The 57,671-nt window shown below is 65.7% G+C and carries 46 protein-coding genes and 3 pseudogenes (1 of these 49 running past the window's edge); 20 read left to right on the top strand and 29 right to left on the bottom strand.

What is annotated here, in order from left to right:
• Positions 1-232, top strand: the 3' end of a protein-coding gene (locus E5S69_RS11915) for a LysR family transcriptional regulator (protein WP_171514860.1). 671 nt of this gene lie to the left of the window's left edge; the window shows 232 of its 903 coding nt (coding positions 672-903); the start codon falls outside the window, past its left edge; it ends in the stop codon at positions 230-232.
• Positions 233-318: 86 nt separating this feature from the next.
• On the opposite strand, the gene ilvD is transcribed toward E5S69_RS11915, so the two are convergent.
• Positions 319-2,178: a dihydroxy-acid dehydratase gene (gene ilvD, locus E5S69_RS11910; protein WP_171514859.1), complete on the bottom strand. Its 1,860-nt coding sequence runs from the start codon at positions 2,176-2,178 to the stop codon at positions 319-321.
• A gap of 275 nt (positions 2,179-2,453) precedes the next feature.
• On the opposite strand from ilvD, the gene E5S69_RS11905 reads away from it, so the two are divergent.
• The 4 genes from E5S69_RS11905 to nhaA all read left to right on the top strand — a co-directional run bounded on the left by E5S69_RS11905 (position 2,454) and on the right by nhaA (position 7,049).
• Complete coding sequence (locus tag E5S69_RS11905) at positions 2,454-3,476, top strand: class I fructose-bisphosphate aldolase (RefSeq protein WP_171514858.1); 1,023 nt, start codon at positions 2,454-2,456, stop codon at positions 3,474-3,476.
• A gap of 153 nt (positions 3,477-3,629) precedes the next feature.
• A complete protein-coding gene (locus E5S69_RS11900; protein ID WP_236901293.1) occupies positions 3,630-4,946 on the top strand; it encodes a TrkH family potassium uptake protein in 1,317 nt (438 codons plus the stop codon).
• Between the two features lie 40 nt (positions 4,947-4,986).
• Positions 4,987-5,634 carry a TrkA family potassium uptake protein gene (locus tag E5S69_RS11895; RefSeq protein ID WP_336510582.1) on the top strand — a complete coding sequence of 216 codons (648 nt, stop codon included), beginning with the start codon at positions 4,987-4,989 and terminating at the stop codon, positions 5,632-5,634.
• Between the two features lie 56 nt (positions 5,635-5,690).
• Complete coding sequence (gene nhaA, locus E5S69_RS11890; RefSeq protein WP_171514855.1) at positions 5,691-7,049, top strand: Na+/H+ antiporter NhaA; 1,359 nt, start codon at positions 5,691-5,693, stop codon at positions 7,047-7,049.
• Between the two features lie 63 nt (positions 7,050-7,112).
• Here nhaA and E5S69_RS11885 read toward each other — a convergent pair whose 3' ends face one another.
• Positions 7,113-8,657 (bottom strand): methyl-accepting chemotaxis protein, encoded by a 1,545-nt coding sequence (locus E5S69_RS11885; protein ID WP_336510581.1) that lies wholly within the window; start codon positions 8,655-8,657, stop codon positions 7,113-7,115.
• Positions 8,658-8,955: 298 nt separating this feature from the next.
• Positions 8,956-9,989 (bottom strand): annotated as a pseudogene (locus tag E5S69_RS11880) (AraC family transcriptional regulator).
• 122 nt (positions 9,990-10,111) lie between these two features.
• Between E5S69_RS11880 and E5S69_RS11875 the strand changes: the two are divergent.
• The gene (locus E5S69_RS11875) at positions 10,112-11,023 is read left to right on the top strand and encodes a TauD/TfdA dioxygenase family protein (RefSeq protein ID WP_171514853.1); all 912 of its coding nucleotides are present in this window, start codon (positions 10,112-10,114) and stop codon (positions 11,021-11,023) included.
• A gap of 35 nt (positions 11,024-11,058) precedes the next feature.
• Here E5S69_RS11875 and E5S69_RS11870 read toward each other — a convergent pair whose 3' ends face one another.
• The 4 genes from E5S69_RS11870 to E5S69_RS11855 form a co-directional block, all read right to left on the bottom strand.
• A complete protein-coding gene (locus tag E5S69_RS11870) occupies positions 11,059-12,048 on the bottom strand; it encodes a Bug family tripartite tricarboxylate transporter substrate binding protein (RefSeq protein ID WP_171514852.1) in 990 nt (329 codons plus the stop codon).
• A 155-nt stretch (positions 12,049-12,203) separates the two neighbouring features.
• Positions 12,204-13,193: a Bug family tripartite tricarboxylate transporter substrate binding protein gene (locus tag E5S69_RS11865; RefSeq protein ID WP_171514851.1), complete on the bottom strand. Its 990-nt coding sequence runs from the start codon at positions 13,191-13,193 to the stop codon at positions 12,204-12,206.
• Between the two features lie 100 nt (positions 13,194-13,293).
• Entirely contained in the window at positions 13,294-14,361 is a 1,068-nt protein-coding gene (locus E5S69_RS11860; RefSeq protein WP_171514850.1) for a 3-keto-5-aminohexanoate cleavage protein, read from the bottom strand.
• 77 nt (positions 14,362-14,438) lie between these two features.
• Positions 14,439-15,419 carry a quinone oxidoreductase family protein gene (locus tag E5S69_RS11855; protein WP_171514849.1) on the bottom strand — a complete coding sequence of 327 codons (981 nt, stop codon included), beginning with the start codon at positions 15,417-15,419 and terminating at the stop codon, positions 14,439-14,441.
• A 520-nt stretch (positions 15,420-15,939) separates the two neighbouring features.
• On the opposite strand from E5S69_RS11855, the gene E5S69_RS11850 reads away from it, so the two are divergent.
• The 5 genes from E5S69_RS11850 (at position 15,940) to E5S69_RS11830 (ending at position 21,890) form a co-directional block, all read left to right on the top strand.
• The gene (locus E5S69_RS11850; RefSeq protein ID WP_171514848.1) at positions 15,940-16,902 is read left to right on the top strand and encodes a chromate resistance protein ChrB domain-containing protein; all 963 of its coding nucleotides are present in this window, start codon (positions 15,940-15,942) and stop codon (positions 16,900-16,902) included.
• Positions 16,903-16,927: 25 nt separating this feature from the next.
• Positions 16,928-18,133 carry a chromate transporter gene (locus tag E5S69_RS11845; protein WP_171514847.1) on the top strand — a complete coding sequence of 402 codons (1,206 nt, stop codon included), beginning with the start codon at positions 16,928-16,930 and terminating at the stop codon, positions 18,131-18,133.
• A gap of 49 nt (positions 18,134-18,182) precedes the next feature.
• On the top strand, positions 18,183-19,436 hold the full coding sequence (locus E5S69_RS11840) for an MFS transporter (protein WP_171514846.1): 1,254 nt from the start codon (positions 18,183-18,185) through the stop codon (positions 19,434-19,436).
• A 213-nt stretch (positions 19,437-19,649) separates the two neighbouring features.
• A complete protein-coding gene (locus tag E5S69_RS11835) occupies positions 19,650-21,263 on the top strand; it encodes an ABC-F family ATP-binding cassette domain-containing protein (RefSeq protein WP_171514845.1) in 1,614 nt (537 codons plus the stop codon).
• Positions 21,264-21,353: 90 nt separating this feature from the next.
• A complete protein-coding gene (locus E5S69_RS11830) occupies positions 21,354-21,890 on the top strand; it encodes a dihydrofolate reductase family protein (RefSeq protein ID WP_171514844.1) in 537 nt (178 codons plus the stop codon).
• 78 nt (positions 21,891-21,968) lie between these two features.
• Here the strand turns inward: E5S69_RS11830 and E5S69_RS11825 are convergent, their stop codons facing one another.
• The 5 genes from E5S69_RS11825 to E5S69_RS11805 all read right to left on the bottom strand — a co-directional run bounded on the left by E5S69_RS11825 (position 21,969) and on the right by E5S69_RS11805 (position 27,511).
• Positions 21,969-23,150, bottom strand: coding sequence for an MFS transporter (locus E5S69_RS11825; protein WP_171514843.1), 1,182 nt, complete (start codon positions 23,148-23,150; stop codon positions 21,969-21,971).
• 102 nt (positions 23,151-23,252) lie between these two features.
• Positions 23,253-24,284: a zinc-binding dehydrogenase gene (locus E5S69_RS11820; protein ID WP_171514842.1), complete on the bottom strand. Its 1,032-nt coding sequence runs from the start codon at positions 24,282-24,284 to the stop codon at positions 23,253-23,255.
• Position 24,285: 1 nt separating this feature from the next.
• Complete coding sequence (locus tag E5S69_RS11815; RefSeq protein ID WP_171514841.1) at positions 24,286-25,437, bottom strand: flavin monoamine oxidase family protein; 1,152 nt, start codon at positions 25,435-25,437, stop codon at positions 24,286-24,288.
• A 3-nt stretch (positions 25,438-25,440) separates the two neighbouring features.
• On the bottom strand, positions 25,441-26,100 hold the full coding sequence (locus E5S69_RS11810; protein ID WP_171514840.1) for a cupin domain-containing protein: 660 nt from the start codon (positions 26,098-26,100) through the stop codon (positions 25,441-25,443).
• Positions 26,101-26,608: 508 nt separating this feature from the next.
• Complete coding sequence (locus E5S69_RS11805; protein ID WP_171514839.1) at positions 26,609-27,511, bottom strand: LysR family transcriptional regulator; 903 nt, start codon at positions 27,509-27,511, stop codon at positions 26,609-26,611.
• A 246-nt stretch (positions 27,512-27,757) separates the two neighbouring features.
• Here E5S69_RS11805 and E5S69_RS11800 point away from each other — a divergent pair.
• The 4 genes and pseudogenes from E5S69_RS11800 to E5S69_RS11785 all read left to right on the top strand — a co-directional run bounded on the left by E5S69_RS11800 (position 27,758) and on the right by E5S69_RS11785 (position 31,763).
• Positions 27,758-28,898: pseudogene (locus tag E5S69_RS11800) on the top strand (alpha-hydroxy acid oxidase).
• Positions 28,899-28,956: 58 nt separating this feature from the next.
• Positions 28,957-29,634, top strand: a complete 678-nt coding sequence (locus E5S69_RS11795; protein WP_171514838.1) for an RraA family protein — start codon at positions 28,957-28,959, stop codon at positions 29,632-29,634.
• Positions 29,631-30,688 (top strand): annotated as a pseudogene (locus E5S69_RS11790) (hydroxyacid dehydrogenase). Before E5S69_RS11795 ends, E5S69_RS11790 begins: the two are co-directional and overlap by 4 nt.
• Positions 30,689-30,755: 67 nt before the next feature.
• Positions 30,756-31,763 (top strand): tripartite tricarboxylate transporter substrate binding protein, encoded by a 1,008-nt coding sequence (locus tag E5S69_RS11785; protein WP_423766622.1) that lies wholly within the window; start codon positions 30,756-30,758, stop codon positions 31,761-31,763.
• Positions 31,764-32,601: 838 nt separating this feature from the next.
• On the opposite strand, the gene flgL is transcribed toward E5S69_RS11785, so the two are convergent.
• The 11 genes from flgL to flgB all read right to left on the bottom strand — a co-directional run bounded on the left by flgL (position 32,602) and on the right by flgB (position 43,499).
• Complete coding sequence (gene flgL / locus E5S69_RS11780) at positions 32,602-33,831, bottom strand: flagellar hook-associated protein FlgL (RefSeq protein WP_171514837.1); 1,230 nt, start codon at positions 33,829-33,831, stop codon at positions 32,602-32,604.
• 36 nt (positions 33,832-33,867) lie between these two features.
• Positions 33,868-35,787 carry a flagellar hook-associated protein FlgK gene (flgK, locus tag E5S69_RS11775; RefSeq protein ID WP_171514836.1) on the bottom strand — a complete coding sequence of 640 codons (1,920 nt, stop codon included), beginning with the start codon at positions 35,785-35,787 and terminating at the stop codon, positions 33,868-33,870.
• Between the two features lie 290 nt (positions 35,788-36,077).
• Positions 36,078-37,136 carry a flagellar assembly peptidoglycan hydrolase FlgJ gene (flgJ, locus tag E5S69_RS11770; protein ID WP_171514835.1) on the bottom strand — a complete coding sequence of 353 codons (1,059 nt, stop codon included), beginning with the start codon at positions 37,134-37,136 and terminating at the stop codon, positions 36,078-36,080.
• A 2-nt stretch (positions 37,137-37,138) separates the two neighbouring features.
• Positions 37,139-38,284 carry a flagellar basal body P-ring protein FlgI gene (locus tag E5S69_RS11765; RefSeq protein WP_272871711.1) on the bottom strand — a complete coding sequence of 382 codons (1,146 nt, stop codon included), beginning with the start codon at positions 38,282-38,284 and terminating at the stop codon, positions 37,139-37,141.
• 7 nt (positions 38,285-38,291) lie between these two features.
• Entirely contained in the window at positions 38,292-38,990 is a 699-nt protein-coding gene (gene flgH / locus E5S69_RS11760) for a flagellar basal body L-ring protein FlgH (protein ID WP_171514834.1), read from the bottom strand.
• 11 nt (positions 38,991-39,001) lie between these two features.
• Complete coding sequence (flgG, locus tag E5S69_RS11755) at positions 39,002-39,787, bottom strand: flagellar basal-body rod protein FlgG (protein WP_171514833.1); 786 nt, start codon at positions 39,785-39,787, stop codon at positions 39,002-39,004.
• 61 nt (positions 39,788-39,848) lie between these two features.
• Entirely contained in the window at positions 39,849-40,592 is a 744-nt protein-coding gene (locus tag E5S69_RS11750) for a flagellar basal body rod protein FlgF (protein WP_171514832.1), read from the bottom strand.
• Between the two features lie 26 nt (positions 40,593-40,618).
• Positions 40,619-41,863, bottom strand: a complete 1,245-nt coding sequence (gene flgE / locus E5S69_RS11745) for a flagellar hook protein FlgE (RefSeq protein WP_171514831.1) — start codon at positions 41,861-41,863, stop codon at positions 40,619-40,621.
• A 68-nt stretch (positions 41,864-41,931) separates the two neighbouring features.
• Complete coding sequence (gene flgD, locus E5S69_RS11740; protein WP_171514830.1) at positions 41,932-42,609, bottom strand: flagellar hook assembly protein FlgD; 678 nt, start codon at positions 42,607-42,609, stop codon at positions 41,932-41,934.
• A 59-nt stretch (positions 42,610-42,668) separates the two neighbouring features.
• Positions 42,669-43,076, bottom strand: a complete 408-nt coding sequence (flgC, locus tag E5S69_RS11735) for a flagellar basal body rod protein FlgC (protein WP_010812667.1) — start codon at positions 43,074-43,076, stop codon at positions 42,669-42,671.
• A gap of 15 nt (positions 43,077-43,091) precedes the next feature.
• On the bottom strand, positions 43,092-43,499 hold the full coding sequence (gene flgB, locus E5S69_RS11730; RefSeq protein WP_171514829.1) for a flagellar basal body rod protein FlgB: 408 nt from the start codon (positions 43,497-43,499) through the stop codon (positions 43,092-43,094).
• A 234-nt stretch (positions 43,500-43,733) separates the two neighbouring features.
• Between flgB and flgA the strand changes: the two genes are divergently transcribed.
• From flgA to E5S69_RS11715, 3 genes are all read left to right on the top strand, one after another.
• A complete protein-coding gene (gene flgA, locus E5S69_RS11725; protein WP_171514828.1) occupies positions 43,734-44,516 on the top strand; it encodes a flagellar basal body P-ring formation chaperone FlgA in 783 nt (260 codons plus the stop codon).
• Between the two features lie 163 nt (positions 44,517-44,679).
• A complete protein-coding gene (flgM, locus tag E5S69_RS11720) occupies positions 44,680-44,991 on the top strand; it encodes a flagellar biosynthesis anti-sigma factor FlgM (protein ID WP_112774628.1) in 312 nt (103 codons plus the stop codon).
• 5 nt (positions 44,992-44,996) lie between these two features.
• Positions 44,997-45,458, top strand: coding sequence for a flagellar protein FlgN (locus E5S69_RS11715; protein ID WP_171514827.1), 462 nt, complete (start codon positions 44,997-44,999; stop codon positions 45,456-45,458).
• Between the two features lie 164 nt (positions 45,459-45,622).
• Here E5S69_RS11715 and E5S69_RS11710 read toward each other — a convergent pair whose 3' ends face one another.
• The 6 genes from E5S69_RS11710 to flhB all read right to left on the bottom strand — a co-directional run bounded on the left by E5S69_RS11710 (position 45,623) and on the right by flhB (position 53,236).
• Positions 45,623-46,060, bottom strand: a complete 438-nt coding sequence (locus E5S69_RS11710) for a flagellar protein FlhE (RefSeq protein ID WP_171515087.1) — start codon at positions 46,058-46,060, stop codon at positions 45,623-45,625.
• Positions 46,060-46,776, bottom strand: a complete 717-nt coding sequence (locus E5S69_RS11705) for an RNA polymerase sigma factor FliA (RefSeq protein WP_018006614.1) — start codon at positions 46,774-46,776, stop codon at positions 46,060-46,062. Before E5S69_RS11705 ends, E5S69_RS11710 begins: the two co-directional genes overlap by 1 nt.
• 98 nt (positions 46,777-46,874) lie before the next feature.
• The gene (locus E5S69_RS11700; RefSeq protein WP_171514826.1) at positions 46,875-47,684 is read right to left on the bottom strand and encodes a MinD/ParA family ATP-binding protein; all 810 of its coding nucleotides are present in this window, start codon (positions 47,682-47,684) and stop codon (positions 46,875-46,877) included.
• Positions 47,681-50,005 (bottom strand): flagellar biosynthesis protein FlhF, encoded by a 2,325-nt coding sequence (gene flhF, locus E5S69_RS11695; protein ID WP_171514825.1) that lies wholly within the window; start codon positions 50,003-50,005, stop codon positions 47,681-47,683. The genes E5S69_RS11700 and flhF overlap by 4 nt, the downstream gene beginning before the upstream one ends.
• A gap of 10 nt (positions 50,006-50,015) precedes the next feature.
• Positions 50,016-52,097 carry a flagellar biosynthesis protein FlhA gene (gene flhA, locus E5S69_RS11690; RefSeq protein ID WP_171514824.1) on the bottom strand — a complete coding sequence of 694 codons (2,082 nt, stop codon included), beginning with the start codon at positions 52,095-52,097 and terminating at the stop codon, positions 50,016-50,018.
• The gene (gene flhB, locus E5S69_RS11685) at positions 52,094-53,236 is read right to left on the bottom strand and encodes a flagellar biosynthesis protein FlhB (RefSeq protein ID WP_171514823.1); all 1,143 of its coding nucleotides are present in this window, start codon (positions 53,234-53,236) and stop codon (positions 52,094-52,096) included. Before flhB ends, flhA begins: the two co-directional genes overlap by 4 nt.
• Positions 53,237-53,709: 473 nt before the next feature.
• Between flhB and E5S69_RS11680 the strand changes: the two genes are divergently transcribed.
• Positions 53,710-55,290, top strand: coding sequence for an isocitrate lyase (locus E5S69_RS11680; protein WP_171514822.1), 1,581 nt, complete (start codon positions 53,710-53,712; stop codon positions 55,288-55,290).
• Positions 55,291-55,604: 314 nt separating this feature from the next.
• Positions 55,605-56,360, top strand: a complete 756-nt coding sequence (locus E5S69_RS11675) for a hypothetical protein (protein ID WP_236901292.1) — start codon at positions 55,605-55,607, stop codon at positions 56,358-56,360.
• Positions 56,361-57,671 lie beyond the last annotated feature (1,311 nt).

Raw genomic sequence — 57,671 nt, 5'->3', positions numbered from 1 at the left:
CTTCAATACCACCCAGCCCCAGGTGGATGCGGCGCTGGCCGGGCTGGGCATCGCGCTGCTGCCGGAGGATGAACTGATGCCGCATATCGAAGCCGGCCGGCTGGTGCGCGTGCTGGAGGACTGGTGTCCGAAGTTCAATGGCTACCACCTGTATTACCCGAGCAGGCGGCAGCCGTCGCCGGCGTTTGCGTTGGTGGTGCAGATGTTGCGCGGGCAGGCGGGAGGGCGGTGAGATTCGCCCGAAGTAGCGCCGCGGAAAAAAAAACCGCTCCGAAGAGCGGCTTTGGCAGCTTCATGGGCCCTTGGCCCATCGCCGCATCAGTCGTCCAACAGCGACAAGTCACGCACCGCGCCCTTGTCCGCCGACATCACCAGCTTGGCATAGGCCTTCAGCGCCGCCGACACCTTGCGCGGACGCGGCTTGGCCGGCTTCCAGCCCTTGGCGTTCTGCGCTTCGCGGCGATGCGCCAGCTCCTCGTCGGACACCAGCACGTTGATGGTGCGGTTGGGGATGTCGATGCGGATCTTGTCGCCGTCTTGCACCAGGCCGATGGCGCCGCCGGCTGCGGCTTCGGGCGAGCAGTGGCCGATGGACAGGCCCGAGGTGCCGCCGGAGAAGCGGCCGTCGGTCAGCAACGCGCAGGCCTTGCCCAGGCCCTTGGACTTGATGTAGCTGGTGGGGTAGAGCATTTCCTGCATGCCGGGGCCGCCCTTCGGGCCTTCGTAGCGCACGATCACCACGTCGCCGGCCTTGACCTTGTCGTTGAGGATGTTCTCGACCGCTTCGTCCTGCGATTCGGTGACGTGGGCGGTTCCCTCGAACACCAGGATGCTCTCGTCCACGCCGGCGGTCTTCACCACGCAGCCGTCCAGCGCGATATTGCCGGTCAGCACCGCCAGGCCGCCTTCCTTGGAGAAGGCATGCTCGTAGGAGCGGATGCAGCCTTCGGCGCGGTCCAGGTCCAGGCTGGGCCAGCGCGTGTTCTGGCTGAACGCCACCTGGGTGGGAATGCCGGCCGGGCCGGCCAGGTAGAACTGCCTGACCGCCTCATCCTGGGTCCGGCTGATGTCCCACTGTGCCAGAGCGTCCTTCAACGTGGGGGCATGCACCGTCGGCACGTCGGTGTGCAGCTTGCCGGCGCGTTCCAGCTCGCCCAGGATGGCCATGATGCCGCCCGCGCGGTGCACGTCTTCGATGTGGTACTTGTTGGTGTTGGGCGCGACCTTGCACAACTGCGGCACGACGCGCGACAGGCGGTCGATGTCGGTCATGTCGAAGTCGATTTCCGCCTCGCGCGCAATTGCCAGCAGGTGCAGGATGGTGTTGGTCGAGCCGCCCATGGCGATGTCCAGCGTCATGGCGTTCTCGAACGCCTTGAAGCCCACCGCGCGCGGCAGCACGCGCGCGTCTTCCTGCTCGTAGTACTGGCGTGCCAGTTCGACGATGCGGCGGCCGGCGCGCTTGAACAGCTGCTCGCGGTCCGCATGCGTGGCCACCACCGTGCCGTTGCCGGGCAGCGACAGGCCCAGCGCCTCGGTCAGGCAGTTCATCGAATTGGCGGTGAACATGCCCGAGCACGAACCGCAGGTCGGGCACGCGGAACGCTCCACCTCGGCCACGTCGGCATCGGAATACGCGCTGTCGGCGGCGATCACCATGGCGTCGACCAGGTCCAGCTTCTTGAACTCCATGGCCTTGGTGACGGGATTGGCCAGGCGCGTCTTGCCGGCTTCCATCGGCCCGCCCGAAACGAAGATCACCGGGATGTTCAGGCGCATCGCGGCCATCAGCATGCCGGGGGTAATCTTGTCGCAGTTGGAGATGCACACCATGGCGTCGGCGCAGTGCGCGTTGACCATGTACTCGACCGAGTCGGCGATGATGTCGCGGCTGGGCAGCGAGTACAGCATGCCGTCGTGGCCCATGGCGATGCCGTCGTCGACCGCGATGGTGTTGAACTCCTTGGCCACGCCGCCCGCGGCCTCGATCTCGCGCGCGACCAGCTGGCCCAGGTCCTTCAGGTGCACGTGCCCGGGCACGAACTGCGTGAAGGAATTGACCACGGCAATGATGGGCTTGGAGAAGTCTTCGTCTTTCATGCCGGTGGCGCGCCACAGCGAGCGCGCCCCCGCCATGTTGCGGCCGGCGGTGGAGGTTTTGGAACGGTATGTGGGCATGGTCTTGCTTTAGAAGTATCGCGGTAGGAAGCGGGCCGCGGGAATAGGGGCCCTGGCATGCCCGTGCGAACAACCTCTTGAGCTGCGCCATGGGCAAAGCCGCGATTATCCCACACCCGGCCGGGCGGGATATTCCCCCCGGGGGTGGCGCCCGCCACCTTCGCCGCAATGTTCGGGCGGCCACCATGGGCGCGCGGCGGCGGCCCCCGATGCCCTTGCGCGATTGCCGTTTCGGGGAAATGCTTGCGCTTATGTCACCTGCGCGGAGCAACGTCATGGATACATCAAGCGAACTGCAAGCCACCGTGGACGCCCTGGCACAAGCGGGCAAGGGCCTGTTGGCCGCCGACGAAAGCGGCCCGACCATCGCCAAGCGCTTCGAGCGCATCGGCGTGGAATCGAGCGAGGAAAACCGCCGCGCGTGGCGTAACCTGCTCCTGGCCACGCCCGGCCTGGGCGACTACATCAGCGGCGTGATCCTGTACGAGGAAACGCTGGCCCAGCGCGCCGACGACGGCACGCCGCTGCCGGAACTGGCCGCGCGCCAGGGCATCGTACCGGGGATCAAGGTCGACAAGGGCAAGCTCGCGCTGGCGCTAGCGCCCGGCGACGAAATCACCGAAGGCCTCGATGGCCTGGCCAAGCGGCTTGCCGGCTACCGGCAACAGGGCGCGCGCTTTGCCAAGTGGCGCGCGGTCTACAACGTATCGGACACGCTGCCCGGACTCGCCGCGGTGCAGGCCAACGCCGAGGCGCTGGCGCGCTACGCCGCAATCTGCCAGCAGGCCGGCGTGGTGCCCATCGTCGAACCCGAGGTGCTGATGGATGGCGGCCACACCATGGCCCGTTGCGCCCAGGTGACCGAAGCCGTGCTGCATGAAGTCTTCCACGCCCTGCATCGCCACGGGGTGGCGCTCGAACACATGCTGCTCAAGCCCAGCATGGTGCTGCCCGGCAAGGAAGCCGGCCACGCGCCACCGTCGGAGGTTGCCAAGCACACCGTGCAGGTGCTCAAGCGCACCGTGCCCGCGGCGGTCCCCGGCATTTTCTTCCTGTCCGGCGGACAAACCCCCACCGAGGCCACCGTCAATCTCGACGCCATGAACCGGATGGGCCCGCTGCCGTGGCGGCTGTCGTTCTCTTATGGGCGCGCGCTGCAGGAGCCGCCGCTGCTGGCCTGGCGCGGCGAGGCCGCCAACGCCGCGCAGGCGCAACAGGCATTGCTATTGCGCGCCCGGCTGAATGGCATGGCTTGCCTGGGGAAATATGAGGCGGCACAGGAGGGCGCGGCGGGATAGGTCCGACCCGGCCAGGCGATAGCGGCAACGCAGGCGGCCGACGCGGGACATCGCGCGCCGCCGTGGCCGGTCCCCCGCCAGGTACCGGTGGCGCCATGACACGTGCATGGAGAGAGGATCACGCCGCCCTACAATGGCGGGATGAAATCCTCTTTGCATCCCACCAGGACCGTGGCCCTGGTGTTCCTGCTGGCCATCGTGGCAGGCAGCATGCTGTTGATGTTGCCGCTGTCGAGGGCCGGGAGCGGCCACGCTCCCTGGCTGGTTGCCTTCTTTACCGCCGTGTCCGCGGTCTGTGTCACCGGGCTGGTCGTGGTGGATACCGGCACGTACTGGTCGGGCTTCGGGCAGGCAATCATCATGGCGCTGTTCCAGTTGGGCGGCTTCGGCATGATGACGGCGTCCACCCTGCTTGGCCTGATGGTCAACCGCTCACTGCGCCTTCGGACGCGGCTGATCACGCAGGTTGAAACCCGTGCACTGGGCCTGGGCGATATCTCCGGCATTGCCCGGCTGGTATTGATCGTGACGTTCGGCTGCGAGCTTGCGATCGCGCTGTGGCTGGCGGCCGCACTGCATTTCGGCCACGGGCTGCCGTGGCCTGAGGCGGCCTGGAGCGGCCTGTTCCATGCGGTTTCGGCGTTCAACAATGCGGGGTTCTCCATCCATGCCGACAGTCTGACCCGGTATGCCGCCGCGCCCGCCATCCTGTTGCCCGTGATGCTGGCCATCGTGGTCGGCGGTCTTGGCTTCCCGGTTCTCTACGACCTGCATGGCAAGCTTCGCGAGCCGCGTCGCTGGTCGCTGCACAGCAAGCTCACCCTGCTTGGCACCGCGGTGCTGCTGGCGCTCGGTCTGGTTGGGCTGCTGCTCTTTGAATGGAGCAACGGCCGGACCCTGGGCCCCATGCCGGTGCCGCAAAAGCTTCTGGCCGCGGCCTTTGCCTCGGTCTCGGCCAGGACGGCCGGTTTCAATGCCATCGATATCGGCGCGCTGACACAGGAGAGCCTGGCCCTGCATTATCTGCTGATGTTCGTTGGCGGCGGCAGTGCCAGCACGGCCGGCGGCGTCAAGGTCGGCACCATCGCCATCCTTGCCTTGCTGGTGATTGCGGAGATCCGCGGCCGCCCTGACAGCGAGGCCTTCGCGCGCCGCGTCAGCGCCTCGGCGCAGCGCCAGGCGATCACCGTGCTGGTGCTGGGCAGCGCGCTGATCACGATCGGCACACTGGTGCTGCTGCGACTGACCAACCTCCCCGCCGGCAGCGTCATCTTCGAGGTGATCTCCGCCTTCGGCACGGTTGGCCTGTCGACCGGCATCACGCCGGAGTTGCCGCCAGGCGCACAGATCATGCTGACCGTGTTGATGTATGCCGGACGAGTAGGCACCATCACACTGGCGGTTTCGCTGGCCATGGGCAAACACCGCTCGCCCTATCGCTATCCCGAGGAGCATCCCATTGTTGGCTAGACTTTTTACCGAGCAATTCGCCTTCTCCGCAGGAGACAGCGTGGTCGTGATCGGGCTGGGCCGCTTCGGCAGCGCAGTGGCCCAGTCGCTGATGCGCCTTGGCCACGATGTCATGGGGATCGACAAAGACATGGAGCTGGTACAGCGCTGGTCGAACACCCTGACCTACTGTGTCCAGGCGGATTCCACCGATGTCAGCGTCATGCGCCAGCTGGGCGTGGCCGATTTCTCCCATGCCATCGTTGGCATCGGCACGGAGATGTCGTCTAGCCTGATGACCTTGATGGCACTCACCGAGCTCGAAATCCAGGACATCTGGGTCAAGGCCTTCACCACCGAACACGGGAAAATCGCCGAGCGCATCGGCGCCCACCACGTGGTCTACCCGGAAGCCGACATGGGGGCGCGCGTGGCCCACCTGATAACCGGCAGGATGATCGATTTCATCGAGTTTGAAGACGGCTTTGCCATTGCCAAGATTCATGCACCGTCCTTCACGCATGGCAAGAGCCTGATGGAGTCGCGCGTGCGCGAGCAAGCGGGTGTCACGGTGGTCGGCATCAAGCGCGCGAACGAGGAGTTCATGCATGCGACCCCGTCTACCAGGATCGAGGCCGGCGACCTGCTGGTCGTTTCCGGTGCCACCAGCAAGATCGAGCGCTTCGCCGGCGGTACGAGAAAGCAGTAGCATACCTGCCCGGTGCAATGCGCCGGCAACCCGCCGGCTCCAGGAACCCCGCAACCATGAACCAGCCCGCCCCGCAGCAAGAAGTTCCTCGCGCCCAGATCCTGGCGGAGAAAGCATTCTCGGCTATCGACCACTATCTTCATATCGAAGCGGTCAGTGGCCTGGTACTGCTGGTTGCCGCCGCGGTTGCCCTGGTCTGGGCCAACTCGCCCGCTGCCGACAGCTATGTCGCGCTTTGGCATACCAGCCTGTCGTTCGGCCTTGGCAGTCATGTGGTGGACCAGCCGCTGCATTTCTGGATCAACGACGCCCTCATGACGGTGTTTTTCCTGGTGGTCGGCATGGAGATCCGGCGCGAGATCCATGAAGGCGCGCTCGCGAGCATTCGCCTGGCTGCGCTGCCGGTCACCGCGGCGCTAGGCGGTGTCCTGGTTCCCGCGGCGCTCTACCTGGCGCTGAACCCTGAGCTACCGGCTCGGCACGGATGGGCGGTGCCGACGGCGACTGACATTGCGTTTGCCGTGGGGGTCCTCGCATTGCTGGGCAAGTCGATTCCGGGGAACGTGCGGGTCTTCCTGCTGGCGCTGGCGATCATCGACGACATCGTGGCAGTGCTCATCATTGCCACGGTCTATTCCGCCGGCCTCGACCATACCGGTCTCTATCTGGCGGGTGCCGGCATCCTGATGGTGCTTGGCCTGCAATGGCTCGGCATCGGCGCCGCGTACGCGTACGTCGTGCCGGGCGCGGTGCTGTGGCTCGGCTTGCTCAAGACCGGTGCCCACCCGACCCTGGCGGGGGTGGTGCTGGGCATGATGACCCCGGTCCGGATCGCGCCGGTCCGCGGCCGTCCGCTGGACCAGGCAAGGGAGGCCGTCGACGACCTGCGCGCCCGTAGCGCGAGCCCCGCGCCCCAGCCGGACAAGCTCGCCGCACCCTTGCGGCAACTGCGCCAGGCGCAGCGGGATGTCCTGCCTCCGGTCACGCGCGTGCAGATCGCGCTCCATCCCTGGGTGGCCTTTCTGGTCATGCCGTTGTTTGCACTGGCGAACGCCGGCGTCGATGTCACGGGGGTAGACCTCGGCAACGGCAGCGCGCGGGTCGTGCTGGCGGGGGTGGTGGTGGCGCTGGTAGTGGGCAAGCCTCTGGGCATCGTCTCGATCAGCTGGCTGGCGGTTCGGCTCGGCTGGTGCCAGTTGCCGCCCGACGTATCGTGGCGGGGCCTGTGGCTGATCGGCCTGCTTGCGGGCATCGGTTTCACGATGTCGATCTTTATCGCCATGCTGGCCTTCGACGATGCCAACCTGCTTGGCGCCGCCAAGCTTGGCGTGCTGCTTGCGTCCGCCATTGCCGCCGTGCTCGGACTCGGCTGGGGACTGATCTATGCGCGCAGCCTCAAGGCAGCCGGCCGTTAGCGACCGGCATGCCTGCGGCTGGCGCTTGCGGCGCTGGCGCGAGCCCGCCGCAACAGCGCCGGCTCAGCGGAATACCCCCACCGCCTCCACCAGCCGCACCGCCTGCTGATTCAAACTCTCTGCCGCCGCCGCGCTTTGCTCGACCAGCGCGGCGTTCTGCTGCGTGATCTGATCCAGATCGCTGACCGCGTCGCCCACCTGCGATATGCCGCTGCTCTGCTCTTTGGTGGCGTCGCTGATCTCGGCGATCAGTTGCGACACATGCCTGACCTGCGACACGATGTCCTGCATGGTCTTGCCGGCATCGTCCACCAGCCTGGCGCCGGATTCGACGTTGTGCACGCTGGCATCGATCAGTCCCTTGATTTCCTTGGCAGCGTTGGCGCTGCGCTGCGCCAGGCTGCGTACCTCACCGGCCACCACGGCAAAGCCGCGGCCCTGTTCGCCGGCGCGCGCGGCTTCCACCGCGGCATTCAGGGCCAGGATGTTGGTCTGGAAGGCAATGCCGTCGATCACCCCGATGATCTCGGCGATACGCTTCGAGCTTTCGGTGATCGCCTTCATCGTGCTGATCACCTCCGACACCGCCTCGCCGCCGCGTTCCGCCGCGACACTGGCCGAGCCGGATAAGGTATTGGCCTGCGCCGCGGTATCCGCATTGCTTTTGACCGTGGCGGTCATCTGCGTCATCGACGCGGCGGTTTCCTGCACGTTCGACGCGGCCTGCTCGGTGCGCGCGCTCAGGTCCGAGTTGCCGCGCGCGATTTCATTGCTGGCGGTCTGGACGTTGACCACCTGCGCGCTGACGTCATCGATCAGCCAGCGGAACATCAGCCCCAGCTGGTTGATGGTGCGCAGCGTCATGCCGATCTCGTCGACCCGGTTCATATGCACCGCCTTCTGGCTTTCGCCCGCGGCCACGCGCAGCGCGTGGTCCAGCACTTGCTCCAGCGGCGTGGTGACCTGCCGCTGCAGCAGCCACGACACCAGCAGCGTGCAAAGCGCCATCACCCCGGCAAAGCCGGCCAGCGCCATGCCGCCCAGGCCAAGCCACCAGGCACTGGCGACACTGGCCGGGAGCAGTCCCGCCAATGCCAGCCGCACGCGCCAGCGCACCGGCATGACCTGGAACACCGACGTCACCGCCATCAGCCCGGTGCGGACGATCAGTCCCTTGTGGAATTTGCGGTTGCCGGCATGGCCTTCGCGAAAGTCGCGGTACAGGCGCTCCGCGGCGGCAATCTCGTCGCGCGTGGCCTTGGTCCGCACCGACATATAGCCGGCGGGCCGGCCATTGCGCACCACCGGCGTGGCATTGGCGCGGACCCAGTAATGATCACCGTTCTTGCGCCGGTTCTTCACCAGCGCAGTCCATGGCTCGCCGCCCTTCAGCGTGGCCCACATGTCGGCGAAGGCTTCCGCCGGCATGTCGGGATGGCGCACCAGGTTATGCGGCTGGCCCTGGATTTCTTCCTGCGTGAAGCCGCTGACTTCGACAAAGGCCGCGTTGGCGTACGTGATGTAGCTTTGCGGGTCGGTGGTCGACATCAGCGTGGCGTTGTCCGGGAATTCGAATTCCCGCTGCGTCACCGGTTGATTGTTGCGCACGGCACTCCTCCTCATTCTCGATAAAGGCGGGGGACGCATTAGTGGTTGCGGCGTGCAGAATCGCTGTCTGCATATGTCCCATCCAGCCTGAATATCGGTTTGCGGAGCGTTCGCCTGACCCCCTCTATCGGGGGGCGCAAGATGCATGACGATAAATGGTGCCGGCATGGCTTCGGACACCGCGCCGCTGTCGGTTCTTGGGGGAAACACCAGGCCCCATCTTTGATACCAAGGAGCCATCCTGACCAACCGCGCCACCACCGCCTCGCCCGCAACCCTGATCACGGGAGGCCAGGCTTTACGGACAGGGCAGCGTTCTGCGCGGGTTCGAGGGACCGCGCGCGGCGCGGCTTTCCTTGGGACTGCAGCCAAACTGTGCGTGATACCAGCGCGAGAACCCGCTCGGCGCGGAGAAGCCCAGCAGAGTCGCCACCTCGGTCAACGGACGGTTGGTTTCGATGACGTGGCGCGCCGCGAGCTCCGTGCGGATGTCGTTCACGATGGACGAGAAAGGCTTCCCCTCTTCTGCCAGGCGGCGCTGGACCGTGCGGCACCCAATGCCCAGGTGTTCGGCGACCTGCTCGATGCTGCAGCGCCCGCTGGGCAGCAATAGCAGGACCATGCGCCGAACGTCGTCGAGCATGGTGGCCTGCTGCGACATGGCGGCAGCGTCTATCAACTGCTGTACATAGCGTGCCATGGCCGGATCGGCATAGGGGTTGCGCGCATCAAGATCGGCTTTCGTGCAGACGATGCAGTTGAAGTCGTAGTTGAACTCGACGTTTGGGCCAAAAAAACGTTGATGCACACTGAGGTCGCGCGGCGCCGGGTGCTCAAGGCACACGCGCGCCGGCTCCCAGTCGGGCCTGTGGAGCTGGCGAATCAACCGCACCATGACGCCCACGCCAACTCCACCCGCTGACGGGTCGGCTCGTGCGCATGGCCGGCCATGACCCCTTCGCGGATGATGACCAGATCACCGCACTCCTCGATCGCCAGCGACAACGCACCGTTAAGCAGCGCCTGATAGCGCATCAGCATCCGAAGCGAGTCACGCAGCGTCGGCTGGTCACGGATCAGCAGCCCCACTGGCCCAAGATTGGATAACAGCCGCGACTCGGCCATGCACAGCCCGAAACTCTCGTTGCCTGACAGGGTGGCGGCGGCCTGCAGCAGGCGGCCGAGGCGCTCCACAGGAATCATGACGTCCGGCTCACGCAGCGCGCTCGGGTTGAGTGCCGCATCGAGAAGCATGCGCACCGGATCCAGCCCGGCGGCTCGGGCAAGCTCGCTGAAGTTGGTCAGGGCTGCGGCGCGGACAAGTGACGACATCAGACGTATAGGGGGCGGGGGCTGTGACACACAAGGATAAATGCCTGTCACGTACTGTCAAGCGGGAAACGGCGCCCGCCGCCACACTGCTGTGGCGGCATGGTTATCTCAGGAGACACGTCATGAATCAGCCACTACACGCGGCACCCGCCGTAGTTCGCGCAACCTCTCTGGGAAGCTCGATCCGGGTCGAGCCCCTCACTTGCACGATCGGTGCAGAACTCAGCCACGTCAATCTGGGCGCGGCCGCTGAGGATGTCCAGCAGATGGCGGAAATCCGCGCACTGCTCCTCAAGCATCGGGTGCTGTTCTTTCGCGACCAGGACATCACGCGCGCGCAGCACGTGGCGTTTGCAAGCCGCTTCGGCCAGCTGGAAGACCATCCGGTGGTGGGCAGCCACCCCGACCACCCGGGCCTGGTTCAGATCTACAAGACGCCGGACAGCCCACCCGAGCGCCACGAGAATTCCTGGCATACCGATGCCACCTGGCGCGAAAGGCCCCCGATGGGCTGCGTGCTGCGCTGTATCGAATGCCCGCCTGTGGGCGGCGACACCATGTGGGTCAACATGGTCGAGGCTTATAACCAGTTGCCGGAAGAGATCAAGACGAAGATCGCCCCTTTGCGGGCGCGCCATGGAATCGAGGCGAGCTTTGGCGCTGCGATGCCGATCGAAAAACGTCTTGCCCTGAAGGCTCAGTACCCCGACGCCGAGCATCCGGTGGTGCGCACACATCCGGAAACCGGAGAGAAAGTGCTGTTCGTCAACGGCAGCTTTACCACGCACTTCACCAACTACAATGTGCCGGCCAACGTCCGCTTCGGGCTGGACAAGGCGCCGGGCGCCAGCAATTTGCTCAGCTATCTGGTCAGCCAGGCCAACATCCCCGAATACCAGGTGCGGTTTCGCTGGAAGAAAAACAGCGTTGCGTTCTGGGACAACCGTTCCACGCAGCATTACGCAGTCATGGATTACCCGGCGTGTCACCGAAAGATGGAGCGCACCGCCATCGTCGGCGACGCGCCTTTCTAGGCATTGGCCGGGAAACCAGACATGCCACGGCCAGATTAGTCCGGCTGGTAGTTGATGGACTTCAGCAGGGCGGCCTGTTGCTGGTACGCTTGCCTGAGGTCCGCCATCATCGCTTCCGGGGTGGCGGCATCCCCCTGCTCCATGCCCATTTCGTGGATGCGCTTCTGCACCGCCGGTTGCCGGAAGTAGGCCAGCGTTGCCTCGCGGACTTTTTGCTGGATTCCGGGCGCGACGTCCGGACGCGACCAAACGGCGAACCAGCCTGCCTGCGACAGCTGCGGATAGCCAAGCTCCTTGAACGTAGGCACATCCGCCAGCGCGGATATCCGGGACGGATAAGCCACCGCAATCGCCTTGATCTTTCCCGCCCTGATCAGCGGCAATGAGGTGGTCACCCCATCGAACATCAGCGGAACATGGCCGCCCATGAGGTCGTTCAGTGCCGGCGGTGAGCCCTTGTAGCCGACATGCCGCATTGGCACATGGGCCAGTTGCCCGAACAGCATGCCCGAGGTGTGGCCCTTCAAGCCTGGCGCATAGGAAGCGAAGGCGAGCCCATCCTTTTGCGATGTTCCGTACGCCACCAGCTGCTTGAGGTCGGAGACCGGCACATCCTTGTTCGCAACCAGCACCAACCCCGTGCGGCTGACCTGCGCCAAGGGCTTCAGGTCGCTGAATGGCTGGTAATGGACCTTGTTGGCCAACGGCGCTTCGCTTACGACGCCGCCCTGGATGACCAACAGGGTATGACCATCCTTGCCAGTTGACCGCAAGTCGCTGATGGCCAACGCACCGGCGGCGCCAGCCTTGTTTTCCACGATGACCGGCTTGCCCCATGTCTTCTGCAGGCCTTCCGCCAGTAGCCGCGCCAGTGCGTCAGCGGAGCCGCCGGGAGGCCCTCCCACCACCAGGCGGTCCGGCTTCGTTGGCCAATCCTGCTGGGCCTGTGCCGTCGGCATCCAGGCGGCGACACCAATTGCCAGGGCCCATCTGCGCCACCGAAAGTCATGGTTGTTCTGCTTCATGTCAGTACCTCCTGATCACCTTAGGGCCGCGCACTGCATGGCGAATACGGTCTTCGCCCTTCATGCGAACGCGTGCTTCGTCCTGTCTTGACGCTTGAATCTGCTGCAGGTCTGGCGGGGCACGCCATTAGCCACCCGACAAACAGCGCGGTTCACTAGTCGATCTGGATCCGGGCATCGGCGGCGATCTTCGACCAGAGTTGCAGATCGCGGCTGACCATCTCCCGGAACTGCTCGGGCGTCGTGGCGGGTGGCGGCCCGAAGTTCATTGTTTTCATCGTGGCAGCGAGATCGGGCGACTTCTGGACCATGTTGATTTCATCGCCGAGCCTCTTCAAAATCGCCGGGCTGGTTCCCGCCGGTGCGAAGACGCCGAACCACCCCACCGCATCGAACTTGTAGCCCTGCTCGCCCATGGTCTTGACATCGGGCAACTGCGGCGCGCGCGCATTGCCGGTAATGGCAATGGCGCGGATCTTCCCCGAACGCAGGAACGGAATCGGTGCGCCCGGATCGGTCCAGCCAAGTTTCACGACGCCTGAAGCCAGATCGGTCATTAGCTGATTCGAAGTCCGATAGGGAACGTGATCGGTCTTCATGCCGGTCTGCTTCTTGAGCCATTCCATAGTCAGTTGCCCTGAAGATCCCGTCGACCAGGTGGCGTAGCCGTACTTGTCCGGATTCGCCTTTATGAACTGGATCAGCTCCGGCAAATTGTGAACCGGCAACTCGTTGCTGACCAGCAGCACCACCCCACCCTCAGCCGTCTCGGCAATTGGCACCAGGCTCTTCTTCGGATCGTAGGGAATGGTCTTCAGTACGGCTGGGGCGATGACCATGTTCGACGCCGTGGTGTAAAGCAGCGTGTAGCCGTCGGGCGGTGCCTTGACAACGAAGTTTGTCCCCACGATCCCACTGCCGCCTGGCCGGTTGTCAACGATGACCGGTTGCTTCAGCGATACCGACAGGCGTTGCGCCAGCAGGCGTGCCAGCGCATCGGTTCCCGACCCTGCCGACGACGCCACGACCATCTGGATCGGGCGCGCGGGCCACGCATCCTGCGCGTGCGCGCACGCTGAAGCGCACAACGCCGCAAGCACTGCGATGCCAAGCGGGACCGCAAGCAGCTGCGTCCGAAATGCCATTGTCTCCCTCCCTATCATTGTTCTGTCAGCGCGATCGCTCAACGTGCGAGAACGAGACCAGCCGTTGGCATCAGCCAATGACTGGCTTCGTGGCCTGGCTTCAGACCGGCAGACTTTCCTGCTTGCGCAGGAAGCCCTGGTGGCCACCATTGCGGTTAGGAGCGAAGCCATTGGCCTGGAGCGTTTCTTCAACGGTGTCGTAGAAAACGCCGAGCTTCAGGATTTCACGCGTTTGCTGCGCCGTCGCGATGGGGCGGCCGAATTCGCGGGCGATACGCACCAGTTGCCGGATCTGCTCGACCGAGCTCATCTTGCCCGTGCGCGTCTGGTTCCAGAGTACGTCCTCGATGCCGCATCGCACATGCAGGCCCAGGGCCATGCCGATCATATTGATGGGCAGCACATTGAGGACCGAGCTTTCCACCGTCACCACGGCGCCATCGGGCACCGCACGCAGCATGTTGGCCAGGTTGTAGATGTTCGCCTGGTCCATGCCGCCGCTGATCGCCACCCAGTTCATCACCAGCGGGCCCTTGTAGACGCCGCGGCGAATCATCCGCTCGATCGTTTCGAAGCTGTTGATGTTGTAGACCTGGAATTCGCTCTGGATGCCGGCCGCGGACAGGCGCCGGATATGTTCCTCGGCCCAGCTGGGATTCGACGGCACGATCATGTCCTTGTACGTGTCGTAGAGATGCGGGAATCCGCGCGATACGCCCTTGAAGTCGTCCACACCGGCGTGCTCCGTCACGTTCATCTGTGTCGTGTTGACGGTTACCGTGACCTGGTCGGGCCTGGGGTCGAGTTCGGCCAGCATATGCCGCGTGTCGTCGCTCAGCCATTTGGCGGCCTGGCCCTCTTCGGGCGCGAAGCTGATCGAGCCTCCCACCTGGATCACCATTTCAGGTACGGCGGCGCGCACCCCGGCGATCAGTTCGTTGAACATCGACAAACGCTTGCTGCCCTTGCCATCGGCTTCGCGGACATGGAGATGCAGCACCCGGGCACCGGCTTCGTAGCAATCCACCGCTTTCTGAATCTGTTCCTCCATGGTGACAGGGATATCTTCCGGGAAGTCCGAAGGAATCCAGCCCGGCGCATACGGGGCGGCCGTAATGATCAGCGGCTGCTGGTTTTCGGGATACAGGTGGCCGTCAAGGAAGTTCATGGTGGTGGGTCTCCAGGATGCGTGTTGTGTATGGATAATGTCGAGCCGGATGAGAGCGTTTGCCGGGCGGGAAACTGTCAGATCACGAAGATGGACGAGCCCGTGGTCTTTCGGGCCTCGAGGTCCCGGTGTGCCTGCACGGCATCGTCCAGGGCATAGCGCTGATTGATCTCGATGCGGATGCGGCCCGCCGCCACATGGCCGAACAGTTCATCGACCAGTTCCGCCTTCTCGGCAGGGTCGGCGATATAGTCGGCCAGCCCAGGGCGTGTCAGGTATGCCGAGCCCTTGCGGGCCAGGATGGCCGGATCGAACCCGCTGACCGGGCCGGAGGCAAACCCGACGCAGACCAGCAGGCCGCGCCGCTTGAGGGAGTCCAGCGAGGCCATGAAGGTGTCCTTGCCGACGCTGTCGAACACCACGGACACGCCCGCGCCATCCGTCAGTTCCCGCACGCGCCTGGCCACGTCCTCATGGCTGTAGTTGATCGTGGCATCACAGCCATGGGCGCGCGCAACTTCGGCCTTGGCATCGGTAGAGACCGTTCCGATCACGGTCAGCCCCAGCAGCTTGGCCCATTGCGAAATGATCAGGCCAACGCCCCCCGCCGCGGCATGCAGCAGGATGGTGTCGCCCGCCTTGAACGGGTAGATCCGGCGCATCAGGTAGGCGGCTGACAAGCCCCGCATGGTCATCGCCGCCGCGACTTCGCAGCGGATTGCCTCCGGCAGCTTGATCAGCGGCGCGGCAGAGATCAGCCGCTCGGTAGCGTAGGCGCCCAAGGTGTTGGTGAAACCCGTATAGGTCACGCGGTCACCGACCGCCAGATGGGTGACGCCGGCGCCCACGGCCTCGATCACGCCGGCGGCTTCGTTGCCGATGCCGCTGGGCAGCGGAACCTGATAGGTGCCGCTGCGGAAATACGTGTCGGCAAAATTCAGTCCGACGGCCACATGACGGACGCGTACCTCGCCTGGCCCCGGTTCGCCAACGGCAGCGGTCTCAAAGCGAAGGACCTCGGGCCCGCCGGTTTCGTAAATCCTGATGACTTTTGCCATGTGTCTCCTGTCTGCTGTGGAACATGAAGCTGCACGTCGGCTTGCCGGGTGGCTTGCCTGCGCGACGACCTGTGTGGCGAATCATCGGGTCGTGGCCGGCATTGCGCTTTCCTTTAGGCGTCTTGCGCTTTCCCTCTTCTGACAAAGGTTGGCCGGATCGCTCGTATTGGCGTCGAAAGAGGCAAGGGGTGCAGGAGGAGCGGCATGCGCGGAGGAAAGCGCTGGCCGGGGCCAGAATCACGGCCCCCGCCATGGCATGAGCCCGCCAGCCATGCCACCCGAAACCATCACACCCGGAGCCAGCACGGCCGCCGCAGGCGCGCCGGTCCAAGCGATGCGCGATGTGCAGCTTGGACGGCCCGGCCAGTTGGCGGAGACAGGTGCCATCCAGCGGATGATAGGCATTTGCAATAGGTCAGCGCGCAGGGGCGCGACACTCACCGAAAACCATGTCATCCGGTAGATCTGTAGATATCTCTACATGATTGAAATGCACGCTATGGACTTTTAACATGCTCCCATGAGCGGATTCACTGATCCCTGGGCCTTGTTGATCGTTACGCTTCCCACATCCGGCGCCACCGCCCGGATGCGGATCTGGCGTGCGATCAAGACATTGGGCTGCGCGGCGCTGCGGGATGGCGTCTATCTCTTGCCGGCCGGCGCCGGGCAAATCTCGCATTTGAGCGAACTTGCCGACGAGGCCCGGCGGGAAGGCGGCCAGGCCTGGCTGTTGAATGTCCAGGCCAGGCATCCGGAGGAAGACGCCACGTTCCGGGCGTTGTTCGACCGCAGCGCCGACTATGCCGAATTGCAGGCGGCCATGGCAGAAGCGCGCCGGTCGCTTGCCAGCCAGGACGGCGCCGAACTCAATCGCCTGCTGCGCCGTCACGGGCGTGCCTACGAAGCCATCCGCATGACCGACTTCTTCCCCAATGAAGCGTCGATCCGGGCTGAAGCCCAATGGCATGACTTCAGCCGCGCGATCGACAGCATCCAGTCCCCGGGCGAGCCCCGGACGCTGACGCGGGCCATCGCTCGTCGGGATCCGGCCCAGTATCAAGGCAGGCAGTGGGCAACGCGCCGTCACCTTTGGGTGGACCGCGTGGCCAGCGCCTGGCTGATCCAGCGCTTTATCGATCGCCATGCGCGGTTCCTCTGGCTCGAGAGCGCGGCCGATTGCCCGGACGATGCGCTGGGCTTCGACTTCGACGGTGCGACCTTCACCCATGTCGGCGATCGCGTGTCTTTCGAAGTGCTGCTGTCGAGTTTCGGTCTTGAATCCGACCGCGGGCTCAGGCGGCTCGGCGCCATGATCCATGCACTGGATATTGGCGGGATGCCGGTGCCGGAGGCCAGCGGCTTTGAAGCGATGCTGGCCGGCGCCCGCTCCCGTCTGAAGGACGATGACGCCCTGTTGGCGGAAATCGGCGCGGTCCTGGATTCGCTTTACGCACACTTCCGCACCCAGCAGAAAGCCTGACGTCAACGTTCCTCAGGATCCCATCATGAATCGCATGCAACAAGAAGAGAGCACGGCACCACCGGAGATCCCGGAACCGCCCGCCTATACGCTCTGGCAGCTCGTCCTGTATTTCCTCCGGCTGGGCACGTTGGGCTTTGGCGGGCCCGTTGCGCTGGCCGGCTATATGCACCGCGACCTGGTGGAGCGGCGGCGCTGGATCAGCGATGGCGACTACAAGGAAGGCATAGCGCTGGCGCAACTCGCGCCCGGTCCAATGGCGGCACAACTGGCGATCTACCTCGGCTACGTCCATTATCGCGTCCTCGGTGCCACACTGATCGGCCTGGCCTTCGTGCTACCGGCATTTCTGATGGTGCTGGCGTTGGGCTGGGCTTATGTCAGGTTTGGCGGGCTGGCCTGGATGCAATCGGTGTTCTATGGCGTGGGTGCCGCCGTCATCGGCATCATCGCCATCAGCGCTTACAAGCTGACCACCAGGAGTGTGGGCAAGGACAAGCTGCTGTGGGCAATTTATGTGGTGCTGGCGGCGGTGACCATCGTCACCGAGTCGGAAGTCGCGTGGCTGTTCCTGGCGGCGGGCGTGCTCGCCTGGTTCTGGCGTGCGCCACCTCAATGGCTGCGGCAGAGCGGCGCCAATGCGCTGGCTGCGATGCAGGTACCGGCCGCGAGCGGCCTGGCGAGTACGCTGGACTGGCCGCTGCTGACCCAGATCGGCGTGTTCTTCGCCAAGGCGGGCGCCTTTGTCTTCGGTTCGGGCCTTGCCATCGTGCCATTCCTCTACGGCGGTGTCGTGACGGAATACCAGTGGCTGAATGAAAGACAGTTTGTCGATGCGGTGGCCGTGGCCATGATCACGCCCGGCCCGGTGGTCATCACGGTCGGCTTTATCGGATACCTGGTGGCCGGACTGCCGGGCGCATGCGTGGCGGCATTGGCAACGTTCCTGCCCTGCTATCTGTTCACCGTGCTGCCGGCCCCCTACTTCAAGAAGTACGGCAAGCTGCCGGGCATCCTGGCCTTCGTCGACGGCGTCACTGCGGCCGCGATCGGCGCCATCAGCGGGGCGGTGTTCGTGCTGGCCAAGCGTTCGATCGTGGACGCTCCGACCCTCCTGCTGGCCTTGGGCACGGTCGCATTGCTGCTGAAATTCAAGAAGCTGCCCGAGCCGGTCATCATCACCAGCGCTGCGCTGATCGGCCTGGCTGTTTATCCGGTGCTGCATCACTGACCTGGATGACCTGAAACGCAAGGATTGACGGACAGGCGAGCGGATGGCCATGCATAAGGATCAAGCTTCGGGCGCCAGCGGGCACTGGCTTCAACGCATCGCGCTGCCTTCCGGTGTGCAAGCCGCCGCCTTGCCGCTGCTGGCCGGCCGCGCGCTGCGTGGCATCTGTGATGGCTATGTTGCCGTGCTGTTGCCAGCGTACCTGCTGGCGCTGGGCTTCGACCCGGTGACGGTCGGGCTGATCAGCAGCGCAACCCTGATCGGCTCCGCCCTGGCCACGATCCTGGTCGGGATCGTCGGGCACCGCTACCCGCAACGCCGCTTGCTGATGCTGGCGGCTGCCCTCATGGCAGCGACGGGTCTCGGCTTTGCCGGGTTCTCGACGCTGTGGCCGCTTCTGCTGGTCGCCTTCGTCGGCACGCTTAACCCTGGCTCCGGCGATGTCAGTGTCTTCCTGCCGCTGGAACACGCGCGCCTGGCGGAATCGGCCTCGCCCGACAGCCGGACGGCACTGTTCGCCCGCTACGGCCTGATCGGGGCATTCGCATCCGCGCTGGGCGCGCTGGCAGCCGCCATCCCCGCATGGCTGGCGGGGCAAGCCTGGCTGTCGTCGCTCGATGCAATGCGCCTGATGTTCGTTTTCTATGGGATCACGGGGCTGCTGCTGTGGCGTCTCTACGCGCGCCTGCCTGCCACGCAGCCGCATGGAGCGCAGCTGGCGACCACGCCATTGGGCCCGTCTCGTCCGATCGTAATGCGGCTGGCCATGCTGTTCAGCGTGGACGCGTTTGCGGGCGGGCTCCTCGTCAATTCGCTACTGTCGCTATGGCTGATGCAGCGTTTCGGCCTGAGTCCTGCCGCGACCGGCCGGTTCTTCTTCGTGGCGGGCCTGCTTACGACGTTCTCGCAGCTTGCCGCAGTGCCGCTGGCGCGAAAGATCGGCCTGCTCAATACGATGGTGTTCACGCATATTCCTTCCAGCGTGTGCCTGATTGCAGCCGCTTTCGCACCCACCATGGCGACGAGCCTGGCCTTGCTGCTGGCCCGCAGCGCGCTGTCGCAGATGGATGTGCCGACCCGCACGGCCTATGTGATGGCCGTCGTCACGCCGCCTGAACGGGCGGCGGCTGCAAGCCTGACCGCAGTGCCGCGCAGCCTGGCTGCCGCGCTCAGCCCTGCGCTCGCCGCTATGTTGATGGCCCATGGCTATGCAAGCGTGCCGCTGGTCACCTGCGGCCTGCTGAAAATCGCTTACGACCTCGCCATGCTGCTCGCGTTCCGTCGGGTCAAGCCACACACTTGACGGATCGGCGCGGAGCGGCTGACTGGCGCCGGCTCATGCCCCCTTGCGCGTTGCACGACATTGCCCCCCACGGCAAATGCGCTTAACATGACAACCCCATCCCCCATCACCGAGGTATTCGTCATGCGCCATTGATGCCGCCGTCTTCATGACGGCCAGTCTCCACCTACCCCCATGAGCAGGGGGAGCTTCTGGCATCGTTGGAATGCATACATGACGAATCCCTATCTCGCGCTGGAAGGCGTGTCTTACGTTCTGCCGGACGGCAGGACGCTTTTCTCCGACATCAGCGAACAATTCGACCAGCGTCCCACTGGCCTGGTCGGGCGCAATGGCGCAGGCAAGACCGTGCTGGCGCGCATGCTGGCCGGCCAGGTGCAGCCGGCTGCCGGGCGCTGTACGCGCGCTGGCAGCGTGTACTACCTCGCCCAGCAGATATCGCATCCGCCGGGCGCCACGGTCTCGGACCTGGCAGGCGTGCGGGCCATCCTCGCTGCGCTCGAACGCATCGAAGCCGGCAGCAGTGCGCCCGAAGACTTCGATGCCGTGGGCGAGCGCTGGGATATCCGCCTGCGGCTGCAGGACGAACTGGAGCGCAATGGCCTGGGCCATCTCGACGCCACGACGCCTGCCAGCGCGCTCAGTGGTGGCGAAGCGATGCGCGTCACGCTGGCCGGCGCCTTGTTGTCGGATGCCGATTTCCTGATCCTGGACGAGCCCAGCAATCACCTCGACCGGCCGAATCGTCAGGCGCTGGCCGAGCAGTTGCAACGTTGGCCGCGCGGGCTGGTTGTGGTCAGCCATGACCGGCCATTGCTCGGGGCCATGGCGCGCATCGTGGAACTGTCTTCCCTGGGACTGCGCAGCTATGGGGGCAACTACACCTTCTACGCCCAATGCAAGGAGCAGGAGCGGCAGAACGCGATCCAGCAGCTGGAACAGCGCAGGCTCGAACACCGGCGCGAAGCGCAATCCCTGCGCGAGCAACGCGAGCGCCTGGAGCGGCGCCAGGCCCGCGGCAACCGGCATGGACAGGACGCCAACCAGGCCAAGATCCTGCTGGGCCGTCAGAAAGAACGCAGCGAAGGTTCGGCCGGCAAGCTGCGCCAGCAGCATGCCGCGGCGCTGGCGCAAAGCGCCGAGCGTGTGCGCGAGGCCGCGCATCGGGTCGAACACGATCTGGCCATCGTGATGCACGCGCTGCCCGTTGCCCTGACTTCGCAAAAACGTGTCGCGGAACTGGAGGCGGTGGCACTGCCGTTTGTCCGGACTGCCACGCGACACATCCGCCTCACTTTGACGGGACAGCAGCGCGTCGGCGTAGTCGGCCCCAACGGCTGCGGCAAGTCGACCTTGCTCAAGGTGCTCGCCCGCCGGCTTCAGCCTTTGGCCGGGACATGCAAGATGTCGGTGGAAGGCATCTATCTGGACCAGCAGTTGGCGAGCCTGGACCCGCGCCGGACCGTGCTGGAGCAGATGCTGGCGGCCAACGGCACGGCTTCCGAAGGCGATCTGCGCATGCGCCTCGCGCACCTTGGCCTGGATCAACGGAAGATTGGAGCGCCTGTCGGCGCGCTCAGCGGCGGCGAGCGTCTCAAGGCAGCGCTGGCATGCGTGCTGTATGCCGACCCATCGCCGCAGCTGCTATTGCTGGACGAACCCAGCAACCACCTGGACCTGCCCTCCGTACAGGCGCTGGAAGCCATGTTGCGCGGCTACCAGGGCGCGCTGATGGTGGTGTCCCACGACGATGCATTCATGGACGGTCTCGGCTTGACGGATCGGCTGGTGGCGACTGGACAAGGGTGGCGGATCGAGCCGTGGTGATGCGCCAATGCGCTGGCCGGGCCTGCCGGGACCCAATAGAATCTGCCACTGCGCTTCCGCCTCAATGCTGACAGAACGAAAGGAATCACGATGATCACCGGCCACGTCTTCATTGCCACCAGCCTTGACGGCTTTATCGCCCGGCCCGATGGCGACATCGGCTGGCTTCTGGAGCGGGATGACCCCGCCGAAGACCATGGCTACACCGACTTCATCGCCGACAAGGATGCGATCCTGATGGGCCGGGGCAGCTACGAGAAAATCGTCACGATGGGCGAATGGGCTTACGACCGTCCGGTGGTGGTGCTGTCGCGGCAACTGGCCGGCAAGCCGGTGCCCGAGACGTTGCAGGACAAGGTGCGATTCTGGGATGCCACGCCCGGAGACGCGCTGGCGCAGCTGGAGGCGGAAGGCGCCCAACGCGTCTATGTCGACGGCGGCCAGCTGGTCCAGTCGTTCCTTCGCGCAGGATTGATCGCCGACATGGTGGTCACCACGGTGCCGGTGTTGATCGGGGCGGGCAGGCCATTGTTCGGGGCGCTGCCGCGCGACGTGAGTCTGGTGCTTGAATCCAGCCGTCACTTCCCGTCCGGGCTGGTGCAATCGTGCTACCGGGTGCTGCGCTGATCGGTGTCTGGCCGGTATGGGGGGTTGTGTCCGAGGCCGGCTCACAGCCGCACTCGCCCCCGGCGTTCTGCGGCGCAATCAGACCTGCCTGGACGGCTCCACGCTGGCTCTTTGCAGCCACAGCAGCGCGGCAACCGCAACAACGACAGGCGGCAGGATCAGCGAGCTCACCATCGCCCAGCCAAAGGCAGCCAGCAGGCTGCCTGAAACAAACGACCCCACCACCATGGCCCCGAACACGACGAAGTCGTTCAGCGACTGGACACGCGGCCCTTCCTCCGGGCGATGGCAGGTCAGCACCATGGCGGATGCGCCCAGGAAGCCGAAATTCCAGCCAATCCCAAGCAGGATCAGCGCGATCCAGAAATGATGGACGGCCATGCCGCTGAGGCCTGCCAGCGCCGCCATGCCGGTCAGCGCCAGGCCCGCCAGCACGATCGCCGGCGCGCCGTAACGGGCGATCAGGCGCCCCGTGAAAAAGCTCGGCGCGTACATCGCGATCACGTGCATCTCGATACCGTAGTTCGAATAGAGCCGGGGTATGCCGCACAGCTCCATCGCCAGCGGCGCGGACGTCATCATGAAGTTCATCATCATGTAGCTGACCACGCCGCACAGCATGGCAACCAGCAACTGCGGCTGCCGCAAGATCTCGCGCACCGGCCGGCCACTGCCGCTATGCGGCCCCGCCGTGCGTACCTCGAACCGGACGCCGCGCAGCACGATGGCCGCCAGGACCGCGACCGCGGCAGAGGCCAGGTAGGTCACGGCATACGCGTGGGGCGGCCACAGGTTCATGGTGGCGGACACCAGTTGCGGCCCCACTACCCCGGCCGCAACGCCGCCGGCCAGTACCAACGACAACGCTCGCGGCCGTTCTTCCGGCCCGACGCATTCCGCGGCGGCGAACCGGAACGTCAGCACCACCGCCGCATAGGCGCCGCCGAACAGCATGGCGAAGCAGAACAGCGCGAAGGACCGGTTGACAAGCGCCAGCGCGGCCAGCAGGCCGACCAGCACACCGCAAACGTTGCCGGCGAGAAACGCGGCGGGCCGGCCGAACCGCCGCGCCAGCATCCCGACGGGCAGCGTGGACAGCGCCATGCCAACCACGAACAGCGAAATCGGCAGCGTGGCGAGTTCCGGGCGCGGCGAGAGCATGTTGCCGATGATGGCGCCGGTCGCGTACACGACGGTGGAGTTGGCACCGGAGAGAGCCTGGGCGATGGCAAGCCGGGCGACGGAGGCGTTGAACGTCATGGATGCATTGGCGAGGAAATTGAATTTTGCAGGGCGTCATCGACATAGGCGAAACGCGCTGCGCAGGGGGACGTTGACGGCGCCGCCGGCGTGCATGCCGTGTCAGGCATCCTCCGCCGCCATGGTCAGCACCATCCTGAACTTGACGTCCCCGCGCTTCAGGCGCTGATAGGCCTCGTTGGCGCGTGCCAGCGGCATCGACTCGAAGCGCGGACGCGCGTCCACCAGGACACTGAACGCGAGCGCCGCCTCGCTCTGGTGTGGCGTGCCGGTAATTGACCCGACGACTTCGCGCTCGCCAACGACCAAATGCCCGGCCTGCACGGCAAGTGGTTCGCGAGTGCCGCCAAGCATGACGAGGCGGCCTTGGGGCGCCAATGCGGGGATCAACGCGGAAACGGCCTGCGCGTTGCCGATCGTCGAGACCACGGCCTGCGCGCCACCCAGCGTCTGCAACGCCTGCGCGGCATCGACGGCATCGGTGTCCAGGTAGACATGTGCGCCGAGTTCGGCCACGTCGGCGGCGATATCGCTTCCCCGTCCCACTGCGACCACCTTGAACCCCATTCGCTTCGCGTACTGTATGGCCATGTGGCCGAGCCCGCCGATGCCGAGGATCGCGACCATATCGCCTGCCCGGGCGCCGGACTTGCGCAGCGCGTTAAACGTGGCGATTCCCGCGCAAAGCAGGGGGGCCGCTTCCTCGGAACCCAGTTCATCGGGAATGGCGACAAGACCAGTCGCGCGCGCACGGACAATCTCGGCATAGCCGCCATCGCAGGTCGCGCCCACGACCGGCTGGTCTTCGCACAGCTGGAACTGGCCTCGCCGACACTGTTTGCACGCATTGCAGTGTCCGCCCAGGCGCCCGATCCCTACCCGCATGCCGATCCGCCACATCGCGGGCGTACTAGCGCCCGTCGCGATGATCCGCCCCACGATCTCGTGTCCGGGCACGCGCGGCGGTTGTGGCGCGGCATTGGCCTGCTCGATATCGCCGATGTCGGCGCCGCACATGCCGCAAGCCTCGACCTGGATCAGGACTTCGCCCGCCTCCGGCAAGGGGGTGGTGCGCTCCACCAGTTCCAGCATTCCAGGACGGGCGATCTGCATCGCGCGATAAGTCGGTTTCATCTCACAGGCCCTCGGCTTTTGACAACGATCGGTTGATGCGAATCAGGTCTTGCGTTCCCTTGCCAGCGGCGTCGACTGCCCCGGCGAGATAGCCGGGGAAGCGCTGCGACCACTCGCTGGCTATGCCGGTAATGCGGCCTTGCCAGGGCCCCGACGACGCCGTGGCGGCCGGGGCCAAGGCATGGTGATGCTGGCCGCCTTCAAGATCCAGCGCCGTCGCGGTCAGGTCATCGGCAGCCCAGTCCTTGATAAAGTCCGCGACGGGCTGTCCCGCGCGCGGACCGAACAGGCGGGCAAGCTGCGCTCGGCAGTGGGTGCGCAGCACGTCTTCCGGAACGGAGCGCCTGACACTGGCCGGCACGCCAAAGAATCCAAACAGCGCGGCGCTGCCGCCGGGCATGGATGCATCGTGGATCTCGCCCATCGGCCCCACCGCGCTCCGGGCTTCGCCGGAGAGCCCCTGCTCGCGCCAGAACGGACTGTCATAGACCGCGACATACTTGGCGTGCGAGGCCATCCAGGTCGGCGTAGCGCGCCATTGCCGCGCCAGACGCTCCGGTAGTGCCGGGGTGAACGCGATGGTTGCCTCGGCCAGGCGTGGCGGCAGCGCCAGCAAGACATGTTCCGCGGCCATCGTCATTGCCTCTCCGGCGTCATCGGTGCAATCCAGCGCGACGCCGGCACCGGTGAGACGCAGCTGGCGTACCGTCCGGCCTGTGAGAATCCGCGACGGCTCAAGACGCTGGCGCAAGGCATGAATCAGCGCACCCATGCCGCCCGCGAGTCGGATCGAAGCCGGCGAACTGGCGAATCCCCGCAGCCGCATGGGGGCTACGCCCACGCTGCGCTCGGACAGCATGTCCCCGGCCTCATGCTGAGGGAATCGCGCGATGCCAAGCTCGGCCACCAGGCGATCCAGTTCACGCTGGAAAGCCGGCCAGAACCAGGTGGGACCGAGATCTACGCGGTCCCCTGCGTAATCGTCCGCTTCGGGCACGGCGTGACCCCGTGACAGGCCCGACAGGATCCGTCCACCGGGAACGGAACGCGCTTCAATGATGACGTAGTCGTCGATACCGGATTGCCTGAGCAGCGTGGCCGCGTACAGCCCGCTTAAGCCAGCGCCAACGATGGCGATCTTCGTGCTGTGCATGGCTTATGCCTCGCCCCCTGCGGCCGGTCCATGAGTCCTGATATATAGCGTCGTTCCTGGAACGCCGGCCTGGATCTCCGCGTGATCGCCCTCGGGAAATCGCATCCAGCTTCCCGCCGCATAGCCATGGCCATCCACGCGGAGTTCGCCGTGAACCACCAACAGTTCCGCAGGGTATCCGTGCGGCAAGGACACGCCACCATCCAGGCGCAGCAGGGCGACATGCTCGGCCGTGTCCGCATACAGCGAGCAGACCGCACCGCCGTCAAATTCCCGCCAGTGCATGGCGTCGTTGGTATCGATACGCACGCTTTGCTGCTCGCTCGCCAGCATGTACCGCAACTTCACGAAAATGACGGCGCCGCCCGCGCTTGAGGGCCGGTGCGACGATCCTGGCGGATTGCGCAGATACCAGCCCGCCGGGTAGTGCGCGTCCGCCTCGGAGAAGACGCCTGACAGCACCAGGACTTCTTCACCGGCCGGATGCGAATGAGGCGGGAAAAGGGAAGCGGGAGCGTATCGGACAATACTGGTTGCCCGCGCCTGCTCGGCGCCAAAGCGCTCCAGCATCATCCGCTCGACGCCCGGTTGTGGCGAGGCGACCCAACGGTAATCGTCGGGCACGACCACGGCGCGGCGGGAGAGGTCGGCATTCACGTACATGGGTGGGGGAGCGGGGGCTCACGTTCTGCATGCAGGGAAGGCCGTGCAAGGTGCAAAGACGGTGTCGAGTCGACAGCGGATTATCGTTGTGGATACAGCGATTGTTGGTGCTTTCGGCGAAGCCGACAACCGAGATAATCTGCGCGACGATAAAGAAAAACTTTAGCGTGTCCGGGGCACTCTCGCCGCTGCGACCTTGACCCATAAGTACCGACCCCGCGGGCTTTGTATCGTCGGATGCATGGTTCTATCGAGGCCACGTTCCCGCTTCACTCAAGCTCAGTGATAGCTTCGCGGCTTTTCGCAAGCTCTCTCAAACGGTACTTCTGAATCTTTCCAGTATCGGTCTTCGGCAATGGGCCATATACGACCCTCACCGGGCATTTGTAATGGGCCAACCGATCACGACTTCCATCCTGTCGACCGAAGAGCTGGCGTCTCAAACTCAAGCAGCAAGGCCTGAGCATCGCCCGTCGAGGCGCCAATCGCCTCGACGTCCTCCTGCCCGCTAGACGAAGCAGCGCGGTGCCTGGAAGTCGATGACGCCGCGGATAACCTCCCGCATCGCCAGAATCAGCGGCCGCGTGTCATCACGGCGCCATTGCACAGCATAGTGGAGCGGTTCCAACGCGTCGCTGTCCGGCAGGATGCGCAGTGCACCGCGTTCGACGAGAGCATCAGCCCATAGCCTGGGCACAAAGCCGAAACCGAGCCCTTCAACAACCATGCCGACAACCGCTCCCCAGCTATTGCACATCAGACGCCGGCCGACCATCAGCCCACGGAGCGCCAGCCATTGGTCAAGCACCCGCGTTCCGCCCGCACCGACCGGCAGCGTCAGCAACGTCTGTTCGCTCATGAGGACCTGTGGGTCGTCGGTGCCGGCCAACTCGAGGAAAGACTGGCTGGCGACCCACGCAAAATCCACTTGACCTATCCGCTCAGCCGCCAAGCTGCTGCGGGTAGAGGGTCCGGCCAAAACCCCGATGTCCAGTTCTCCATCATGCAGGCGCTGCTCCAGTACCTGGCCGATATTGACATGAGGCTCCAGCAGCAGGCCAGGATGGCGTGACGACACTTCGCGCACCAGCTTGGGCAGCCAGGTCAGCCCGCTGAGTTCTCCCAGCCCGATACGGCATCGTCCAATCAGACCATGACGTTGCCCCGCCGATTGCTGCAGTTCCGCAGCGGCATGCAGCATCGCGTGAATCTGCGGCAGCATCTGCTCGCCCTGAGCCGTCAGCTCGGCGCTCCTCCCACTGCGGTCAAACAACGCAACGCCCAGCGATGCTTCCAGTTCGGCAATCCGTTTGGACAGCGACGACACGGACAGGTGGACGCGCTCCGCCGCCACGGTGAAGTTGACGCACGTTGCCGCCCAATAGAAAGCCTCGAGTTGCTTGAGAGTCATGTCGCCCCCAATTGGTGAATGACCGACGTTTTCCAGAAAGCGAAATTATATCTTCGTTATTTTTCGCTTTTGTCGGTGAGCGCGGGTTGCTAGATTTGCTTCACTCCTCCGGCCATTACTCCTATGTCAGCCGCTCCTATCGACGACACCGCCCAGACCGCTGCACTCCAATCCGGTGATAGGAAGAAGGAGAAAGCGCCCGTTACGGCACAAAGCGAAAGACAGGCGACTTGGCTCAAACAGCGAGTGCTGTCGCTGAAGGACTTCGAGCCGCTGGCGCGCAAACGGCTGCCCAAGTCGCTCTATGCCTACGTGAGCGGTGCAGTCGAGGACAACATCACCCTGGCGCAGAACCGACAGTCGTTTGAAAACCTGGCACTGCGGCCCCGGGTGCTGGTTGGCGTCTCGTCGCGCGACCTGAGCTTCAGCCTGTTCGGCCGCAAGTACGCTGCGCCATTTGGCCTGGCACCGATGGGCATCTCCGCCCTGTTCGCATACCGCGGAGATGTCGTGATGGCACAGGCAGCCAGCCAGGCGTCCGTACCGGCCATCATGAGTGGCTCGTCCCTTATTCGCCTTGAAGAAGTCATGGAAGCGGCCCCCGGCACCTGGTTCCAGGCCTACCTTCCAGGAAACATGAGCCAAATCGAAGCGCTGCTGGCGCGCGTCGAAGCGGCCAAGGTCGAGACGCTCGTCATCACCGTGGACACGCCCGTCGCTGGCAATCGCGAGAACAACATCCGCGCCGGGTTTTCCACGCCGCTGCGCCCGAGCGCCGTCCTTGCCTGGCAAGGCATCACGCGTCCCCGCTGGCTGCTTGGCACCTTTGCTCGCACCCTGGTACGCCACGGTGTACCGCACTTCGAGAACGCCTACGCTCACCGCGGCACCCCCATCGTCTCGCGAAATGTGGAGCGATTTCTCGGACCGCGCGCACTTCACTTGGGACCACTTGGCCACCATCCGTCGCCGCTGGAAGGGACAGCTCGTCGTCAAGGGCGTTCTGACGGCGGAAGACGCGCGCCTGGCGCATCAGCATGGCGTCGACGGCATCGTGGTCTCGAACCACGGTGGCCGTCAGCTGGACGGCGTCATTGCAGCAATGCGGGCCTTGCCCGAGGTCGTTGAGGCGGTCCCGCAACTGCCCGTGATGCTCGACAGCGGCATACGCCGCGGCACCGACGTCATCAAGGCGCTGGCCTTGGGTGCCCGCTGCGTCTTCATCGGCCGGCCGTTCGCCTACGCAGCAGCAGTGGGCTCCCGCCAGGGAGTCGCACACGGCATCAACCTGATGCAAGCCGAAATTTCTCGAGACCTGGCCATGCTGGGCATCACCCGCACGCAAGATGTGAATGCGCAGTGTATTTACCACCCACCGCCGCATTGAGTTCCAACCTTCACCGCATCCCACCAGAAACCTCACGGTCGATACAGGAGACAAAACAATGACCTCGCCGCACGGCTTTCGCATTCATCCGCGTCCCGCCCACCTCGTCAGCACGTCGCTGATGGAGCGGTATCGCAGGTTCCCGGTCGCCAATGTCAGCGATGCCATGAGCCGCACGACGGGAACCAGTCAGCTGCGGGCATTCCACCGTCGCGAAGGCAACCTGATCGGACGGGCACTGACTGTCCGCACGCGTCCCGGTGACAATCTCATGGTTCACAAGGCCATCGACCTCTCGGGGCCCGGTGATGTCATCGTGGTCGACGCCGGCGGCATTGGACCCAATGCCATCATCGGAGAAATCATGCTGGCACTCGCCATTGCGCGCGGCGCCGCCGGCTTCGTCATCGACGGCCTGATTCGCGACAGCGACACGATTGGCAAGGAGCCCCTGCCTGTCTACGCCCGGGGTGTTTCGCACCGTGGCCCGTACAAGGATGGCCCGGGAGAACTGCACGTGCCGGTCTCCATCGACGGCATGGTGGTTCGGCCCGGCGACCTGATTATTGGCGATGGTGATGGCCTGCTGGTCGTTCCCGCCGAGGAAGCTGAAGCGATTGCGGTCCGCGTGGAAGACGTGCAGCGCATGGAAGCCGGCGTTCTGGAATCGATTGCACAAGGTCGTGCGGACCGTACCTGGGTGGACCGCTCGCTAACCGACAAGGGGATACTGTGAGCCCGGCCCTTCCCGCGAAGCGCCAGGTCGTCCGATTCGACTACTGGCTGGACCCCGCTTTCAACCGCATTGTGGGCGAAGCATCGGATGTCGCCTTGCACACATGCCAGCGCGAAGGTGCAGACGAGGAAGCATGGGCACGCCTCTCCGAAGCCCACGTGTATCAGATTACGGCCGCCAAGGATGAACTGCCCCGACGCTGGTTCGTGACGGCAGAGTTGCTCGCGCGTTGCCCGAATCTTCTGGCCGTGTCATCGAGCGGCTCCGGTTGCGACACGATTGATATCGATGCCTGCACGGCCGCGAGCGTAGCCGTGATGAACCAGGCCGGCGGGAACGCCGATTCCGTGGCGGAAATGGCGGTCGGGCTGATGCTCTCTGTGATGCGACGCATTCCTGAGTCAGACCGCTGCATGAAGACACATACCACCGGAAGCCGCGAAGACCTGATGGGCCACGAACTTCGCGGACGCACTCTGGGCGTGGTAGGCGTCGGGCATGCCGGGAGCCGAACTGCGGCGCTGGGATGCGCCTTCGGTATGCGCGTGATTGGCTATGACCCGTATCTCGATAGCGCAGAGATGGCAAAGCGCGGCGCCGAACATGTCTCGTTCGACGAATTGCTGCGCACGTCCGATATCGTATCGCTGCACTGCCCGCGCGATGCCAGCACGCTTGAGATGATGAACGCTGCGGCCTTCTCGGCCATGCGTCCTGGCAGCACTTCGTCAGCACTGCACGAGGCGGTATCCACGATGAGGCAGCCCTGTACGAGGCGTTGACGAGCGGACACCTTGCTGGGGCCGGCCTGGACGTCTGGGACCAGGAGCCGCCGCCGCCAGGCCATCCGCTTCTGACGCTCGACAACGTCGTCGCGACGTTCCATACAGCTGGCGTGACACATGACGCCCGTCGCAGGAACGCAACGCTCGCCGCAACACAAATCCTGGAATTGCTCTCTACGGGGAAGAAGCCCGAACGCCTGGTGAACCCCGAGGTCTGGCCCAGGATGCGCCAACGGATGGAGGCAGCCTTGCGGGTAGCCGCGAGTTGAACACGCACGCACGTAATCATCACAACAATACGCCGGCCACATAAGGGGTCGGTGAGGAGACAAAGCCATGCACAGCAATCCCGACTTCCGTCGTCGGCGTCTATCCCTTTGCCTTGCCGCGTGTTCGCTCGTCGGTATGGTTGGCGCTCTGGCACCAGCCTCAGCCCAGGCGCAAGCCGCAGCTTGGCCGAATCGACCCATCGAGATGATTGTGGCGTACGCACCGGGTGGCGGCACCGACCTGGTTGCCCGGCTGCTCGCACGCCATCTGGAAAAGGAACTGGGCACCACCATCGTCGTGCAGAACAAGCCCGGTGCCGGGGGCGCCATTGGTTTCGCCGAGCTGGCACGCGCCACGCCGGACGGCTACACCATCGGCTTCATCAACACGCCGAACCTGCTGACGATTCCGGTTGAACGCAAGACGACGTTCACCTGGAGGAGCTACGACCTCATCGGCAACCTGGTGGACGACCCGGGTGCATTCACCGTCAACCAATCCAGCAGCATCGATTCCCTGGCTACGCTCGTGAAGTACGCCAAGGCAAACCCGGGCGCCGTCACCGTCGGTACCACGGGTGTTGGCTCGGACGACCATCTTGCGATGCTGCTGTTCGAGAAGGCAGCGGGCGTAAAGATGACCCACGTGGGCTACAAGGGCGCGGGCGAAGTCCGTGGCGCGCTGGCTGGTCAGCAGATTACGATTGGCGCCATCAACGTCGGCGAAGCCCTGGCCTACCAGAAGGGCGGCACGCCGCTTAAGTTCCTGGGACAGATGGGCCTGTCGCGCGCGGTACTGGCGCCCAACGTCCCGACGTTCCGCGAGCAGGGCTACAACATCGAGCTCGCATCCTTGCGGGGCCTGGCCGCGCCCAAGGGCCTGCCGGAGCCAGTCAAGAAGAAGCTTGTCGATGCGATGGCCAAGGTGGCCGCGGACCCGCAGTTCAAGCAGCAAGCTGATGCCATCTTTGCGCCGCTGCGCTACCTGGCCCCACCCGCCTACGCCGCCGAGCTCGAACGCGCCGAAGCAGGCTTCCGCCAACTGTGGAAGGAGATGCCGTGGCAAGAAAAGTGAGCCGGCTTCTGCGTATTGCGACCGGCACCGCAGCGCTGGTAGGCTGGTCTTCATAGACGCCTCCCACTTCTGCAAACCGATTCGACTCGCCTGAGGTCGTCCTACGAGGCCGATGGCGCAGTAGCATAGCAAACCGGCTTCCCGGCATTGCGGGGAATGGGGGCTGGACTGGAGGGGCTTGTCATGCCCCGTCGTCCGCCCCAGCCGCGGCCGCCTGCCCGGCGGTGTCGAGGAGCTCCCGCAACCGACGGCCTGAGGCGGCGGCGCCAAAAATGCCGCAGCTAAGGCGCATTCTGCGCTAGCCAGAAGGCGACGTCCGACTGGCGCCAGCGAATCGGAAAGTTGGGGCCAAGATGAGCGGGCGTTGGCAGTGTCTGCGGCTTTCTTATGACGCGGCGAAGAATGGTGGCAGGCGTGACCTTGAAGATGATGGCGAGGTCATGGGCGTCAAGGTATGTGGGCAGTGGAAGCATGCCCGGTATAGCGAACCACTCTGCAATTGCGGCCAAGTTGGAACCGCCTGTCGCTGCCCCATCCTGCCGCGCACTTGAGCAGCACCGCCAGTTTAAAACCAACTCTCTTTACAGCTCAGCTATCGTTAAATTCTGGGCTGAAACCATAAGGAAGAGTTAGCATTCACTGGCCATTTTATTTGGGGCCTCGATACCCATTGCGGGGCAGTCAAGTGCAACGAGACCGGTGACAAAAATATAGCTGCAAGCCTTGCGGGACAATGACTGCAGCCAAATTTCGATACACAAAACGGCTATCTATTTGTGCGTTCTGCGGCTAAGTGTTTTTCGTTGCCACAGGCTTCCAGTGCTTCCGGCCCTTCCGCTTACAAATACTTAAACAGATTCATCCCCTGAATCTGCATAAACGACTGCTGCGCCCCTTGCAGCGCCATTTGCCGCTGATAGTACTCGGTGATCGCCTTGGCATAGTCCAGGTCCTGCAGCCCCGACAGTGTCTGCGAATAGGTCAGGTCGCGGTTGGTACCAACGTCGTCGAGCGCGTCCAGCTCATTCATGCGCGAGCCCACCGATGCGCGCACGGTCAGCACGTTGTCGAGCGAGTTGGAGAACTGGCGCACGGCGGTCGACAGCACGTTGCCCAGGTTGGCGCGGTCGTTCTCGGAGGCGGCGGGCTGGCGCAGCGTGTTGATCACGGTCTGCAGGTTGGCGAACATGTCGGTGCCGGCCTCGCTGGCCGGTTGCATGGTCAGCGTGTCGCCGGCCTTGGGGTTGCCGGTGACGTTGAAGCTGAAGCCGGCGACTTCGATCTGCGCGGGCGACGTGTAGGCTACCGGCCCGGAGACCACCGGCGCGGGGCTCGCACCCGTCGAGGTGTCGGTGATGGTGTATTCCATCTGGCCGCTGGCGTTGGCCGTGAACGACATCTGCAGCGCGTGGCCGAACAGCGGGTTGCTGGGATCGGTGGTCGACACCGTGCCGAAGGTGGCGGTGCCGGTATTGGCGGGGTTGCCCTTGACCACGTACCCGGCGCCGCCGGTCACGCTCAGGAAGACTTCGCGGCCGGTGTTGCCGGCGGGCATCTGGCGCGCCACGTCGACCTGCAGCAGTTGCTGGCCGTTGTCGCCGATGTAGGAACTGGCGCCGGCACTCTGCGTGAACGGTGCGCTGCCCGAGCGGGTGCCGCCGAACAGGAACTGGCCATTGCCGTCGTCGGAGTTGGCCAGGCTCAGCAGCTGGTTGTAGAGGCCTTCCAGCGCGGTCCCCAGCGAGCCGCGGTCGGCGTCGCTCATGGTGCCGTTGCCGGCCTGCACCAGCAGGGTCTGGATGTTCTGCGTGATGGTGGTCACGGACTGCAGCGCGTTCTCTTCCGCGGCCAGCGCGATATTGGCCTGCTTGCGGGACGTGGCGTACTGCCCGTTGACGGCCTGCGCCTGGCTCACGCCCAGCGCGCGGGTGGCGCCGACGGGGTCGTCCGAGGGGGTCAGGATGGAGCGGCCGGTGCCCAGCTGCTGCTGGATATGCATCAGCGAGCCCTGCTGGTAGTTCATCGAAGCCAGGCCTTGCTGGTACAGGGTGGAGCTTGCAACGCGCATATGGGTTACCTCTTCTGACGCTGGTGGGTACGGCGCTTACCTGCCGATGCCGATGATGGTGTCGAACAGCGTGCCCGCGGTCTGGATCACGCGTGCATTGGCCTGGTACAGCTGCTGGAAGCGCAGCATCGACACGGTTTCCTCGTCCATGTTGACGCCGGAGACCGATTGCTGCGCGGTCTTGATCTGCGTGGTGATGCTGTCCTGCGACGCCGAGGCGATCTTGACCGACTTGGCGCGCGTGCCGACGTCGTTGACCAGCTGCGCGTAGGCCTCGCTGAAGCTGGACACGCCGCCGATGGTCTTGGCGTTCTGCAGCTTGGCCAGCACCAGCATGTTGCCGTTGTCCTTGACCGCGCCGGCGTTGCTGCCCAGCGTGAAGCTGTCGCCGGCGGCGGGCGTGCCGCCGAAGCTGAAGGTCAGGCCGTTAAGGGTGAAGTCGGTGTTGCTGCCGTTGGGCACGCCCACCGGCTGCGGCGCCATGGCAACGCCGCCGACCTTGAACACGTAGTTGGTGCCGTCGAACTCGGCGGTGATCTTGCCCGCCGGCAGCGAGAATCCCGGGGCGACCTTGCTGAGCGTCGCCGTGGCGCTGCCCTTGTTGCCAGTCGTCGCCTCGGTGTAGGCCGGCGATGCGGCCGCGATCTTGGCGGGATCGCTGATGGCCATGTCGAAGCCGGTGGCGGCATTGCGGGTGGGCTGTACCGTGAACGAGTCGTTGGTGCCCATCGGACCGTCGATGGCGACGGTGAAGCCGTCGGCGCTGAACTGCAGCGGGTAAGTCGCGCCGCCGGCGGGCACGGGCGTGACCACCTGCTGGTTGTCGGACAGGCGCGTCAGCGTGTAGTTGGTGCCGTCGAAATGCAGCGTGTAGTCGCTGGTAGTCAGCGCCGACGCATTGTCGATGGTCGCGGTTGCCACCGTGGTCTTGACGGTGTTGTTGGCGTTGGGGATGGTGGTGGCGTTGCCCAGCTTGAACATGTCGGTGCCGGGGGCCCCGTTCAGGTCGATGCCGAGCTGGTGCTGTGCATTGAAGCTCGCGCCGATCGCCAGCGACAGGCGGCCGATCGCGCTTTGCGCCGGATCCAGGGTTTCGGTGCGGAACTGCAGCAGGCCGCCCAGCGAGCCGCCGCTGATCGCGCCCGGCTCGCTCTCGATTACCGTGCCGGTGGGCAGCGTGTAGGCCACCACGGTGCGGTTGGGATCGGCCGCCGAGGCGACGGCCTTCAGGTCATAGGCGTCATTGCCCATCACCAGCGGCTGGCCGTTGCCGACGAAGACGTTGTAGGTGCCGCTGTCCTGCACCACCACCTTGGCGCCAACCAGCTTGGTCAGCTCGGCCACGGCCTGGTCACGCTGGTCCAGCAGGTCGTTGGGCGGCTGGCCGCCGGAGGCCGCCTTCAGGCGCGTGATTTCCTGGTTCAGGTTGGCGATCTGGCTGGTGTAGGCGTTGACCTGCGTGACGGCGGTGCCGACCTGTTCGTTGACGCCGGCCTGCAGCTGCTTGAAGTAGTTGCTGGCCGAGCGCACCTGGCCCACCAGCGCCTGGCCGGCCGAGAGCATGCCCTGGCGCGCGGCCGGATCGGCCGGGGTATCGGCCACCGCCTGCACCGCGGCGAAGAACTTCTGCATCAGCGGCGCCAGGCCACCCTTCTGGTCCGCCAGCAGGTTGTCGATCTGGCTGATCTGGTCCGAGTACGCCGCCAGCGAGGCGCTGGTCGAGGTGGCGCCGCGCAGCTGGCCGGTCAGGAACTCGTCATAGACGCGGATCACCGTGGTGGTGTTCGAGCCGAAGCCGTAGAACCCCTGGCTGGTGTACTGGCCGCCGGCGGACGCGACGATGGTGTTCTGGCGCGAATAGCCTTCGGTTGCCGAGTTGGCAAAGTTGTGGCCCGTCGTCGTCAGCGCGTTCTGCGCGGTGTTCAGGCCGGAAAGGCCAATACTGAAGAGAGACATAGTGCTCTGATCCCGGATTTTTTAGGACTGCCGCGGGCTTGGGCCGGCGGTGTGGATGTGGGAGTTATCGGCTGGTTGGGGGTGGGACTTTAGGTGTGGAAGCGAGCTTCACTGGATCTCCCGCTGGTTTGCTCCCCTCTCCCGCGCGCGGGGGAGGGGCCGGGGGAGAGGGCGGGAGTTGGGAGGCCCGAGGCAATGGCACCGCCGCGGGCTTTCTCCCCTCTCCCGCTTGCGGGAGAGGGGAGCCGCACTCCAGCGGCGTAGGCTTCGGCTTGCCCTCCGGCGTCCCCTTACGCCGCCACCTTCTTCATGATCTTCACCAACTTGTGCCCGTACGCCGGATCGGTGGCATAGCCCGCGCGCTGCAGGCCGTGCGCGGCGTCTTCGGCGGTTGCCGCGCTGACCACGCCCGCGTAGCGCGGGTTGCTCGTCAGCAGGCGCGCGTAGTCGGCGCAGGCTTCGTCATACGAGCCGTAGGCGCGGAACTTGGCGCGCACTTTCTGCGGCTGGCCGTCGATGTATTCCGTGGTGGTGATTTCCGCGACGCGGCCCTTCCAGCTGGGGCCGGCCTTGATGCCGAAGACGTTGAATGTGGTGGAGCCGTCCGCATGCGTGATCTCGCGCTGGCCCCAGCCGGATTCCAGCGCGGCCTGGCCGACGATCAGCCGCGCCGGCACGCCGCTGGCGCGGGAAGCGGCTTCGGCGGGTCCGGCGATGCGGGCAACGAACGCGCTTACGTGGGCGGGCGCGTCGTCGGGCAGCCGGCCGAGCCGGTCTTCGCCCTGGCCGCGCTCCGCGTACGATTGCGGCTGGTATTGGCGCAGACCCGCGGTGGGATTCCAGTGCTGGCCCGCGACGGTGGTGCCGATGGCCGGCAGATCCGCCTGTTCGCCCGCGTCGGTGGGCGCGGCGCCGGCGCCGCGGCTGTCGAGCAGCCTGGCCATCTCGGCATCGGCGGCCTTGCCTGCCTCGGCCGGACTCAACGCGTTCATGCCGGACGGCATGGCCGTGCCGGTGGCGCGCGCCAGCTGGCGCACCATTACGTCGGCCAGGCCGATGCCGCGCGACGACATCTGCTGCGCCAGCTGCTGGTCCATCATCGACAGGTAGAGCTTGCTCTGCTCGTTGTCGAACAGGCCGTCCTGCGGCGTGGCGTCGCGCATGCTCTTGAGCACCATCTGCGTGAACACCGCCTCGAACTGCTTGGCGACCGCCTGCAGCGTATTGGCGTCGGCGCCGCCGCGCGCGCTGTGCTTGAGCGCTTCGAAGCCTTGCGTGTCCAGCGCAAAGCGCTGGGTCAGGTCGGCGCCTGGCGGCGGCAGCGCGCCGCCTTGGATGCCGCTGTTCATGGTCAGATCACTTCCAGCTCGGCGCGCAGCGCACCCGCCGCGCGCATCGCTTCCAGGATGGTCTGCAAGTCGGCCGGCGTGGCGCCCAGCGCGTTCAGCCCCTTGACCACCGCGGCCAGCGAAGCGCCCGCCTTGACGATCTGCAGCGAACCGCCCTGCTGCTTCATGTCGATCTGCGACACCGGCGCCACCACGGTCTGGCCGTCGCTGAACGGCGCGGGCTGGCTGATCACCGGTTGCGTGTTGATCACTACCGACAGGTTGCCGTGCGCCACCGCGCAGTCATCCACGGTCACCGCCTGGTTCATCACGATCGAGCCGGTGCGGGCGTTCAGAATCACCTTGGCGGCCGCCCGGGCCCGGGTGACGTCGATATTCTCGATGCGCGCCAAAAAGCCCACGCGCGCCGCCGGCGATGCCGGCGCACGCACCTGCACCACGCGACCGTCCAGCGCCGCGGCAACGCCGCCGCCCATGTTGCGGTTGATGGCTTCGACCACGCGCTCCGCCGTGCCGAAATCCGTGTCCTTCAGTTCCAGGTTGAGCACGCCGCCATCGGGCTGGAACGGCGCGACCGCACGCTCGACGATGGCGCCGTTGGCGATGCGCCCCACCGCCAGCTGGTTGATCTGCACCTTGCTGCCGTTGGCCGACGCGCCCGCGCCGCCCACCAGCATGTTGCCCTGGGCGATGGCGTAGACCTGCCCGTCGGCGCCCTTGAGCGGGGTCATCAGCAGCGTGCCGCCGCGCAGGCTCTTGGCATTGCCCATCGACGACACCACCACGTCGAGCTGGCTGCCGGGCTGCGCGAACGCGGGCAGCGACGCGGTCACCATCACCGCCGCGACGTTCTTGAGCTGCATGTTCTTGCCGGCCGGCAGCGTGATGCCCAGCTGCGACAGCATGTTGGTCAGGCTCTGCGTGGTGAACGGCGTCTGCATGGTCTGGTCGCCGGTGTTGTCCAGCCCCACCACCAGGCCGTATCCGACCAGCGGGTTCTCGCGCACGCCCTGGAAGGTGGCCAGGTTCTTCAGGCGCTCGGCCTTGGCACCGGTGGCGAAGGCGCCGAAGGCCACGCCCAGCGCCAGGCTGACCATGGTCAGCCGCAGCAGGCGGGACAGGAAACGAGCAAGCATCTGGGCAGACATGGCGCGGTCAGAACGGAGAAACATTGAGGAAGAAGCGCTGCAGCCAGCCCATGTTCTGCGCCTCGTCGATCACGCCCTTGGCGGTATATTCGATGCGCGCATCGGCGACCTGCGTCGACAGTACGGCGTTGTCGCCGGTGATGGTGCGGGGATTGACCACGCCCGAGAAGCGGATGAACTCGGCGCCCTGGTTGATGGCCATCTGCTTTTCGCCGGAGACCACCAGGTTGCCGTTGGCCAGCACCTCCAGCACGGTCACGGTGATGGTGCCGTTGAAGGTGTTGGCGGCGCTGGCGCCGCCGCTGGCCTTCATGGTGTTGGCGCCGTTGATGTTGGCGTTCTGGCTGGTGCCGAACAGGCCGCCCAGCGCGCGCGGCACCGCGTCGAACGCCAGCGCGGCGTTGCCGGTGCGGCTGGTATTGGTGCCGGAGTTCTTGCTGGCGTTGACGTTCTCGGTGATCAGGATGGTCAGGATGTCGCCCACGTTGCGCGGGCGCCGGTCCTCGAACAGCGGGTTGCCGGCATACGAAGACTGGTAGATCGAGCCGGACGCCGGACCCAGCGGGCGCGGCTCGGCGCGCGCCGTGGTCGGCATCTGCACCAGCGGCTCGCGCGGCATCAGCGCGCAGCCGCTCGTGGCCAGCATTGCCGCGCCGGCCAGGCAAACCAGCGCACGCGCGCCCAGGCGGGAAAGCAAGGTGGCCATGTTCACACCAATCAACCCAGTTGCGACAGGCGCTGCAGCATCTGGTCCGATGCCTGCACCGCCTTGCTGTTGATCTCGTACGCGCGCTGCGTCTGGATCATGCTGACCAGTTCTTCGACCACGTTCACGTTGGAGGCCTCGACATAGTTCTGCTGCACCGTGCCCGCGCCGTTCAGGCCCGGCACGGTGGTGTTGGGCGCGCCCGACGCGTCGGTCTGCACGTACAGGTTCTCGCCCATGCTTTCCAGGCCGGCCGGGTTCATGAAGGTGGCCAGCTGCAGCTGCCCCACCTGCACATTGGCGCTGGAGCCCGGCTGCGTCACCGACACCGTGCCGTCGCGCCCGACGGTCATCGTCAGCGTGTTGGCCGGGATGGTGATGGCCGGCTGGATCACGAAGCCGCTGGAAGTCACCAGCTGGCCGTTCTGGTCCACCTGGAACGAGCCGTCGCGGGTATAGGCGGTGGTGCCGTCGGGCAGCGCCACCTGGAAGAAGCCCTGGCCCAGGATGGCGACATCCTTGGCGTTGCCGGTCTGCTGTGGATTGCCCTGCGTGTGGATGCGCTCGGTGGCCACCGGGCGCACGCCGGTGCCCAGCTGCATGCCGGAGGGCAGCGTGGTCTGGTCCGACGACAGCGCGCCGGGCTGGCGGATGGTCTGGTACATCAGTTCCTCGAACACCGCGCGGCCGCGCTTGAAGCCGTTGGTCGACACGTTGGCCAGGTTGTTCGAGATCACGTCCATCTGCGTCTGCTGCGCATCGAGGCCGGTCTTGGCAATCCAGAGAGAGCGGATCATGTGGGTCCTTGCTTGGGTGCTGGGGGCCGGCACGGTGCGCCGTGCCGGCCGGTCATTCGGTTCAGTTGGTCGAGAGCAGCTGGTTGGCGCGCTGCTCGTTGCCGTCGGCGCCCTGGATCATCTTCATCTGCATCTCGAAGCGGCGCGCGTTGGCGATCATCTCGACCATGGCTTCGGTCGGGTTGACGTTGCTGCCTTCCAGCGCGCCCGAAATCACGCGCACGGTGGGATCGGCCGCCAGCGGCTGCGCGCCTGGGCGCAGTCTGAACAGGCCGTCATCGCCGCGGGCGATGGCATCGTTGGGCGGATTGACCACGCGCAGCCGACCCACCTGCGCCAGGCCGGCCGAGGCTTCGCCGGGTCCGCGCGCGGTGATGGTGCCGTCGGTGCCGATGGTCACCTGCGAGCCCGGCGGCACCGCCAGCGGACCGCCGTCGCCCATCACCGGCAGGCCGGAGATGGTCTGCACCTGGCCGTCCTGTGCCACCTGCAGCGCGCCGGCGCGGGTATAGGCCTCGGTGCCGTCGGGCGCCTGCACCACCAGCCAGCCGTTGCCCTGCAGCGCCACGTCCAGCGTGCGGCCGGTATAGGTCAGCGGGCCGGCGCGCATGTCGGCACCGGGCGTCGACGCCAGCGTGAAGGCGCGCGTGCCCGCCTCCGGCCCGACCACCGGCACCGCGCGGTACAGGTTGACCTGGGCGCGGAACGCCGGCGTCGAGACGTTGGCGAGGTTGTTCGATACCGCCGCTTGCTGGTCGAGTATCTGCTTGGCGCCCGACAGGGCGGTGTAGATCATGCGGTCCATGGCGGCGGCTCAGCTCAGCGTGGCGGTCACAGGTTGACCAGGGTCTGCATGACCGTGTCCTGCGCCTTGATGGTCTGCGCGTTGGCCTGGTAGTTGCGCTGCGCCACGATCAGGTTGACCAGCTGGCCGGACAGGTCCACGTTGGAGGCTTCCACCGCATTGGAGCGCAGCGTGCCCATGCTGCCGCCGGCCACACCGACGAGCGCCTGGCCAGAGGCGCCGGTGGCCGACCACACGTTGTCGCCCTCCGGCTTCAGGCCTTCGACGTTGCCGAACGCGGCCATCACGATCTGGCCCAGCGGCTTGGTCTGCTCGTTGGAATAGTTGCCGGTGATGGTGCCGTCGCCGTTGACCGAGAAGCCCAGCAGGCTGCCCGAGGTGTAGCCGTTCTGGCTGAGCTGCTTGACGTCGTTGTCGGCGCCGAACTGGGTGGTGCCGGTCAGGTCGAGCTTCATCGCCATCGCCTGCGCGCCGTTGGCGGCCGGCTGGGTCAGGGTCACGGCGCCGGCCGCGGGCGACTGCAGCGCGCCCGCGTTGTCGAAGGCCAGCGTGGTAGGCGCGCCGCCCACCATGTTGCCGTTGACGTCGGTCACGTACATCTGCCAGTCGGTGCCGCCGGCCACGGTCGGATGGACCGGCGCCACGGCCGAATCCGCCGCCTTGGCGAAGTACGCCATCAGCTGCTGCTTGTTGCCGAGCGAGTCATAGACGTTGATCGCCGTGCTGTAGTTGAACATGTTGCTGGTCGGCGGCGAGCCGGCCGAGCTGGCAAAGGCCTGCGTCGGCACGGTGGCGCGCGAGTCCAGCTGGAACTTGGCAGTGATGGTGCTGGTGGCGCGCGGTTCCATCTGCGCGTTGCTGATCACCAGCGGCTGCGGCTGCACGCCGGCACCGCCGGCCACGCCCGCGGGATAGCCCGTGACCTGCAGGCCCTGCATATTGGTGATGCGGCCGTCTTCCTGGCGCTGGAACTGGCCGTTGCGCGAGTAGTAGACCGCGCCTTCCGGGCTGGTCAGGCGGAAGAAGCCATTGCCGTTGGTGATGGCCACGTCCAGGGACCGGCCCGAGGCCTCGATATTGCCCTGGTTGAACGACTGCACCACCGAGTTCACGCGCACGCCCAGGCCGATCTTGGTGCCGGCGTAGACGTCGGCGAACTGCGCGGCCGATTGCTTGTAGCCAACCGTGTTGGCGTTGGCGATGTTGTTGCCGATCACGTCCAGGTTGGACGCGGCGGCGTTCAGGCCGCTTACCCCTTGACCGAAACCCATGATTGCTTCCTTTTGACTAGGCTGTGGTTGAAGCCGGCCGGCGCCCGCGCGCTGCCGGCACCTGCGTATTAGAGAATGCGGCGCACGTCGTCGACGTTCGCGGTCTGGCCGTCGCCCAGGTCCACCAGCACGCCGCTGGCGTCGCCGCTGATGCTCTGGACCTTGCCGTACACCAGCGCCACCGGCTGCACCGAGGTGCCGTTGGCGGTGGCGGTCACCTTGAAGGTGTAGTCGCCGTCGGCCACGGCCGCGCCGGCGTTGTTCTTGCCGTCCCAGGCGATGTTGTGCACGCCCGGCGTCTGGCCCTTCATGTCGATGGTGCGCACCACGTTGCCGTCCTTGTCGAGCACGTCGACCGTGACCGCATCGGCGGTCGACGGCAGGTCCAGCCCCATCTTGCCCGGCACGCCGCCTGCGACCGACACCTGCTTGCCCGGCACCATCACGGTATGGCCGATCAGCGCGGCGGAATCCATGGCGCGGCTGGCGCTGACCTGCGACAGCAGCTGCGACAGCGTCGCGTTCATGGTCTGCATGCCGCTGACGGTGCTGATCTGCGCCAGCTGCGAGGTCAGCTGCGCGTTGTCCATCGGGTTGAGCGGATCCTGGTTGTTCATCTGCGTGACGAGCATGGTCAGGAAGTTGTTCTGCAGGTCGGACGCGCTGGCGCTGCCGCTCTTGAGCGCGTCGTTGATGCCTTGCGTGTTGCTGCCTGCCGTGGCGCCGGTGGCGGAGGTCGTGGTCATGTCTGTGCTTTGTCTGCGTGCTGGTTGGAGGCGTTCGCGTCCCGATCCGGGCCCGCTGCTTACTGGCCGATCGTCAACGTCTTGAGCATCATGTTCTTGGCGGTGTTGAGCACTTCCACATTGGCCTGGTAAGAGCGCGAGGCCGAGATCATGTTGACCATCTCCTCCACCGGGTTGACGTTGGGCATCACCACATAGCCCTGGGCATTGGCCATCGGATGCGTGGGGTTGTGCACCATGCGCGGGGGCGACGGATCCTCGCTCACGCCGCGCACCTGCACGCCGCCGATATCGGTCTGCCCCGGCGTGGGCGCCATGCCGAACACCACCTGCTTGGCGCGGTAGGCCTGGCCATCCGGGCTGACCACGCTGTCGGCATTGGCCAGGTTGGACGCGGTCACGTTCATGCGCTGCGACTGCGCGGCCATGGCCGAGCCCGCGACGTCGAAGATGTTCATTGCCGGCATGGGTTCGCTCTCCCGTTACTGCTGGATCGCGGCCAGCATGGTCTTGATCTTGGAATTCATCACCGTGAGGCCGGATTCGAAGTGCACGGCGTTGTCGGCAAAGGCCACGCGTTCGGTATCCATTTCCACGGTGTTGCCGTCGACGCTGGACTGCAGCGGGATGCGGTAGGCCAGGTCGAACTCCTCGCGGCCGGGCGCCTGCGCGGGCAGGTGGCGCACCGACGTGGTCGACAGCGTCATGCCCTCGTTGCGGTGGCCGCGCTCCACGCTCTGCGCCAGCGTGCTGGAAAAATCAAAGTCGCGCGCCTTGTAGCCGGGCGTGTCCGCGTGCGCGATGTTCGAGGCAATCACCGACTGCCGCTGGTTGCGCAGGCTCAGCGCTTCCTGCTGGAAACGTAGTGCCGCATCAAGTCTGTCAATCATCTGGCATCTCCCTGCTGGCCATGCGCTCACCGGAACGGAGCGAACCTGCCTTCTTCAGGGTTGGCATCTTAGGCGGGGAGCTGTCACGCCAATCGGATGAATAAGGACGGGAAATCCGCGCATTTCGGCCCGCCCGCGCGCGAGGCGCTGCCTACAATGGGCCCCCGATGACAGATGTATACGGCGCGCGCAGCCAGTCACGGGGCCGCGCGCCGTCCTTGCCGGGAAGTTCAGATGAAACAGCATTGCCGCAACGCCCGCCGCCGCCTGGTGTGCGCTCTGATGATCGCCTGCGCCGCGGGCCCTGCCACCGGCGTTGCGGCGGCGCAGGTCACGCCGGTCGCGATGCAGGCGCCCGCCGCGCACGGTGCCGGCGCGCCTGTCCACGCCACGGCCAGCCCGTTCACCGAGGACCCGGCGCGCGTTGCCGTCGAGCGCTTCCTGCAGCAGCAGACCGCCGGCCTGCCGGGCAAGGTCAGCGTGCAGGTGGCGCCGCCGTCAGGCGGCCGCGCGCCGGAATGCATCGCGCCCGACCCGTTCCTGCCCGCCGGCGCCTCGTCATGGGGCCGCATCTCGGTGGGCGTGCGCTGTGGCGGCGAGCGGCCCTGGGTGCGCTACATGCAGGCACGCGTATCCGTGCTGACTGACTATTACGTGGCCGCACGCGCGCTGGGCGCGGGCGAGCCCGTCAGCCAGGCCGATGTCGAAGTTCGCCAGGGCGACCTGGGCGCGCTGCCGCGCGCGGTGATCACCGACCCGGCGCAGCTGGCCGGGGCCGTCACCGCCAACCGGATCGCCGCCGGATCGCCGCTGCGCGCCGACCTGCTGCGCAAGGCCATCGCCGTGCGCCAGGGCCAGATCGTCACCGTGGCGGTTGAGGGCGATGCCTTCCAGATCACCAGCGAAGGCAAGGTGCTGGCCGACGCCGCCACCGGCAACACGGTGCAGGTACGCCTGCGCAGCGGCCAGGTGGTCAATGGGCTGGTGCGCAGCGGCGACACCGTGGTGCTGCAATAACCGTACGCCAGGTGCTGTAACCGTGGCGCAAAAGACTGGAAATCCGGGGCAGGCGGCGTGCGAAAATGCCGCCGCAGCCGCCGCGCGGCGAATCCGGGCCCGGCGCCCTAAAGAATTCGCCGGCGCGTCCGTAATGCCATAGGAAACCAGCAAGGAACGCCCCGTGAAGATCAACCACTCCACCTCGTCCCGGCCCGCCGACGCCGCCGCTGGCGACGCCGCCCGGCCCCAGGCCGCCCCGGCCGCCGCCGATGCCGCCGCCCCGTCCGCCGGCCTGAGCGTCAGCCCGCTGGCCGCCCAGGTGCGCGACATCAGCGCCCGCCTGGCCCAGCCGGCTGACGACGATATCGATACCGCCAAGGTCGAAGAGATCCGCCAGGCCATCGCCGAAGGCCGGATCAAGATCGACCCGGGCAAGATTGCCGACGGCCTGCTCGCCACCCTGCGCGAGCTCGGCCAGGCCGACGCCAAATAGCCACCATGAGCCAGAGTCTGATCCAGTCCCTGCAGCGCGAAACCGAAGGCATCCAGGCCTTCGGCCAACTCCTCGCCGAAGAGCGCGACGCCCTCAAGCGGGGCGACTTCCAGTCCCTGAGCGGACTGCTGACGCGCAAGGTAGAACTGGGCCAGGCCCTGTCCCGCCAGCTCAAGGCCCGCGAAGCCCAGATGGGCGCGCTGGGCCTGCGCGCCGGCCCCGAAGGCCAGCTGCTGGGCCGCCAGGTCGACCCGGCCGTGGCCGACGCCTGGCGCCGGCTGATCTTTACCGCCCGGAGCGCGCGCGACGCTAACGCCCTCAACGGCGCCGTCGTCGACGCGCACCTCGACTTCACCCGCGAAGCCATCCAGGCGCTGCGCCAGCATAGTGGCGGGGATGCGGGGTTGTATGGGAAGGATGGGAAGGCGGCGGCGGGGGTTGGGGGAGTGAGTCTGGCGGCGGGTTAAGACTTCGGCTCTTGCGCGCTTTATGCGGTGGCAATAGCGACAGCCTTCACTTCGTTGATCCTTCCGCCCTCACCCCAACCCTCTCCCGCAAGCGGGAGAGGGAGTACACAAGCGGGATTGGAAAAGCTCGATTGAAAGTCGCGTGTGCCAGAAGCAGTAAGGCCCTACCTGAACCCCACCACCACCTCATTACGCCGCCCCTGCAACACCGGCACCAAACTCCCCTGCCCCGGCACCCGGAACGCAAACACAAACCCCTTGGTGGCATCGTCGCCAAGGAACGCGTCGGTCTTGCCCTCGGCCTGCGGCAGCAGCACGCACCGTTGCGCATTGCACAGGGAGGCCTGCAGTTCCTGCGGTGGCGTCTTGGCGAAGCTGTAGCGCCAGCGCACCGAGGTAATCACCCCTTCCGATTGCGGCAATACGCCGGTGGGCAGTATCGGCGGCGATACCGCGCGTTGCCCGCGGCCGTATAGGGCCGGCCCATTGACGGAGCCCGTCCATGCATGACGGGTGCCGGCATCAAAGGTGGCCCAGGCGCAGGCCGATACGGCGACCAGCAGCCAGCAGGCGCCACGCGCGGCGCGCCCCGGCCCCCGCATCACAGCAGCCCGCGCAACTGGCTGCGCAGCCGGTTGATGGCCTGCCCGCGGATCTGGCACACGCGCGACTCGGTCACGTCGAGTACCGCGCCGATTTCGCGCAGGTTCAGTTCCTGGTCGTAGCACAGCGACAGCACCAGCTTCTCGCGCTCGGGCAGTCGCTCGATGGCGCGCACCAGTGCCTCGCGCATGCCGCTTTCCATCAGCACAGTCAGCGGGTTGCCGTCATCGCTGCCGCCGAGGTGGCGGTCCAGAAAGTCTTCTTCGCCGGAGCGCTCGAAGTCTTCATAGTGCAGCAGCTGGCAGCCATAGACCTCGTTGAGCAGCAGCTGGTATTCGTCCAGCGGCATCTCCATGGCCTCGGCCACCTCGGAATCGATCGGCGTGCGGCCGAGCTTCTGTTCCAGGTTGCGCTGGGTGCGTTCGATGCGCCGCGTGAACTGGCGCAGGCTGCGCGATTGCCAGTCGTTGGCGCGCACTTCGTCGAGCATGGCGCCGCGGATGCGCTGGCTGGCGTAGGTCTCGAAGCGCGCGCCGTGCGTGTCTTCATAGCGCTTGGCGGCGTCGAGCAGGCCGATCATGCCGGCCTGGATCAGGTCGTCGATCTGCACGCTGGCGGGCAGCCGCGCGGCGAGCTGCAGCGCGATGCGCCGCACCAGCTGGGCGTGCGCCTTGACCACATCGGCCTGTTCGAGCTTTCCCTGGATCGTGTACATGGTGCAATTCTCGTGACTGCTGGATGGCTGGACCGGCGCGCCTGCGGCGGCCGTGCTGGCTCAGGGTGTGGTGGTTTCAGGTGGCATGGCTGGCAGGCTCATGCCATGGCGGGGGCGGCAGCGGGCGCGGCGGCGTCCGCGCGCAGCGGCCAGGCGCCGATGCCGCCGGCGCTGCGGCGCAGTGCCGCGGTGGCCGGTGCCGCCGGGAAGGCCTCGACCACGCAGCGGCCCAGCTGCACGGCGCGCGTCACCAGCGGGTCGGCCGGCAACCAGCCCGCGCACAGCACCTCGACGCCGAGATACTGGCTGGCGGTGCGCGCCAGGTTGCGCAGGATGGCCTGCACCGTGGCTTCGCTTGCCGCCAGGTTGACGATCAGGTGGAACCGGCGCCACGCATACAGGTGGTGCAGCCGCTTGATGCAGGCATAGGCGGCGGTGATCGACGCCAGCTCCGGGCGCATCACCACCAGCACGTTGTGCGCACCGCCCGCGAGCGGCGACAGCGCGCCGTCGGCATCGATGCCGGCATCCACGATCACGCTGCGAAAATCGCTCCCTGCCACCTGCGGCAAGCCAGCACCCGGTACCGGCCGGCCCGCCGGCAGCACCGACAGCACGCCGCCCGGGCCAACGCCCGCCGCAGCCTCCAGCGACAACCGGCCTGCCTGGACGTCGGCCAGCGTGCCCGCCGGCCTGGCGCCGGACAAGCGCGTAGCCACAGCCGCGGCGGCGTCTTCATCGACCAGCAGCACGCGCTCGCCCTGCATCGCCAGCGCGTGCGACAAGCCCAGCGCCACGGTGGTGGCGCCGGCGCCGCGTTCGCTGGCGAGCACGGCGATGCGGCGCGTGGTGCGCGGCGCCAGCATCCGGCGCAGGCTCTCGGCCTGGTCCATGGCGAGGGAACTCATTGCAGCGCCTCCGCGGTGGGGCCAGGCGCTGCGACGGCGCGGCCCGGATAGTTTTCCAGCACGTCCAGCAAGGCCAGCATGCGGCCCATGCCTTCATTGAGCACGGTGCCCGGCACCGGCGCGCCCGGGCGCGCCGTACGCCCGGCCAGGCGCGCAAGGAACGCGGGCGCGGCCGCGGTGGGTGCATGTTCCAGGCGCAGCACCGAGATGCCCAGCTGCAGCGCGGCCACGGTGGCGCCGGCGGCATCGTGCGCATCCTGCGCGAAATGGTCGATGGCGTGGCGCAGCGTGCGCAGGCCGGCCTCGGCCGCATCGGTCCACAGCGCCCAGCGCGCGACCTGCGCGGCATCCTGCGCCAGGGCCGGATCGCACAACAGGTAGCGGGTATCTAGCAGTTCGCCGCTAGCGCGGTCCGCCAGGCGGGCTACCACCAGGCAGGCGTCGATGCCGCCTTCGGGCGTGCCCTTGCCGCGCACCGGGCTGTCCGGCACGCGCACGTCGGCGGTGGCCAGCCAGCGCACGGCATCGCGCTCGCGCACGGTGTCTTCGCCGACGGCGTGGAAGGTCAGCGTGTCCGCCAGGGCATCGAGCTTCCACGCGGCGCCGGCGCTGACCACGCGCGCGGTCTTGCGCGCGCTGGCGACCCAGCGCTCGCCAGCCGTCTGCCAGCGCGCCAGCGTGGCGGCGGAAGGCATTGTCTCGAGCAGGTTGACCACCTTGCGCGCGGCGCTCATCGCGGCGCGCAGGTTGGCGGCGTCGGCTTCCGCTTCGCCCAGCGGCTGGCCGGCACGGCCAGTGGGCGTAACGGCAGCCGCCAGCGGCATGCCGTTGCGGTCGGCCAGCCACAACGTATGCTGCATCGGCTGCGGCGCGCGGCGGCCGGGCACGGCCACCTGCAGCGTGGCGGCGATGGCCAGCACGTATTGCTCGCAATGGCGGGTCACGTCCCGGCACACGGCTTCGCGCACCTGCTGCGACATCGCGCGCAGGGCGGGCGCGCCGGCGCCGCGCTGTTGCCACAGCGAGCGGGCCAGGTCAAAGCCCAGGCCGGCCCCATTGAGTTCTGCCACGCACTGGCCCAGCGCGTCGGCGCTGTCGGTCAGCGAGCGCAGCACGTCGGCGGCACCACCGCGCGCGGGCGCTTCTTCACCGGCGCCGGCGGCGGCGCGGCGCGCGGCATCGGCATCGGCAAACACCGAGCCGCGGCGCGGCGTCAGGAAGGCGCGCTCGACCAGCGCGGTACTGCTGGCCAGCTCCAGGTGCTCGGGCACGCGCTGACCGGTGGAGGCATAGAAGACAGGCAGCCGGTGGCGGATCACCACGTCCAGCACCGAACCCAGGTGGGTCGCTTCATCCAGCTTGCTCATGATGCAGCCATCAATGCCGCCGCCATCCGGCGCCGCGTCATGGCGGTAGGCGTGCACCACTTCATTGAGGGTATCGCCGTGGCTGGCGCCGTTGAGCAGCAGCACGCGCTGCACCGGCGCGGGCACGCCGGCCAGCATGGCGATCTGCTCCGACAGGCTGCGGTCGCGCTGGCTCATGCCGACGGTGTCGATGATCACCAGGTGCTTGTCCTTCATCGCCGCCAGCGCGAAGCGCAGGTCGGCGGCGTCCTTGACCGCATGCACCGGCACGCCCAGGATGTCGCCATAAATGCGCAGCTGCTCGTGGGCGCCGATACGGAAGCTGTCGGTGGTCAGCAGCGCCAGCTTGTCGGCGCCGTGGCGCAGCACAAAGCGCGCCGCCAGCTTGGCCGTGGTGGTGGTCTTTCCCACGCCGGTGGGGCCCACCAGCGCCAGCACGCCGCCTCGCGCGAACAGGTGGTCCTCGTCGGCCAGCACCGGCAGCTTGCTGGCCAGTTCGGCGCGGATCCAGCCCATCGCCGCCGGACGGTCATAACCCAGCGGCAGCCGCGCCAGCAGCGTGCGCGCCAGTTGCCCGGAGAAGCCCGCGCCGACCAGCCATTCGAACAGCGATTCGCGCAGCGGGTCGCTCGCGGCCACGCCGTGCGCCGCCGCGCTCGGGGCCACACCGGGCGCCGCGCCGATGCCGGCCAGCTGGCGCTCCAGCATCGCGCGCATCGATTGCAGTTCGCCGCGCAGGTCGCCGATGGCCGCAGGCTCGGCCACCGGTGCGGGCGGCACATACACCTGCGCCGTGGCCTGCACGCTGCCCAGATCCGTATCGCGCATGGCGACGATCTCCACGCCGCCCTCGACGGTGCGGTTGGACAGCACCACGGCATCGGGGCCCATGGCTTCGCGCACCTGGCGCATGGCTTCGCGGCCGTTGGCCGCGACAAACTTGGCTACGCTCATCGTTGACTCCTCACGCGCCGATCATGGCGGTGATGCGGATATTGCGGTTGTCCGGCACCTCGGCGTGCGACAGCACCCTCAGCTGCGGCATGGTGCGCCTCAGGAAGCGCGCCATCAGCGGACGCAGCTGCGACGGCACCAGCAGCACCGGGTCCATGCCCATCTGCTCCTGGCGCGTGACCGCGCCCTGGGTCTGCTGCAGCAGCGCGTCGGCCAGGCCCGGCTCGATGCCGCCGCCGTTGGTCAGCGCCTGCGACAGCACGCGCTCCAGGCCGGCATCGAGACCGATCACCTGCAGGTCGGCATTGTTGGGGAACAGCTGCTGCGTGATGGCGCGGCCAAGGGCCACACGAACCATCGCGGTGAGCTCGTTCGGGTCGCTGATCTTGGGCGCGTGTTCGGCCACCACATCGAGGATGGTGCGCATGTCGCGGATCGGCACGCCTTCGTCCAGCAGGTTCTGCAGGATCTTCTGCAGCGCCGTCAGCGAAATCGCCTTCGGCACCAGGTCTTCGGTCAGCTTGGGCGAATCCTTGGCGATGCGGTCCAGCAGCGCCTGCACTTCCTGGCGGCCCAGCAGCTCGGCCGCGTGCATGTGGATCACGTGGTTCAGGTGCGTGGCGACCACCGTGCTGGCGTCGACCACGGTGTAGCCGAAGGCCTGCGCCTGCTCCTTGATGCCGGCATCGATCCACACCGCCGGCAGCCCGAAGGCCGGATCGCGCGTGGCCGCGCCGGGCAGCGTGCCGCTGACCTGGCCGGGGTTGATCGCCATCCACTGGCCCGGCATGGCTTCGCCGCGGCCGATCTCCACGCCCTTGAGCGTGATGCGGTAGGCATTGGGCTTGAGTTCCAGGTTGTCGCGGATGTGCACCACCGGCACCAGGAAGCCGATTTCCTGCGCCACCTTCTTGCGGATGCTCTTGATGCGGCCCAGCAGCTCGCCGTCCTGCGCGCGGTCCACCAGCGTGATCAGGCGGTAGCCCACTTCCATGCCGAGCGGGTCGACCAGCGTGACGTCGTCCCAGCTGGCTTCGGTCGATTCCTGCGCCACCGCCGGGGTGCGCTCTTCCCGCTGTTTGGTCTGCGCCTGCGTGGCCGCGCGGCGCGCGACATAGCGGCCCATCCACACCAGCGCGCCCGCCAGCAGCAGGAAAGCAAAATGCGGCATGCCCGGGATAATGCCCATCAGGCCGATGATGCCGGCCGTCAGGTACAGCACGCGCGGATTGGCAAAGAGCTGGCCGGTGAGCTGCTCGCCCACGTCCTGCTCGTTCGACACGCGCGACACGATCACGCCGGCGGCAGTGGAAATCACCAGCGCCGGAATCTGCGCCACCAGGCCATCGCCGATAGTCAGCAGCGTGTAGTTGTGCACGGCGGTGCCAAAGTCCAGGTCATGCTGGACCATGCCCACCACCATGCCGGCGGCCACGTTGATAAACATGATCAGCAGGCCCGCCACGGCGTCGCCGCGCACGAATTTGCTGGCACCGTCCATGGCGCCGTAGAAGTCGGATTCCTGCGCCACTTCGGCGCGGCGCTTCTTGGCGGCGGCTTCGTCGATCAGGCCGGCGTTCAGGTCCGCGTCGATCGACATCTGCTTGCCCGGCATCGAGTCCAGCATGAAGCGCGCGCCGACTTCGGCGATACGCCCCGCGCCCTTGGTGATCACCATGAAGTTGATCACCACCAGGATCGCGAACACCACGATGCCCACCGCGAAGTTGCCGCCCACCAGGAAGTGGCCGAAGGCCTCCACCACCTTGCCGGCCGCGTCCGGGCCGGTATGCCCTTCCAGCAGCACCACGCGCGTGGACGCCACGTTCAGCGACAGCCGCAGCAGCGTGGTGAACAGCAGCACCGCGGGGAAAGCCGCAAAATCCAGCGGCTTCTGCGTGTACATGCTGACCAGCAGCACCATGATCGCCAGCGCGATATTGAAGGTGAACAGCAAGTCCAGCACAAAAGCCGGCAGCGGCAGGATCATCATCCCCAGGATCATGATGATCAGCAGCGGCCCGGTCATGGCCTTGAGCTGCCCCGCCGAGCGCAGGCCGGGCAGGTTCAACAGGTTGCTTAGTGCGTTCATTCGCGCATTTCCGGTACGGCGAGTTCATCGGGCACCGCCAGGTCCGCGGGCGCCTGCGGCTGCGGGCCCTGCGAGTAGTGCCAGTGCTTCAGTTGATAGACCCAGGCCAGCACTTCGGCCACGGCGGTATAGAGGCCGGCGGGGATTTCCTGGCCCAGCTCCACATGGCGATGCAGCGCGCGCGCCAGCGGCGGCGCCGACATCAGCGGCACGCGGTGCTCGGCCGCCAGCGCGCGGATGCGCGCGGCTACCTCGCCGGTGCCCTTGGCCACCACGCGCGGCGCGCCCATGCGCCCTTCCTCATAGCGCAGCGCCACCGCAAAGTGCGTGGGGTTGGTCACCACCACGTCGGCCTTGGGCACCTCGGTCATCATGCGGCGGCGTGCCATGGCGCGCTGCTGCTGGCGGATGCGATTCTTGATATGGGGGTCGCCCTCGCTCTCCTTGAATTCCTGCTTGACCTCTTCCTTGGTCATGCGCAGCTTCTTGAAGAACTCCCAGTACTGCCATGGCACGTCGATGGCCGCCACCACCAGCAGCGACAGCGACACCACCAGGCAGCAATACATGACCAGGTCCACCATGTGCAGCAGCGCTTCCTGCACCGGCGCGTTCATCAGCGCGATGGCCTCGGGCAAACGCTTCCACAGCACCCAGGCGCCAACCGCGCCCACCAGCAGCGACTTGGCCACCGCCTTGAGCAGCTCCACCAGCGAGTGCGCGGAGAACATCCGCCCCAGCCCCGCCAGCGGCGACAGGCGCGACAACTGCGGCGCGAACGACTTGGCCGAGAACACCCAGCCACCCAACAGCAGCGGCGCGGCCAGCGCGGCCACGCCAAACAGCAGCAGCAACGGCAGGAAGGCCAGCAGGCTGTCCCACACCATCAACGCAAAGCGCGACAGCATGCGCGAGGTGTCGAACGCCGTGGCCCGCTCGAAGCGCAGCGCGCCCTGCATCACCTGGTTCAGGCTGCGGCCCAGGTGGCCGCCCAGCGTCCACAGGCCGGTGACGCCGGCAATCAGCATGACAAACGTGGCCAGCTCGCGCGAACGCACCACTTGCCCCTCCTCGCGCGCCTTTTCCAGGCGCCGGGGTGAGGCGGGTTCGGTTTTCTCGAGATCGCTTTCTTCGGACATCCACGCTCCGTGCGAAGCGGCCAGCCGCTATTCGTCAGCGGGGATTATCGAAGCGAGGGTGTGTTCCCATTCGCGCGAAAAGGCGGGGGAATTGGGTGCTGTTTGGGATATGGGGGACGGTTGGGGTTAACGGCGGGTGCGTTGCGAGTCTTTAGGGGAAAGTGACGAATCCGTCGATCGGCCGGGGCTCTGTAAGCAGCCTCTGCCCGCTCACTGAAAGGGCGTTTCACATCGTGGAATTTACGCCGCCGCAAGCGCGGCTCCCAGTTTCGTTCTGCGGGAAAACGTTCCGTATCATGAAATTTGATGCCTAACCCATTGAAAACAAAGGACAAACAAAGTCTTATGTCTTATATAAGAGTTGGCCGCAACGGAGCCAGATCCCCCTACAATGAGGTCACGCTGTTTGCTTCGACCCACGGTCGGCACGCCAAACGATTTTTCTCAAACGCGCCTTATCTTAGGAAACTGACATGGCCCAGTATCAAGACGACATCAAGGCAGTGGCTGCTTTGAAAGAGACCCAGGGCAGCGCCTGGAATGCCATCAACCCCGAGTACGCCGCCCGCATGCGCGCGCAGAACAAGTTCAAGACGGGCCTGGACATCGCCAAGTACACCGCCAAGATCATGCGCGCCGACATGGCCGCCTACGATGCGGACCCGTCGAAGTACACCCAGTCGCTGGGCTGCTGGCACGGCTTTATCGGCCAGCAGAAGATGATTTCCATCAAGAAGCACTTCAACAGCACCGAACGTCGCTACCTTTACCTGTCCGGCTGGATGGTGGCCGCGCTGCGCTCCGAGTTCGGCCCGCTGCCGGACCAGTCAATGCACGAGAAGACCTCGGTCAGCGCGCTGATCCGCGAGCTGTACACCTTCCTGCGCCAGGCCGACGCCCGTGAACTGGGCGGCCTGTTCCGCCAGCTGGACGCCGCCACCGGCGCCGAAAAGGCAGCCATCCAGCAAAAGATCGACAACCACATCACCCACGTCGTGCCCATCATCGCGGACATCGACGCCGGTTTCGGCAACGCCGAAGCGACCTACCTGCTGGCCAAGCAATTCATCGAAGCCGGCGCCTGCTGCATCCAGATCGAGAACCAGGTTTCCGACGAGAAGCAATGCGGCCACCAGGACGGCAAGGTCACCGTGCCGCACGAAGACTTCCTGGCCAAGATCCGCGCCATCCGCTACGCCTTCCTGGAACTGGGCGTGGACGACGGCATCATCGTCGCCCGCACCGACTCGCTGGGCGCCGGCCTGACCAAGCAGATCGCCGTGACCACCAAGCCGGGCGACCTGGGCGACCAGTACAACTCGTTCCTGGATTGCGAAGAACTGTCGGCCGACCAGCTGGGCAATGGCGACGTCATCATCAAGCGCGACGGCAAGCTGCTGCGCCCGAAGCGCCTGCCCAGCAACCTGTTCCAGTTCCGCGCCGGCACGGGTGAAGCCCGCTGCGTGCTGGATTGCGTGACCGCGCTGCAGAACGGCGCCGACCTGCTGTGGATCGAAACCGAAAAGCCGCACATTGCCCAGATCGCCGGCATGGTCAACGAAATCCGCAAGGTCATCCCGAACGCCAAGCTGGTGTACAACAACAGCCCGTCGTTCAACTGGACCCTGAACTTCCGCCAGCAAGCGTATGACGCGATGAAGGCCGCGGGCAAGGACGTGTCCGCTTACGACCGCGCCCAGCTGATGAGCGTGGAATACGACGACAGCGAACTGGCCAAGCTGGCCGACGAGAAGATCCGTACCTTCCAGGCTGACGCGTCGCGTGAAGCCGGCATCTTCCATCACCTGATCACCCTGCCGACGTACCACACCGCCGCGCTGTCGACCGACAACCTGGCCAAGGAATACTTTGGTGATCAGGGCATGCTGGGTTATGTGGCTGGGGTGCAGCGGAAGGAAATCCGCCAAGGTATCGCCTGCGTGAAGCACCAGAATATGTCTGGGTCGGACATTGGAGATGACCACAAGGAGTACTTCAGCGGGGAGGCTGCGCTGAAGGCGGCGGGGAAGGACAATACTATGAATCAGTTTTGATTCTGTAGGACGCCTTAGAGCAGAACGCCAACCCGGAGGGGTTGGCGTTTTTTTTATGAATCTAGTTGCTTCTTGGTTGCTGCTTTTGAAGGTCATCGAAGAGGCCGCCGGACGCACCCGCCTAACGCCTACGCCTAGACTTCTCAAAATCCGTGAGAAGTCGTGATACGAATCGCTTAGCGAAGCCTAAAGAGCTGGCGTGCAAGCTATCGCTTCCGGGGAAAAGGACGGCAGTATCCGGCCAGGAGCAGTTCGACAACGGCATGCAAATTGTCGACAATCCCGCATGTATGGCCTAACGTAGGTGTCCTTCCATGAAACCGATTGCGAAAATGATGAGTTCGACGACGTCTGGCAGTGCAGAACCTTCCACCGCGCATCGGCTTGTGATTGTCGAGGGCATTATGGGTTCAGGCAAGTCAACAACGATGCGCTTCATCGCGAAACATCTGCAAGAGGCGGGGCAGCCAGCGTTGCCGGTCCACGAGAGGACAGAGCCCCACCCCGTGCGCGCGACAGACGAACTTGAACACTGGTTTGAACCCTGGCGGGACGCGACACCACAGCAACTCGCGGACCGTGCTCTAGCTAGGTGGAAAGCCTTTGTCGAGGCGACACAGGCGGAGACCCCCATCCCAGTAATGGACGGCCAACTGTTTCATGGAGACCTGACTCACCTGCTGCTAATGGACGCCGAGTCTGCGTTGATTTTCGACTACGTACAGGCGCTGGCCGCAGTCACTGCTCCACTCAATCCGTTCGTCCTTTACCTTTGGCAGGAGGATGTCGAAAAAGCTATACGGACTGTCGGTGCTGAGCGTGGCCCCGAATGGATCGAGTATCAGATGAACTGGAAGCTCGCAGCCCCTTACTGCGTGCGCAGAGGTTACAAGGGATTAGAAGGGCTTATTCTCCTATATCGCGATTACCGCCGAATCACTGATGATTTGTTTCGCCAGCTACCATTAGCCAAGCTCGCGATTGAGAACTCTGCAAGGGACTGGCCAGCCTATGAGAGGAAAATTCTGCGCGAGTTGCGACTGCCAGGGTCTGGTGTCGACGCCAATTGATACGGTCATTTTGTGCAGTCATTGTATGACTGTCGATGCCGAGTAGACTCTTCCAACGACCGCCTATCGGCAATGTGTATGTCTCTTGAGGGTCTGAAGCGGAAATCCATGGTCGTTGCCGGCCTGCCGACCGATGAACGGCCGTCTTCGGCCAGGAACGGCCGCTCACACACAGGCCTGGATTGCGCATAATCCCAGTCTTGCCGCTGCAGTTGCTGCGCGGGGACTGCTTTGCACTCCCGTGACTGCAACGCGCTGAACGTGGCGTCTTATCTGTATATTCTGATTATTTGAACGTTGCACATCGAATCAAGCATGCTCGCCTGATCCGCTATCTCTTCCCCATCGAACTTCGTAATTTGGGGGCGCCACCAAGCGCTATTTGGTCCGAGCTCATACGTAAGCCGATATTTTGCTCCGGCTTCTGCGCGAAACCGCATTTCTGCGACTTCTGACTTTCGACAAAGAAGAAGAAATTGCGCTTCGAGTTCATGCTCGCCGGGCAGCATTTCAATTATCTCTCGGCGCTTCCCCGCGGAATGTACTAGAGCTCTCTCGCTAGACCCAGCCACCCTACTATCGAAACGATGAACAACCACATGCGGATCGATATAAAGCTGAGCCACGCTGCCAGTATCCCTTTCCTGTCCCTCATATAGTTTTACCCTTGAATAGACGGTACATCCAGAGAGTGCAACCGCTACAAGAATGGCGAAAGTAATCCGCATTTCCGCGTGCATTAAAAATTTTGCGATGGAAGATTATACGCGATCAACACGTAGCCATGCCTTCGATCAATTCGATGTGGCTTAATGACAATCGTCCTGTGGCAGATAGTTTGTCGGAGAGATGCGGCTTCCGGCGTGACGGGACCCATCCTAACTCGCGGGCACCGGTAAGACGAACATGATTCGGCGCCGATATACAAAGTGTGCAAGCGCCGAGAGCTACGAAACGTTTCCCCTGCGTTGGGCCGGGCCATCCCACTAGGCCTTGCGAATGACCGCTTTGGAGAAATCTGGCGGTCCGTTATGGGTCGGAAGCGGTCGCTGCCGGCCTGGCGAGCGATGATCGCCGCCTTCGGCCAATTTCGGTCATTGATCGTGTCGTGTTCCAGGACTCTTTCGACTCCATCAACAGCGCTCAAAGCGGTCGAAGGGCCGTTGGCCCGCGCAATAGCTATAGTGCGATAGCTCACGCGGCGCTCTTCCTTAGGCACACGGCTGTAGTTGGCCAGACTCGCATGGTCGCCGTGTTCGAGAGATGAAGCCATTGTTGCGACCGCGGAGAGTCTGATCCGGCTTGGCCTGC

The sequence above is a fragment of the Cupriavidus necator genome (assembly GCF_013141915.1).
In the GTDB taxonomy this organism is placed as follows: Bacteria; Pseudomonadota; Gammaproteobacteria; order Burkholderiales; family Burkholderiaceae; genus Cupriavidus; species Cupriavidus necator_B.
This window is presented reverse-complemented; position numbering and strand designations above follow the sequence as displayed.

Coding starts and splice junctions, on each gene's coding strand:
- ilvD (WP_171514859.1), bottom strand. CDS start 2,178: ATGCCCACATACCGTTCCAAAACCTCCACCGCCGGCCGCAACATGGCG.
- E5S69_RS11905 (WP_171514858.1), top strand. CDS start 2,454: ATGGATACATCAAGCGAACTGCAAGCCACCGTGGACGCCCTGGCACAA.
- nhaA (WP_171514855.1), top strand. CDS start 5,691: ATGAACCAGCCCGCCCCGCAGCAAGAAGTTCCTCGCGCCCAGATCCTG.
- E5S69_RS11875 (WP_171514853.1), top strand. CDS start 10,112: ATGAATCAGCCACTACACGCGGCACCCGCCGTAGTTCGCGCAACCTCT.
- E5S69_RS11870 (WP_171514852.1), bottom strand. CDS start 12,048: ATGAAGCAGAACAACCATGACTTTCGGTGGCGCAGATGGGCCCTGGCA.
- E5S69_RS11865 (WP_171514851.1), bottom strand. CDS start 13,193: ATGGCATTTCGGACGCAGCTGCTTGCGGTCCCGCTTGGCATCGCAGTG.
- E5S69_RS11860 (WP_171514850.1), bottom strand. CDS start 14,361: ATGAACTTCCTTGACGGCCACCTGTATCCCGAAAACCAGCAGCCGCTG.
- E5S69_RS11855 (WP_171514849.1), bottom strand. CDS start 15,419: ATGGCAAAAGTCATCAGGATTTACGAAACCGGCGGGCCCGAGGTCCTT.
- E5S69_RS11850 (WP_171514848.1), top strand. CDS start 15,940: ATGAGCGGATTCACTGATCCCTGGGCCTTGTTGATCGTTACGCTTCCC.
- E5S69_RS11845 (WP_171514847.1), top strand. CDS start 16,928: ATGAATCGCATGCAACAAGAAGAGAGCACGGCACCACCGGAGATCCCG.
- E5S69_RS11840 (WP_171514846.1), top strand. CDS start 18,183: ATGCATAAGGATCAAGCTTCGGGCGCCAGCGGGCACTGGCTTCAACGC.
- E5S69_RS11835 (WP_171514845.1), top strand. CDS start 19,650: ATGACGAATCCCTATCTCGCGCTGGAAGGCGTGTCTTACGTTCTGCCG.
- E5S69_RS11830 (WP_171514844.1), top strand. CDS start 21,354: ATGATCACCGGCCACGTCTTCATTGCCACCAGCCTTGACGGCTTTATC.
- E5S69_RS11825 (WP_171514843.1), bottom strand. CDS start 23,150: ATGACGTTCAACGCCTCCGTCGCCCGGCTTGCCATCGCCCAGGCTCTC.
- E5S69_RS11820 (WP_171514842.1), bottom strand. CDS start 24,284: ATGAAACCGACTTATCGCGCGATGCAGATCGCCCGTCCTGGAATGCTG.
- E5S69_RS11815 (WP_171514841.1), bottom strand. CDS start 25,437: ATGCACAGCACGAAGATCGCCATCGTTGGCGCTGGCTTAAGCGGGCTG.
- E5S69_RS11810 (WP_171514840.1), bottom strand. CDS start 26,100: ATGTACGTGAATGCCGACCTCTCCCGCCGCGCCGTGGTCGTGCCCGAC.
- E5S69_RS11805 (WP_171514839.1), bottom strand. CDS start 27,511: ATGACTCTCAAGCAACTCGAGGCTTTCTATTGGGCGGCAACGTGCGTC.
- E5S69_RS11795 (WP_171514838.1), top strand. CDS start 28,957: ATGACCTCGCCGCACGGCTTTCGCATTCATCCGCGTCCCGCCCACCTC.
- E5S69_RS11785 (WP_423766622.1), top strand. CDS start 30,756: ATGCACAGCAATCCCGACTTCCGTCGTCGGCGTCTATCCCTTTGCCTT.
- flgL (WP_171514837.1), bottom strand. CDS start 33,831: ATGCGCGTTGCAAGCTCCACCCTGTACCAGCAAGGCCTGGCTTCGATG.
- flgK (WP_171514836.1), bottom strand. CDS start 35,787: ATGTCTCTCTTCAGTATTGGCCTTTCCGGCCTGAACACCGCGCAGAAC.
- flgJ (WP_171514835.1), bottom strand. CDS start 37,136: ATGAACAGCGGCATCCAAGGCGGCGCGCTGCCGCCGCCAGGCGCCGAC.
- E5S69_RS11765 (WP_272871711.1), bottom strand. CDS start 38,284: ATGTCTGCCCAGATGCTTGCTCGTTTCCTGTCCCGCCTGCTGCGGCTG.
- flgH (WP_171514834.1), bottom strand. CDS start 38,990: ATGGCCACCTTGCTTTCCCGCCTGGGCGCGCGTGCGCTGGTTTGCCTG.
- flgG (WP_171514833.1), bottom strand. CDS start 39,787: ATGATCCGCTCTCTCTGGATTGCCAAGACCGGCCTCGATGCGCAGCAG.
- E5S69_RS11750 (WP_171514832.1), bottom strand. CDS start 40,592: ATGGACCGCATGATCTACACCGCCCTGTCGGGCGCCAAGCAGATACTC.
- flgE (WP_171514831.1), bottom strand. CDS start 41,863: ATGGGTTTCGGTCAAGGGGTAAGCGGCCTGAACGCCGCCGCGTCCAAC.
- flgD (WP_171514830.1), bottom strand. CDS start 42,609: ATGACCACGACCTCCGCCACCGGCGCCACGGCAGGCAGCAACACGCAA.
- flgC (WP_010812667.1), bottom strand. CDS start 43,076: ATGCCGGCAATGAACATCTTCGACGTCGCGGGCTCGGCCATGGCCGCG.
- flgB (WP_171514829.1), bottom strand. CDS start 43,499: ATGATTGACAGACTTGATGCGGCACTACGTTTCCAGCAGGAAGCGCTG.
- flgA (WP_171514828.1), top strand. CDS start 43,734: ATGAAACAGCATTGCCGCAACGCCCGCCGCCGCCTGGTGTGCGCTCTG.
- E5S69_RS11715 (WP_171514827.1), top strand. CDS start 44,997: ATGAGCCAGAGTCTGATCCAGTCCCTGCAGCGCGAAACCGAAGGCATC.
- E5S69_RS11710 (WP_171515087.1), bottom strand. CDS start 46,060: ATGCGGGGGCCGGGGCGCGCCGCGCGTGGCGCCTGCTGGCTGCTGGTC.
- E5S69_RS11705 (WP_018006614.1), bottom strand. CDS start 46,776: ATGTACACGATCCAGGGAAAGCTCGAACAGGCCGATGTGGTCAAGGCG.
- E5S69_RS11700 (WP_171514826.1), bottom strand. CDS start 47,684: ATGAGTTCCCTCGCCATGGACCAGGCCGAGAGCCTGCGCCGGATGCTG.
- flhF (WP_171514825.1), bottom strand. CDS start 50,005: ATGAGCGTAGCCAAGTTTGTCGCGGCCAACGGCCGCGAAGCCATGCGC.
- flhA (WP_171514824.1), bottom strand. CDS start 52,097: ATGAACGCACTAAGCAACCTGTTGAACCTGCCCGGCCTGCGCTCGGCG.
- flhB (WP_171514823.1), bottom strand. CDS start 53,236: ATGTCCGAAGAAAGCGATCTCGAGAAAACCGAACCCGCCTCACCCCGG.
- E5S69_RS11680 (WP_171514822.1), top strand. CDS start 53,710: ATGGCCCAGTATCAAGACGACATCAAGGCAGTGGCTGCTTTGAAAGAG.
- E5S69_RS11675 (WP_236901292.1), top strand. CDS start 55,605: ATGAAACCGATTGCGAAAATGATGAGTTCGACGACGTCTGGCAGTGCA.